We start from the raw sequence: 57,671 nt of genomic DNA on the forward strand, positions 1-57,671 counted from the left end.
TGGCGGAGGAGTATACATATTTTGTAAGCTTACCTTTATGACATTGCCCAATAGGGTAGTGCTCTAAACTATAATATTGTTTTAACTCATACTTTTCCGGTCTTTTACAACACGTAACATTTGCCTGAAGCCTTCACGGTAGAATACATACATCCCGGCAACGTAGAACACAACGCCAATCGGAACAAGAATTAATAATCTCCATAGAGCATATAAGGTTTCAATCGAAGTGAACTGCTGAATCAACACAATCGGAACCGCCATTATAATAGAAGGAACGAGAACGCGGAAGAACAGCTGCACCAGTTTTTTCAACTCAGAACGATCATAATCGCGATAAACTGCAAGCGTCGTCGCGGTTACATAATAGAGCGCTACAACCGAGCTGGATAATGCTAAGCCTGGATAGCCTAGTGGTTGAATGAACAGCCAGTTTAGAGCAGCGTTCAGCAAAATCGTCGTCGAACTGATTTTCAACAATCGCTTCGCTGCGCCTTGTGCGTACATGCCTTTCACACCAATAACGAGCAAGCCTTGCGTTAATATAATCGGAATGTATAGCTGCAGGACAAAGTACGTATTTGCCGTATCCTGTGCCGTGAATTCTCCGCCTTCATAAATAAAGGAAATAACAGCTTTCCCGACTAACAAGGTACCAATCGCAATCGGAAGCAACGTCATCATGCCGATTTGATAGCCCATGTATAACGTTTCGCGGAACTTTTCCTTATTATCGGCTTGTTCGGATAACAATGTAAAAATAATTGCCACTATCGTCGTCGTAAAAATCGTACTCGGAATACTCATAATCAAGGAAGCGTTATTTAAATACGTAACAGCGCCTGTCTCAATACGGTTCGCGAACATCTTGTTTACAAACACGTTAATGTGCCCAACAGAAGAGTGAAGCAGGGCAGGGGCAAGCAGTAGCATCAGCTTGCGGCCAAACTCATCATCCAACTTGAATTTCGGCATCCATTTAAAGCCACCATACACTAACGCGCCAAATTGAATACATACGCCGAGGAATGTACCGAACACAAATCCATACGCAACACTATAAATCCCCCACATATCTGCGAAGAAAATAATAAATAGCGTTGCCATGAGCGTCCCCATAATTTTCGATAACTGCGTCGGAACAAAAATGCGCCTCGCCTGTAAGTACGATTCAAGCACACCACTTAACGCGATGACGACCATGCAAATGAAGAACACTCTCGTTAAGTCAACGGTAATCCGGAGCGTTTCCTCAGAACGGGAACCGAATAAAAACTCCACGATCGTTGGTGTGAAAAAATACGCTATGACGGAAACACCGAGGAAAAAGAGCGTCGTATAGTTCAAGACGCCATTGGCATTACGCTCTGCTTCCTCCATATTTTCCTTGCGCTTCTCCACATATTTCGGTAAAAACGCCGAGTTAAAGCCATTGGCAATCAAGGCCAGAATCAACGTTACGAACGTGAACGCAATCATAAACGCGTCTGTCTCATTGCTTACACCGAATTCTCTGGCAATCATGCTTTCCCGGACGAAGCCCAGTAATTTGAGGAAAATCGATAGTAGTGTGATCCATATTGCGGTTTGTTTTAGTCTAGACATGGGTTATACCTTCTTTTCAACGTATGAAATCCGCTTTTCCACGACTCCACGGCTCATGAAAAAACGGATTTACATAGACTTTTAGATTGTTCTACATTATGTAGATACTTTTGATAATACAGATTCGTAGATAGCCGCGTATTTTGTGGCCGCGGAGATATGAGAATATTCTTCCTCAATTTTGACACGAGCTTGCACAGCCAAGCGCTGGCCGAAGTCATGATCGCGTAATAGCTCACACACAGCCTCTGCAATCTGGTCATCATCTTTTTCTTCTACTAATAGACCATTTTCCCCGTGTTGAACGATTTCCTTCAAGCCGCCAACCTTCGAGGCTATAACAGGCACGCCACTTCCCATCGCTTCTAGGGCCGAAATCGACGTCGCTTCTTCTACCCCCTCTGAATGCACAGACGGAACCATGGTAATATCGCTCATTGCATAATAATCCTTCATCAAGTCATGGGGGATATCGCCAAGAAAATGGACCGTAGAGAGCGTGCCGTTCTTCTCACAAATCGTACGAAGGCCAGCTTCTTCCTCGCCACTACCAGCATAGATTAATCTCGTCTTCGGAAACTGTTGTTGAATTTTAGGCAGCGCCTTAGCAGGGTAGATAACCCCATTCTTTTTCGTTAACCGTCTTGGAATAAACACAATATGATCATCTTCAGCAAAGCCGTATTTCTGACGAAGCTCCTGCTTGCGCTCTGTTTGCGGACGGAACTGATCGACATCAATGAAATTATGCACGCGGATGCCCTCAGCTGCTGCGAGGTCTTTTACATAATCACGAATACGGAAATCGACCGTAATGATTTGGCGCGTCTTCTCATACGCTTCTTTTTCCTTCGCCTGAAGCACTCGTGCCTCGACACTCTCTGTCTTAATCGACCCACGGCTGATCGCTTCATACGTCATGTAACCATGAACCGTTGTGACAGTAGGTACAGGTGTCTCAAGAGCAGCAAAGGTAGCATAGATATCCTGCGCATTCACAATATCGTATGGCTTGTCCTCGTGTTTCTTCTTGATCATGTCACGAAGCATGCCAGAGCGTAATTTATGCCCAAGCAAAATACCCTTCCCTGGAGCCATCCGATTCATAAAGAAACTCGGACCCTTGGCAAAGAACTGTTGCTTATAATAAGGCAGGTCACTAAAGGACAGGGTTTCCACCTCATGTCCTAATTGCTCAAGCCCAGCCTTTAAGGTTGTCATATGTGTTGATAACCCTCCGGTGTGAGGGTAATTAAATACCGTTGCCAATAAAATTCTCATAATGTTCCTCCGCGTTAACGAAATACCTGCTGCCTGTTGTATGTATCGTACTCGTCTATTTCTATATGTACTGAGGGGGCTTCCTTAACTCCCTAGTAATAATCTAGTTTAATTGTAATGGATGTAAGAAAAAAAGAAAAAGGGTGCGTCGTCCCTTCTCTTAAAAAATCAATTATATAAAGGCGTTCCTTAAAAAGTAATGATCACTGAAATTTTTCCTTCAATAAAGTAACATTCCTCAACGCCTCATCCTTTAACTCAGCACGTTCCTCATCTAACTGCGCTCCAAGTGTTTCCAGATGTTCATACACATCCACTACATTGGCATACATGGACGCTGCTGTAAAATGTTCAAGCGTTGTGGAGTGATGCCACATTCCTGTACGCATTGCCAGGCTCTCGACCTTTTTATCATAGCTAACTGCAACAAACGGTACAGAAGCGAGTGTCGCAAAAATCAATGCATGCAGTCGCATCCCAATCATCATCTCGCACTCTCCAATAAATTGAAGGTACTGATTTGGGGTAAAGTCGCTTCCAAGAACAAGCGTCTGATCACCATGCTGCATGTGCCCTTGAATCGTTCTCGATACGTTCGCATCATGCTCGCCTTCCATCGGAACAAACACGGGCGTAACCCCTTTTTCCTCAATAAACTGATCCAACAGCTTGGCCATCTCGGTCTGATAAGCTGTTTCCTCAAACCAAGGCCTGACACTCACACCAACTAGCTTCTCGTCACCTGTTAACGGCAGAGATTCGATGCAGATCGTGTCACGTTTTGATTGGTATGCGAATACGATATCAGCTGTGACGACTGTTTCAGGTTTGGTGACGTGCCGTTGCTCGAGGTATTTCTTGGAATATTCATCTCTAACCGTAATAAAATCGGCCATATTTCCGAACAATCTCATCAAGAGCTTCCCATATGGAGTGGTCACAGGACCAACTCCCTGTGAAAAAAACATTACCTTTGTCCCGCAAAGTTTCGCTAAAAAGACAATGAGTAAATAATATGGAAGCGGACCGAAGATAATACGAGTAGGGTACGTATCTTGAAGTAATCCACCGCCGCCTGATAACACAAGATCGGCTTCACGAAGGGCGCGGACTTTTTCCTTAAAGTCATGGCGCCAGCCGCGGTAGATGCTTTTGACGTTATGTTTAGAAGCGGTTTGCTCTGGGGAAAGGGAAAACACTGTAATATCAGGTTCGTCAAGAGAGGTGCGTAAGTTGTCGACCATTGCGTCGAGAATCGCTTCATCTCCCGTGTTTCCTAACCCATAAAAACCGGAAATGACTAGTTTCATGGTACATCTTCCAATCGTAAAACGGCTACAAACTCATTCTCATACTAGCACCTTTTGTCAAAAAATGAAATAAAGATTCGAAATTCAGACGTAAATAATCATTCGCAAGGGTTGGAATTCTTTGCTATACTCAAAACAAATGTAAAAATGTGTTCAACACAAAAACTGGTAACCTTTACAGTACGGAGAACATGCTTCCGACGTTTGAACAACTTTATAAAGGAGAAAGAAGAGACTGTTATGAAAAAAATATGCGTAATAGGATTAGGATATATAGGACTACCAACATCAGCCATATTCGCCCGTGCAGGCTTTGAAGTGGTTGGCGTTGATGTGAACGAGAAAGTGATCCATACATTAAATGAAGGCAATATTCATATAGAAGAACCAGGACTTGGCGAAGCGGTGAAAGAAGGGGTGGACGCTGGGAACCTTCGCGCCTCTACGAAACCAGAAGAAGCAGATGTTTTCATCATTGCTGTCCCAACACCAGTGTACGAAGATAAAACAGCCAACACCGAATACGTGGCTCAAGCAACAAGAGACATCCTTCCATACTTACTAAAAGGCAATACGATTATTGTAGAATCAACCATCCCACCACGTACCATCGATGATGTGGTAGCACCGATTCTACGTGATGCTAATTGGGATCTCGAAGCAAATGAACTACTCGTTTCCCACTGTCCAGAGCGTGTAATTCCAGGTAAAATCATGGATGAACTCATTCATAATACACGCGTAGTCGGCGGCCTTACACCAGAAGCAGCGAAAAAAGCTGCCGATGTGTATCGCGCCGTTGTAAAAGGAGATATTCACGAGACAGTAGCCGTGACAGCTGAAATGTCTAAGCTAATGGAAAATACATTCCGTGACGTTAATATCGCCCTTGCCAACGAACTAGCGAAAGTTTCCGACAAACTAGATGTGAACGCCCATGAGGTGATTAATTTCGCCAACATGCACCCTCGCGTGAACATCCTGCAACCAGGACCAGGCGTAGGCGGCCATTGTATTGCGGTCGATCCATACTTTATTATAGAAAAAGCAAAAGAAGAAACACCACTCATGCAACGAGCACGTGAGATCAATGATTCGATGCCATCTTTTGTAGTAGAGCAGATTGAAGAATTGACGCAACTGAAAATGAGTCCAAAAATCGCCATCTTCGGCCTTTCCTATAAAGCCAACGTCGATGATGTACGCGAAAGCCCAGCGGTAACGATTGCTCGTAAGCTACAAAACCATGAAAAAGGCTTTACCATCACATGCCACGATCCATTCGTGAAGCAAGACATGACAGACTTGCAGCTTGAGAGTGTCGAGGATGCCTTGAAGGAGGCCGATGTGGCCCTTGTTCTAGCAGACCACCGTCAGTTTAAAGAAATGGATCCATCACTTTTTGCAAAATATATGAAAACCCCAGTTGTGCTTGATACACGAAACTGCATCAAGGATCACGAAGGGATGACACTGTATCAGATTGGTCATTTAACAGGTTTGAAACCAATTGAGTAAGAGGGATAAGGAATGAATAAAGAGACCTATATGGGTGTGGACGTTTCCCCGTTATCATATGAAGAGATAACCAAAGAACTGAACCAGCGCATCCAAGACAACCAACAATCAACGATCATCGCAGTAAACCCAGAGAAAATCATCGCGAGCCAAAACGATGAGACGTTACGCGATCTCATTAACGGTTCAACGTACCAAATTCCAGATGGGGTCGGCGTTCTTCTCGCCTCTAGATTAAAGGGAGGCGAGATTCGTTCGCGCGTAACCGGTGTAGATATGATGGACCGTCTTCTACAAATGGCAGCCGAAGAGGGCTATCGTGTCTTCTTTTATGGTGCCAAGGAAGAAGTCGTATCCAAGGCAATCTCCAATATCCAGGAAACATATCCTTCCATCCAAGTGGCGGGATATGAAAATGGATATGTGCAAGACCAAGAAGCCTTGATCCAAAAAATCAACGACGCCAAAGCAGACATCATGTTCGTTGCCCTTGGAAGCCCGAAGCAAGAGCAATGGATTCGCGCCAACAAAGAGCGTCTTCCAGTGAAGGTATTCCAAGGTGTTGGCGGAAGCTTTGATGTGTACGCCGGACATGTGAAACGCGCGCCTGCTCCGTTTCGTAAAGTAGGAATGGAATGGTTTTATCGTCTCGCAACCGATCCAAAGCGAATCAAACGACAAATGGCACTGCCGAAATTTTTATTCCGAGTGATCACAAAGAAATAGATTTGAGGCTTGGCCCGAAGCGTCAAGCCTCTTTGCACTTCCTAGTAAAGGATGACAAACATGCCGATACGAACCTATCAACCAGGAGACGAAAACCAAATCCAATCCCTTTTCGAGAAGGTATTCGGAAAGCCACGTTCCATCGAGCTGTGGCAATGGAAATTCCTTCAGCATCCCAACGCCAGTAACCCGTGGATTCTTCTATATGAAGAAGACGGAGTCGTGCTTGGGCATATTTCCTTATGGGTATCGTATGCCTGGGTTCATGGCGAGAAACAACCAATTGGCTTACGTATCGATACCATGGTCGACCCGGATGCAAGAGGGAAGGGCATCTACCAAAAGCTAAACGAAACATTAATCAAAGAAGCGAAAAAACGCGGAATTGTCTATTTATACGGATTCCCAGCTCCAAAGGCGAAGGACTTGTTCCTACGTTATACAAACGCTTCGCATCTATTAGATGTGCCAAGATACATATTTGTACAAAAACCAATTGCGCTCCTATCAAGTAAACTGGCCCCAATGAAAGCCTTTAGGCCACTTGATCAAGTCGCGCTACAATTTCAACAAAAAAAATTCCGCCAAAAAAATCAAGAATCGTTTACAATAAAAGAGATTTCCACATTTGATCAAACGTTTGATCAATTAGCCGAACGGACGAAACATCACGCTACAGTGCATCTCGTTCGCGATGCCGCCTATTTAAATTGGCGGTACATTAAGCATCCTAATCACAATTATAAGATGCTCGCCCTCTACGAAAGAGGAGAGCTGAGAGGGTATATCGTTTTTCGTGTAGAACCAAAAGAGGATCGAGTGTTTCGAAACGGCTATATCGTAGACTGGCTAGCAGAAGACGACGATACCTACTGGCAAGTCCTTCTTCAACAAGCGATGGTGCGCATGAAGGAGGCAGATGTGGTGCAAACGTGGGCGATGCCAAAAGCTGGCTCCACTAAACTTTTAGCTGATAACAAATTTATGCATAAAGATAGTCCCATGCCTCTCGTTGGAAAAGAGCTCACCGTCCAACATATCGAGCTTAACAATCCGGATGCGTGGTATATAACACCAGGAGATATTGATTCGTTCTAGGTTCAAGGGTATGCTCACCGACATGCCTCTTAAAGGAGATTACGTTATGAAGCGACAACTATTAAAATCCATTACCCCCATCATACACCCGATTACAGACATCGTTCTCGAACGCTACTACAAAGGCGATCTGTACACGACGGAATTAACCGAGGAACGTGCCTTGCTACTAGCCCCTCACGTTGATGATGAAACCATCGGCGCAGGTGGGACGTTGAGGAAGTATGCCAATCAGGGTGCAGATACAACCGTAATCTTTTTGACGAACGGAGCGGGAAGTGTGTCCGATTTAGAAGAGTCAGAGCTTGTTAAACGTCGCCGCGAGGAAGCGTACAAGGCTCAAGAACTTATCGGCTTTCAAGACGTGCGCTTTTTTGACGCACCAGATGGGGAACTTGAAAGTACCGACGCATTCCAACAGCAATTGATCGACATAATCGACGAGAAACAACCTGAAGTGATCTACGCTCCAGTGTTTGTGGATTGCCACGGCGATCACATTGAAACGGCGCACCTGTTACGGGACACGCTAGCTAAGCTAGAAAACCCGAGGATGGTCGTTCGCCTATATGAAATCAACACAACGCTGCCAAAAGAAGAAATCAACTGTGTCATCGATATCACCTCCACCTTTGAACAAAAAGAACTAGCGGTGAGTGTGTTCACATCACAAGCTATCGATTTTGACGGCTTCCTCGCGCTGGCTCGCTATAAATCCCAGCTAGTCCAGCAACCAAAAGTAGAAGCGGTAGAAACATTTTGGCAAGGTAGTCCAGCTGTATTCATGGAACGATTTGACGCCGTGTATGGCAAATGGACGTATAGCGACTATTTCAAACAGGTGAACAAATCATCAACACTTCTGTATGCCATCTTCAAAAACGCCAACTTCAAACAAAAAGTCTATGAAGCAACGCGTAAAGGAGGGCACATCGAATGAAAGTCGTTCACCTAATATCCGGTGGAGAAACAGGCGGGTCGAAAAATCACCTACTCACCTTACTAGACCAGTTCCCGAGTGACCAAGTGTCGCTCGTTGTCATGCAGCAAGGCGTCCTCTATGATGAGGCAAAAAAACTCGGCATCGACGTACACTTACTAGACCAGCGTTCCCGCTATGACCTGTCCATTCTTAGCCGGTTAAAAGAACTCATTAAGAAAAATGGATTTCAGCTAATACATACGCACGGAGCACGAGCTAATTTATATGCCTCGATTCTTAAGAATTCGTTAAGAATCCCTTGGGTCACTACGATTCACAGCGATCCTACGTTAGACTTTCTTAAGGGAGGCATGAAAGGTAAGATCTTCACCAAAATCAATCTTTGGACCATTAAGCGAATTGACCACTTTTTCGCTGTGTCTGAACGATTTAAAGAAGATTTGATCAACCTTGGTGTCCCAAGTGAAAAAATCACAACTGTCTATAACGGTATTGATTTTTCGAAGTCATACGCTACAAAAACCCTTACCCGAGCTGACCTCGACCTCCAAGCAGACGATTTCGTCACAGCAATGGTCGCTAGGCTCCACCCCATTAAGGGACACGAAGAAGTATTCCAGGCCATTCGGCAACTGGACAACCCTCCATTCAAGCTCCTATTAATAGGAGATGGACCCGAAAAAGAACACCTAACAAATCGTGTGCGTGAGCTAGGCATCGCATCGCAAGTTCAATTCCTAGGCTTCAGGCACGACGTTCCAGATATTTATCAGATTAGTGATATCGGTTTACTCGCATCCTATAGTGAAAGCTTTCCGCTTGCGTTACTAGAAGCGGCAAGAGAACACACACCAGTTGTCGCAACAGACGTAGGCGGTGTAAGACACATGGTCCAAGGTACGGGCTGGGTTGTGTCGACAAAAAGCGCTAACGAATTAACGGATGCGTTTCAAAAAGCTATTGAAAAAAAGAAAATTGGCGAACTTTCTGATTTAGGTGAAACATTCTATGAACACTGTAGTGCCAACTTTTCACTGGATCAGTTAGCTGATTCTACCAAAAAAATGTATAAAAAATTTCTACAAACGTGAAACTTTTGAAAGAGGAGTTTCGTCTATTTCGGGTGGAACTCCTCATAATTTTTCCATAACCAACAAGATATTCATGTTCAGGAAGAAAGAGGAGTGTAACAACGTATGGCAGGTAAACATTCATTGACATTTTACTTGGTCTTATTGCATATCATCATTATGCCGCTTGTACCGGCTAAGATTTATCTAGGACCGCTACCGATCTCAGCAGAGGTCATCTTAATTCCAGCCTTAACGATCGTAGCAATTGCAGAATACATGACAGGAAAGATACGCCTCAACAGCTTAGGGCTGAAAACATTCATGACCCTATTCGGAATCTTTTTCCTCATCCAGGTGATTTCCTTATCCCAGGCAGACTCGCTCTTACCAGGATTAAAGGAAATGGTACGGTATGTATCGTATGCGATTCTCTTTTACATCGTTACGAAAATTAAGTTCACCGACCGCGAATACAAGACATTCGGCATTACATTCGTAAGTGTACTAGCTGTCGTTGGGCTCTGGGGCATTATCCAATATGCCTTTGACATCAATTTGAATAAAGCTGGTGTGTATGCCTTGGCAGAAGCATACGGCCGTGTTCAATCAACGATGGTCAACCCGAACTATTGGGCTGGATTTATTAACTTCATTTTGCCAATCCTACTATTATTTGCAGTAGTCTTCTTCAAGGACCGTAAATGGCAATTGATTATGTTTGCAGTATTTGGCGTGTATGTCATCAATCAAATCTTTACATACACAAGATCTGCCTGGTTGATTATGGCAATGGCGATTATCTTAACGTCGTTGCTCATTCCGAAACAATTTTATAAGAAGTTGTTCACCATCCACTTAATTGGGGCGACACTGTTACTCGGTGTCATTGTCTACAATTTACCCGATGTTCAAGAAAGAACGACATCGGCTATAAGTATCGCCCAATCCTTTATGCCATCCTTTGGAGGTAATGGTAATGGAGGTACTGCAGGTGATGGCGGCGATGGTGAAGTTGACGAAGATGAAAAGGAAGAGGACCCCATAACAACAAAATCTATCGCATCCAGGACAACACTTTGGAAAACAGGACTTTACATGTATCAGGAGAACCCTACTCTTGGGGTAGGTATTGGTAACTATGATGTCCGCTACAAGGAATATGTAACCAAGTATCCCGAGCTTTACGTCGGCCACGATCAATACTCTGTACACAACTCGTACTTGAAAGTGGCTGCGGAGACAGGAACAATTGGCGTATTAAGCTTTCTAGCCATCTACCTCTACTACTTCTTATTCTTAGGAAAACAATTCCTTTTCCGTAGAGAGGATCTAGCTAAGAAAATATTGCTCATAGGTTTATTCGTAGGTGCAGGAACGTTCATGGGGCAAAATCTAGCGAACAATCTCATTTTCATTCCGCAGATTAATGTGCTCTTCTGGCTCGTCTCTGGATTAATATTCAATTTTGTTCATTCCGCATATTCACCGGAGTAAAGGTAACTGAGATGTAATAATGTAAAAAACTTGAAAGTATTTCTTGTTCAACCATTTTATTCATGTTATGCTTGTAAGCGTTGATGTAAAAAAACTCTAAACATTCTATCAATCTAATATAATGACGAAATTTGTTATGGAATTGCAAAATTTTATCGAGTTTTGTAAAGATATAGACAAAATTTGTTTGAATTAGTTGAAAAAAGAACTAGATTTGATAGAATGAGATTGTGAGTTTTTCCAAGCCAACCAAATGGCTACTCTGTTGGAAATTGAAAGCAGAAAGCTCAAAAGTTGGTATGAATCATTGGAAGAAGGTTCAATGAATTGAGACTTTGTCTCTAGAACCTTAGATATATAAAATGTACTAAAGAAAGTACATATAAGGGAGGAAAAAGATTAATGGCATTTCAACCAAAGTCTTATCGCAAATTTATGGTTGCATCTGCATCTGCAGCACTAGTAGGTAGCGCAGTAGCACCAGCGGTTGCTGGCGCAGCTGAAATGGAAACGGCAGCAGAAGCATTTACAGATGTAGACCAAGACACTACTCATTACGAACACTTAAACGCTCTTTACCAAGATGGTGTAATTCAAGGTTTCGAAGATGGTACTTTCAAACCGAACGATTACGTACCGCGTAGTGAAGCAGCAGAGATGATCTTCAACGCACTAAATCTTGAAGAGGTAGAAGATCTATCAAGTTTCACTTTCACAGACGTTAACGATCGTCTAAAAGGTGAAGTTCAAGCACTAGTTAATGAAGAAGTTGTAGATGGTTACAGTGAAACTGATTTCGGTTATGCTGACCACCTAACTCGTGAGCAAATGGCGAAAATGCTAACTGAAGCTTTTGACGTCCCTCAACAAGACGTTCCAGATGCTGATTTCACTGACCTAATGGATACGAAGCTATACCCATTCATCAATGCAGTAGCAGAAGCAGACATTGCTGACGGTTACGAAGATGGATCATTCGGCGTAGGTGACAAAATCAAACGTGTTGACTTCGCTAAAATGCTTCACAATGCAATGAAGCAATGGGAAGGCGGAGACGAAGCTCCTATGCTTAGTGAAGTAGGACAAGTGAAAATGACTCTTCCGAATGTTTACGTTGCAGAAATTAAGCGTGATGCTCTTGAAGGCGCAACTGCTGAAACAGAGGTTACACTTGATGTGAACGGCGAAACAGTTGAACTTATGTATAATGAAGAGCGTGACTCTTTCCGTAATATTGATATCTCTGGATTCGAGCAAGAAGAATTAGAGAATGCTAAAGTTATGTACGAAATGGACGGCGACGGCAATGGTGACGACGTTACTAAGCTTGGTGCTGTTACTGAACTTGATGGTAAAGTAAAGATGACTCTACCAAATGTATATGTAGTAGAATTAAATCTTTCTGATCTTGAAGATGTTACTGCCGAAGATACAGTAGCACTATGGATCAACGAAGAAGAAGTTATGCTTGAGTACGATGAAGAGCGTGATGCATTCCGTAACATCGAAGTTTCTGGATATACTCAATCAGAACTTGAAAACGCATCTGTTGTAGTTAAGTAATAAAAGGGTGAATTCAATGAAGCATCTAACAAAATGGGTTGCAGCATCAGCAGCTTTCACATCGGCTCTAGTTTTCATTCCAACAGCAAACTCTACAGTTGATGCAGCAGAAGCAAGTGTATCAGATCTTACCTATTCTTATGATGGGCAAGACTTCACGGTATCTTATGAATCATTCACTAACGCATTACTAGATGCGGAAGGTGATATGTACGATTTCATCGTAGAAAAACAACCGGAAATTAAAGCGGTTGGTCTTAAAAATGGTAATTATGTAGATTACGAAGCATTTGCTAACTCTGTTTTTGACAGCAGTGAAAATCCATTGGAGATTTTAGCAAATCTTTCACAAGATCCATCAAAAACATTTGAGGATAGTGAAGTAACTACATGGGTGGAAGTAACAGATTTTAATAATGGGGAGCCGGTCTTTAGCGACGCGGTTGTACCTGAAGTTATTTCTATAGATTAAGCTAAGCTTAACTAAATTTCTTTTAATTATAGGGGAGGAACTTTAACAATGAAAAAAAGTCCAATCAAAGTGATGACATCTGCGGCATTAGCATCTGCACTTGCAGTACCAGCAGCAGTATCAACTGTACCAGCAGTAGCAGACGCAGCTGACACAGAAATCATGTCCGTAGCAATCGAAAGCAATGGCGAAGTTACAGTTGTACCATATACAGATTTCGTAAACGCACTTCTTGACGGAGAAGGCGACGTTTGGGACATGTACCAAGATGGTTCCATCGCATCTGTAAGTGTTGAAGAAGGTCAGTTTGTTGAGTACGAAGCACTAGCAAATGCTGTTCTTGAAGCTGAAGAAGGTACAACAACTACTGAAATTCTTGCAGAGCTAAATACTCAAGAAGACGCACTAGTTGACGAAGACACTGTAGCTGACTATAAAAACTTAGGCGAAACACTAACTGTTGACTCGGTAAGTGCGATTAACAATACTACTGTAGAAGTGAAATTCGAAGACGCAGTAAGCGATGTGGACTCTATTGACTTTGAAATTGAAGATCTTGATATTGAAAATGCAGCTGTAAAACAGACTGATGATCATACTGTTGTATTGACTACTTCAGCTCAAGAAGGTGGAGAAAAATACACCATTTCTGGTAATGGAGAAACTCTTGTATCATTTACTGGTGTTTCCGCTGTAGTACCAGAAGACATTAGCATCCAAACTAATTCAGTACAGGGTATTGTTGGTAAAGAAGTAACAGTACGCGCTGATATTGATGAAGAAGTTGCTGGCGTACCAGTTACATTTAACATCAATGCTTCTGGCGAATTTAACAAAGACCAAGTGGTAGAAGTTTACACTAACGAAAACGGTGTTGCTGAATACTCTTACACTCAATATTCTGGTGGCGAAGACAAAGTAGTAGCATACGCTACAGGTAACCCAGATGTACGTGCTACAAATGGTATGGTTTACTGGGGTGTTGAAGATCGTCTATCTCTTGAAGAAGTAGATAATGATGATACTCTAAGTAATGGCGAGAAGAAAGTATATAAAGTTACAGCTCGTGATGTAGATGGCGATCCACAAAGCGGATATGTAAACATTGCATATAAAGAAAACTTAGACGTTGCTCCTGAAGATGCTATTCGTGACGTAGAAGTTACAGACGCTTATGGTGATGACTATCCTTACCAACTTTCTACTGGTGGCGTAAGAACTGTACAAGTAAAACTTGGTTCTGATGGAGAAGCTACATTCACTTTAGAAGGTGAAAACAGCACTGTAACACCAATCGCATTCATTGATGATAACTTCATGGATGAAGATGACAATGATTATGAAGGAAACGGAAAATTAGATTCTACAGAGCTACAGGCTGAAGGTCCTTCTGTATCATATGACCTAATCCACGAAGCAGAAATTGATGTAGATTCTGAAGGTTCTAAGAACGCCGCTTATATGAGCAGCCGTGGCGATGGTGGCCGTGATTACACTGCAACAGTACGTGATGAAGATGGTGACCTTGTACCTGAAGGAACAGAAGTTAATGTAGTAGTTGACTTTGGTGTAGAAGAAAGCACTGACGATGTTTACTTTAATGGTCAAAAAGTAAGCAGTAGTTCAGAAGTCTTCACTCTAGAAGCAGATGAAGATGGAGAGGTTTCTTTCACACTTACTGGTGATAAAGATGCTTATGCTACTCCAACTGTATTCGTTGACAATGGTGACGATAATGGAGACCTAGACGATGCTGACCTTCAAGAAGATGGAGAAATCGTGTACTTCACTGAAGCAAGCGTTGAAGATGCTACATTAGCTGTTGAAGATAGTGATGGAGATAGCGTTGATACTCTTGCTGCTGGTGAAAAAGCTTACTTCAAATATCAAGCTGTAGACCAAAATGGTAAAGATTACGATGAAGATTACGAAGCTACATTTGAAGTAGACGCTGGTGCTAACAAAGTACGCGTTTATAACGCTGGAAACGGTGATTTCCTAGGAACTGTAGATGCATTTGATGATAAATCATTTGATGTAGAAAGTGATTCTGATGGTCTTGCTCAAATCTATGTAGAATCCGATGCACCTACTGATGTAGATGTAGAAGTTTCTGCTTCTGATAGCACATTGCCAAACCTTGACGGTTCTGTTGAATTTGCTGCAAGCGAAGGTCTTGTTTCTGGTGAAACTTACGAAGCAGAAGTAGTAGACTTTAATGAAGTTTCCGATGCAATTACATTGCGCATCAACGGCGAAAACTATGATTTAGATTACTCAGGCGATGATTTATTCATCGACAATAATCCTAAATCTGAAAATGAATTTGAGAATCAATTAGACAAGTACGATCGTGTCTATTATATCAAAGGTGATACTGAATCATTTGACCTTGACCTAGCTTCTGAAGACGGACCAGAAGGAAATACTGAAAATGATCAGTACTTTGAGCCAGAAGAAACTCCTGAACCTACTGAAGGTGACTTCGAATCTGTAACTGCTACAGATGAGTCTGGTGATGGTGTAGCTGATCAACTAGAAATTAAATTTAATGGTGATATCGAAGATAGCTCTGTATCTATTGCGGATTTTGAAGTAGAAAACGCTACTGTAGATTCTTACACAACTGGCGATTCTGATGATGATACAGTGACTTTATCAATTACACCAGACGAAGGATATGAGACTGCACCATTAGGTACATTAACTCTTGCTGATGGTGAAACAATCTCTTTCCAAGAAGATGAAGATACTACTCAAATCGATTCTTCAGATTCAGCTGAAATTATTGACCAAGTTGGACCAATGTTAACTGAGGCAACTCTTGGTGATCAAACTTATGCTTCTGCAAGTATCACTAAGTTAGGTCAAACTATTAACGTTGATGTTGTAGATGAAAACCTTGAAGGCGCTCTTGGAAACGAAACTACAATTAATGTTGTTAATGATTCAGATGATGATTCTAATGACTTAGATGTATCTTATGATGCTGCTAACCAAACTATTAATGTTACATTAGCTGAAAATGGTGATGGTTCACTTAATAATGACCAGAATACTTTAGTAGCAATCGCAAATGAAATTGATGCTCTTAATCAATTCAATGCTACCCTTGATGGTTCAGGTTCAGCATTCCTTAGTGAAGAAGAAACATATGAGTTCTCTGGGGGAAGTGACGATGTAATTCTTACTTTCTCAGAAGCTTTAGATGATGCAACTGTTGGATTTGATGATTTTGAAATTACTACAGTTACTAACGAAGATGGTACTGCTACAGTAGCTAACGACCAAGTAACTCTTAACGTAACAACAGCAGATTCTGCTGTAGAAGGTGAAGATGTTAGTGTAACTGATGGTAATGTAGAAGATCAAAGTTCCAACAGCAACACTGACACTACAGCATATACAATCAACTAATTTATTCATTCAGTCTGAATAATCATATTAGATGGTTCCGGTTATTCCGGAACCATTTTTATTTATTAGATTAACCGGAAGTGTACTATTTAATAATTAAGGGAGTGTATTTAAAATGGAGATAGCTTCCATAAAATCTAATTACATTAAAAATCAAGTGTCTATAAAGTCCACAAATGAATCAAATTGGAAGTCAACCTTAGATGACACTATGCGTGCTGTAAATCCACTTCACGACTTAAATATGAAACACAATAACTTAATCTCATCAGCTGTGGGTAGTAATGATTGGTCTAAATACAATGAGTTTAAGGCAAAACAAAATCCTGCCTGGTATGATTTGCAAAATGGAAGTTTCACTGAAAATAAAACCTATTGGGGTAACATGTTTGAAGAGAGAATGGAAGCCTTAAAAGAAGCTAGGCATGAGGATAATCAAAAAGAGATACATATATGGTCCAAGCGAGTTAATGAAGCTGTCGAGGGTTTTAAAAAGGCTCCTGGGGTTACTCCTTATGTGGTAGGTTTGAATAGCTTAGAAAGCTTCGCAAAAGAATATGAGGTCGACCAAGCTAGTGAGGGGTGGTTTGATAGTAAGTGGAACAATCCCAAGGTATTAAATGAAGGACAGTTCGAGGATAATGAATGGTACAAGAATGCCTATATGAAGGAAAACCCTGAACTGGCACGTAAGGCTATTGCTGCTGCTAAAGCATATAGAGAGCCAGAGATTGCCAAGGTGGCCTCTATAATGGAAGAGGATATGAATACATTTTTTGCTCAACAGTCCAATTCAGTAAGTAAAGTAGTATCTCAAGATAAAGAGGAAAATAATGTTTCCATAATAAATACAGAATCAAAGGAATATGTGAATCAATTGAGTAAGAACCACATTGATAATATTCAGTATCCAGCACAAATGTCTTTTCTAAAAGATTATACATCATACAGCCATGTAGGCAATGAGTTAGTAGAAAAACTCTATTGGAAAGCATAAATACCGTTTATCTTTAAATTTTTAACTAAACTTTTCCCAATATACAAAATAAAGAGTGGTACAGATCCTGTAACATTTTTATTGTTCTGATTCTGATAGTTTTATAGTCACCTTTTAAGTAGCCCCAGCTCAGAACATCACTAAGTAAGACTTCTCCTGAATTTAGGGTTTCAACTCAAGGATTGGATATAACAGCTTAAAAAAGACTCCAAGATATGAATATCTTGGAGCCCCTCATTACTTATTTTATCCAGTCTATTGAATTAGAATAAAGCTTAGTTTATTTATTAATTAGAAGTAACTGAAGTTAAAGTAATCGTACTGTTCACGGACTTACCATTTGAAGTTACAGCCGTTATGGTAAATTTATCACCTACACCAGCTTCACCATTAGTAATAGTTAAGTCATCTGAAGAAATATCAATGCTGTCACTGTCAAATGTAGCACTGTTATCAGAGTTATCTTCAATTCCTGTTACATAGTAATTTGAAGGTGTAATTTCGTTTGTAACACCATATTGATCTGTAACTGTGAAGTAGAGCTCTGTACTATTATCAAGTAGGCTTCCTTCTACATTTGTCTCAGAATCTGAGATGCTGTCGCTGTTTACTGCAATTGATTGTGCTTTAGGTGTTTCTTCAGAGACTGTAACTTCTTTCGTTAGTGTCTTAACGCCATCTGATGTCTGAATTACTACAGTAAGAGTTGCAGTACCTTCTGCAACGCCATAAATCTCTTGGTTACCAGTATCAACAGCAACTACGCTTGGGTCATCACTGATGATATCCTGAATAGCACTTGTAGGTACTGCCACAGAATTACCATCTGCATCAGTTGCTGTTACAGTTACAGGAACATCATAGCCTTGATCAGCAGAGCCTTCTGCATATAGTGTATCGAATTCTTCAACAGAGTAAGACAATCCTTCAGCATTATCTGCAATTACTTCAACATCCGTATCTACCGAATCAAGTTCTGCGTCACTATCAGTTGCATCTTGTAAAGTAGCAGTCAGAGAATATTCACCAGTTGTACTAGAAGTCACTGTATATTCACCATTAAGAATGTTCTCAACAGGTACAGTTTTAGTTAAGTTACTACTAGAGTCAAGCACTACATTACCATTTGAATCAACAACGTCAAGCCCTGCTTGGTCAACCGCTAGTTCAACGTTATAATCTGCATTTGCTTCATCAGCAACAGTATTACCGTATTGATCAATTAGAGTTAATTCAAGTGGTGTTTGAGCACCTGTGATTAACTTATCTGCTGGATTAGTTACGAATCCAATTTCAGCAGGAACACGAGCAGACTCGACTTCTACAGTTAGTTCAGCTGTTTCGCCACCAACAGTTGCAAAGATAGTAGTAGTACCAGCTGTGTTTCCAGTTAAATCAACTGTAACTGTACCATCTTCATTGATAGTAAAATCATCATTTGCAATTACAGATGTATTGGATGATGTTAGGCTAATATCACCTTTTTGGTTGAAGATTTCTTCATTAGTAAGTGCATCTTCATACTGATCCATTGCTGAAATATTTAGAGTAGCTGAGTCACCAACAGCGAAAGTTGATTCTTCAGGCTTGGTAAGGTCAGCAGACTCAATCGATGCATCAGCATAAACTGTGAAAGTTGTTTGAGAAGTTTCACCAGTAGCATTTACAAGTGCTGTAATTGTTACGTCTTTAGCTTCAGCTACATCTTGAGTATCGAATGAAAGAACCCATTCATCATCGTCATTCTGAACAACTTCGATGCTACTGCTAGCAACTACAGACTCATCACTAGATAGGAAAGTAAGGTCATCTGTGTTTTCTAAAGTAACATCATTACCGTACTGGTCTACAGCAGAATAATCAAGAGTAATGTCTTCAGAGTTTTCTGGTAGTCTCTCAACGTCTTCATCTAGAACTGGCTCACCTAGAGTTACTTCGCTAACAGCTTCCGCTGCAACAACTGGAAGTGTAACAGTTTCTTTAACACCAGAGTCATTGTGAAGTAGAGTTACGCGAACTTCATCTTCAAGCTCAACTCCAGCAGCATCTAAATCTAGTTGGACTTTATCGTCTGAAGTAGAGATATTAGCAGCTTTGATAGATTCACCTTTAGTTACATTATAAGCAGTAACAGTTAAATCAGAAGAATCAGCATCAACTTCTGTACCGTACTGATCTAGTAGTTGGTAGCTTACTACAACATCATCGCGGAGTGGGAACTGAGTATTTAGAACATTTAATTCAGTAGCTACTGCTTCTTCAAATTCAACTGTTACAGTGTACTCTTCTCCGTCATATGTAACAGTTCGTTCATTGTCAACATTCGGGGATAATTCGTCGACAGTAAACTCTTGTGTGGTACCGTCATCAAAGGTAACTTCGATTGTTGTTGCGTTAATCGCACTTATCCTCAGTAACACAACAACAACATTTGGGAAGATAAAATGTTTGTTGAGGTCTTGCGAGAGAAGGGATTTGGCGTTTGATGTTACTCGTTATCACGATGTCAGTTGGTCATGATTGGTAACGTATTGCTTTACTGCATTTTCCAAAAGAGTTTGTGTGCTCATTTGGGTTTCATCCGCCATTTTCTGGATTAGGTCATATACAGATGACCGAAGTGGTACCTCTTGCTCTGAAGCGTGAGGTTGTACAGGTTTTGTAGAAGTGGGTTCAGGTTGTACAGTTTGTACACCCTGTGGATTGGTCAATAATTGTTTCAGTCCATCCATGTTTTCATTTAAGAATTCGAATAGTGGATAAAATTTCTCCATTCCATTTGCAGCATGTTCGGCTGTTTGGTATCGAACATTAGAGAAAGATGGTATTTGTTCAATTAATGTTTCAATGAAAGATGATTCTTTCGTTCGCCTAATTTTATAATTATTTTTGTTTACATCCCAAACATAATTGTTTGATCGCATGTAAGCACCTAGGTCCCGATGATTTTTGAACTTAAATTGACGAGCCACAACGCGAATGTCTTTCGTTCGTTGTAGAGCCATAATAATATCTTCAGCTCGTTCGTCGAATTGGGATTGGAGCAATTGATCTTCTTGGTCTTCTTCTTCTTCCATGAGAGATTGAGTATGCTCTTCTTCCTTTGATATGTAGTTTTCCTCATCCGGGTTCCAACGATACCCTTGACGTCGCATAAACATATCAATGGATTTCCAGGTTTTCATTTTATATTTTTTGGCGATTTCTTCGCGTGTTTTCCCTTGGGATAGAAGGTCTTTAATATTTTGCACGCGTTCTTGTGTAGTTTCTTTCTTCCGTTTTGTCGCCATTTTCGTAAAGCTACCTCCTTGATTTCTTTATAGTAAATTCACTGCATCTTGTAGGTTTTTCATGTCAGAGTGCATGTACACGGATGTGGTTCGGACATCGGCGTGGCCTAATAACTTACTGATGTTTGCTGTATTCACATTCTTTGCAACTAAATGACTGGCAAATGTATGTCGTAAAATGTGTGCTGTAACGACTTTATCCCATTTTAGACGTTGAGACGTTTCTGCCAATATAGAATTTATATAAGAAGGGGATAATTTCCCTGTTTTTTTCGTAGCCAAGAAAAATTCAGATTTTGTTCGTGGTCTCCAGTTATCTATATAGTCCACGAGATAAGGTTTTAAAACTTTGCTAATTGGAACAGAACGATCTTTATTACCCTTACCTCCTACGACATGGATTAAGTTATTTTTCAAATCAACATCACTGACTTTTAAGTTTGTACATTCAGACACTCTTAAACCGGTATAACCCATTACACGACAAGCTAGTTCCACAAGTGGTTGTTCAATTGCACCAAGTAATTTGGTTAATTCCTTTTGATTCAAATATGTTCTTTCTTTAGTTTCTTTTCGTAACGCTTCGACAGCCATGGCAGGATCCTGTGCGATAAAGCCTTTTTTATATAAATAGCGGCAAAATGAACGGATGGAATGAAGATGACGGTTCACACTTGCAGGTTTGTATCCCTTTTCTTCCCTCAACATTCGTAGGTAAAATTCAATATCTGTTTCACATAGTTCTTCCACATAGAATGGACAATTATACAGTTGCGTTAAAAATTTATCGAACTGTGTCAAATCCATCAAATAACCACGTATGGTTTCTTGACTTCTGCCTTTATCCACAAGACTTTGTTGGAATAGTTGGATGGAATTATCCAATAACACAGGTTTCACCTCCTATTCTTTTGGAATTATTTCACATGGAAATAGAAAACATAGTAAATTTTACCTTCATAAGCTTTTTTATTCAATACTTTCGACGGATATCGACAACAATTTTTCCTGATAATGGTATTATCCACAATTTATCCCCAGGTTATCCCCAAATATTTTCTTTTATATAGGTTTTTTTGCGTGATTCGGGTAAAGTATTTTTAAAATATATGAGTAATAGTAACTGCATAAAAATTAGGTGAATAAGTATAGAGAAGAATTAGAAAAACAATTGATGATATATTTTTTCATTTTTACTCCTCCTACCGTATAATGAAGATAGATTTATACATTAAGGGGTGTGAAGATGATAAACAGGAAGAGCATGATTATAGTTTGCTTGTTAGGTGTGTTTTTAGTCGGAATAATCTCGAATCATGTAGATGCTTCAACACAGTGGCATCAACTTGATTCTAAGCATGATGTCCCGGTAGATAAGACATGGGATGTAACCTTAAACACACCAATTAATCCTCAATCCGTACATAAAGAAAACGTGTACGTATTAAATCAACATGGGGAAAAGGTTGATTCGTCGTTTGTAGTCAATGGATTAAGGATTATGATTCATCCTCCTGAAAATGGTTACGATTATAACGAAACGTACTCTTTATACATCAAAGATTTGTATTCTAGTAATGGCGTGAAAATGCAACAAAGAACACAGTTAGATTTCACCATAGAAAAGGAGACCAGATTTGCTGGATTTCCCTCTACGGAAAAAAAGCTTCTAGAGGAGTATGGTGAGCCTGAAGATAAGTATTCAACCATGTATTATGAGTATTGGGTATATGGAACAAAAGATTATCAAAACTATATTCATTTCGGATTAAAAGACGGAAATGTGAGTAGTGTGTTTACTACATCACCAGATCGTAAAGTTAAAGGTATTTCACCCACAGATCAAGTAAGTACTGTGAAAAGTAAAGTAACGGTAGATGAACAGGATGAAGGTAATATATATGTGAAGGAGCCTAATCAAGATGGGGGAGGTATTATCTTTTCGTATTATGGAATACAGGGTTTAGACTCGGTCTGGGGTATCAACATCACGGAAATTGGAACAAATGAAGTGGAAAACCCACCATCTATAGACATACATAATAAATCACAATCCACTATTCTTTTTCATATGATGAACGCTTACCGCGTCCAACAAGGTCAAAGCCCATTAATGTTAAATCAAAACACCGATGATGCTGCTCAATATATGGCTGAGTACTCTAGTAACCAATTCACTTGTAATCACCTATCAGGGGATGGCAATGAAACGTTGGAAGATCGACTATTAAAATTTAATGTTTCGGTGGAAGAATTAGAGAACAAGAAGGAACTTATTCATTGTGGTTCAGGTAGTTGGATTGAGCCGGTTAAATCAATGGATCATTGGGTCTCGAATAAAGAATTTAGAAAACACGTTTTAGGGGATTGGACTCATGCAGGCACAGGGAGTTATTTGTATTCTCATGTAATAGATTTCTTGGAGTTTAATAAACAATGATTGTGACTTAACTCTACCAGATTTTATATTCTCTAAAACTTAAGGCCGCTACTAATGAATATCCATTGCAGAATAAATAAAAAATGAATGGAACTATAACTAGCTCAAATCCCCATGGGAATTTGAGCTTACTTTTTTGTCTTTATTTAGAGTGGAAGTGAAATTTAGAGAAAAAGTGAAGTTAATCAGTTATAAAAAAATGCTAATTTTGTAATTATAATAATCAAGTGTGTGATAATTCATGAACCTCTGTGTTAAGGAACGCAATTAAATGGGCCATTGTATTTTTAAACCCTAGTTTAATAAATTCCTCGGTTATTGATAGAATCTCTTGCTCAGAGAGTATCGCAGTGTTGTTAGTTCGAAAGAATTTGTAATGAGAATAAACAACTTGTTGGGTAATAGGATAGGCTGGAACATCAACTGATTTGTAAATAGGATGGACAGTATCTAATGAAACTTTAGTAGTTAAATCAAGGTCATTTAGGTTGAATCCTTCTTTCACCTTTATACATAAGGCCATTCTGTGACCAAGTAAGGTACTTTTTTGAAGATAATCTCTTAAATGATTTTTCTCTTCATTGGTAAGAGAATTTAGTTTTAAGATGTTTTGGGACATGGATTCATATAAAGCATCTTCATATAAGTGAATGTTTTGTAAAAAGTACTTATTAGCAATATCTAAATGATTATTATTATTATCCAAAATTGATGTTAGGTGATCTCTTAATAATTTATCTTCTACTAACGTTTTTGCTTCTGCAGCTTTTTGATTTTCACTTTCTTCCCTTAATTCTTCAGCAATTACTCCATTTTTAAGGTTTTGTTGAACTGCTTTAAAAAATTTCTTATATTTTGGAGTTGAAATAAATAGTTCTTTTATCTCACCGTTGTCTACTCTTAATTCCATAAAAAAAACAGGAACCTTATCTTCGTATATTTTCCCTATATCGGAAGAAGTGCTAGCTACTGTGGTGTATGTACCTGTACCAACACCCTTATATCCAAAATCATATAATTCACTTATTAATACTTTAACTGGAATATTACCCTTCCGATCTATAAATACAATATACCTATCCGTTAAAATCAACCGACCTCTTTTACTTTGTTTAGATAGAAACCCTTCAACATTTAATCTTATTCTTTCTTCTTTTTTTATCTCTTTAAAGATTTTAGTTAATCGTTTTTTTGCAGTGGTTTTTCGCTGGAAATCGAGTCCAAAAGATATGTAACCAAATAATAATGCAAGTAAAAACCAACTAAAACTCCACTCTTCCCAAAACATTAGTACTGACAGTAATGTTAGGGTAGAGCCTATTAAATGTCTGATTATTTTCTTTGGCCATGGATTAATCAAAAAGATCCTCTCCCTTAAAAAATTATATAAATCATTTATACTATAATGATTTATATATATTCCAATTAAATCCATGTAATAACAAACAGTATTTTATTTAATTATCCAGAAGTCTATAGTGCCGATAATATGCATTATTATTAGCGTGAATCGGAAAGTAAGCACTTCGTCATATCGAACCTGTAGGTCCCGTGTAATGGTAAATATCATTTCTGTATAGAAGTGACTGGTCAACATTAACGACACGACCAGAAACTTGGTAGCCAAGTATCAAAAAGGGATGAGAATTGAATCATAGACACCAAACCCTCGACTCCGTGCGATTACTAAAGCGAAGGAAACTAATTCGTCATAGTACAGGAGTCGATAAAAATGAATTATGTAAGTTTAGCAATCAAACATCAACCATTTCAAACAAAGGAAGAAATGAATCAAGCGATTAAATCTCATATAGGAGAGCATGGCTATCAATTATCCGATACGGTAATTGAGATGATCCACCTTTTGTCTCGATATGCGTGTAAGTATCCTGGTGTTGCTTTTCTTAAAAATGACACGATTGCCAATTTAATCGGTAAAAGCAGAAGAACAGTAATTCGCGTATTGAATAAGCTAGTCGAGTATTCTATTATTACGCGCCTTGAAAATATGCGCCTTCAACGTGGGGGTAATGGGGCGAATTTATATATTATAAACCCTACTGTCACACAGAAAGTGACACGCAGTAAGGAAGCTGAAAACGCAGAGGTATCAACGGATTTAGCACCAGACGAGCAAGATGAACCATTATCTTTTAAAAGCATAAATAAAAAAGAATTTAAAGAATCGTTACAGGTGGAAGATTCCCATCTTAAGAACTCTTATAGAGAATTTAAAAAATTGGTGTATTGCTTTATTCCAGAAAAGACGTTTTTCTATCGTTTGTACCGTTCCTATAAATCGCAAATTAAGTCACTGGAAACCATCTATGCGGAAGAAACACTTCACGATATAGGTATTCATGCTTTAAAAGCGATGTTCTCTGCCATGAAAATGAAGGAAATACATAATCCTGTTGGTTATTTCAGTCGAATAGTGAAACAAAAGCTAGATGATCTCTACTTCGAGAGATTGAGGGAATTAGAAGAGTATGGAGGCAGTTGTTAGTACTAGCATGGTGAGCCTGAGCTGTAACGAATTTACTGATTTAAGTTGGATTAGGTTAGTAATAAATGCTTCTAAACGAACAGAACTTTCTTGGTCAGTAATGTACAGCTAGCTCTACATTATGTAAAGTGAACTGTACAATTGGGGTGTATTCATTAACACTCGCACGAAAGGAGAGGTTCTTTTTGACACTAAAGATTTTTAGAGTATTCCTATTTAGTGTAATATTACTTCCATTCGGAACGTCGGTTTATATGGGAGTTAGTGATACACCAATCTATTTTGCATTGAGTATGGGAATGGTTGGAGCTATTGTGATTCTAATCAGTTTTCGTAAATTAAAAGAAGTCAATAGTGATGAGCGCTCAAAGAAAATAGAAGATAAATCTGCCAAAGCCACCTTAATTACGTTATTGATTGTTGGGTGTATAGGTAGTACTGTTATAGCTTTTTATGAACGCGAATTATCCCTTTACCTCACTAGCTGCTATTCCTTTACCATTGTAACCTTTCTTTTGTTCAGGTTTATTTATGCGCAGAAGTTTTAAGATAGAACGAGGAGATTAATGTGAAAAACAATATCAAATTATATAGAGCTAAAAGGAATATAACGCAGGCAAAACTAGCAGAAGATGTAAGCGTAACAAGACAAACTGTTATTTCCTTGGAAAGAGAAAAATATGAACCCTCTTTAAAATTAGCGTATCGAATTTCGAGCTATTTTGGAGTACGAATAGAGGAGATGTTTGTACTAGAGGAACTTGATGAGGAAGAATAAATAAGAACCCCCCCCTTAGACTTGAGAAATGCTAGTGAGGGGAGAAATTCCTCAAGAAGGGGGGATAAACCTAGTTGTCACTCATCTTTCCTACCCTTTTTATTTCCAAAGAAGCCGTTGGAGTTTCCAAGGCCTAAAAGAATGAATGCTGCCACAATAAGGAATAAGAAATATAGAATCAAGATTAATAGCTCCTTTCTGTTACGTCTTAGGAATAGATTGCTATTCAAATCATTATAGAAATTGTTCCTGTGCGGGCCCTTCTAAATTGTTTCCTCCTTGATGCGAACTATGACGTTTGACGTAAAAGTGAAATTAGAGGTTTCAATAGCTACTATTGGCTACTCTCATATAAACTTAAGTGCTTGATACAATTCGAAAATCTTTTCTATTAAGAAAGCCTTCCAGAATTAAGCATCTCTTTATTAAAATGGGGAAGGCACCGTCTATAAAGCTTTGTATCCCTGGGTAAAATAAAGTTATAATGAAGATATGTGAACAGGAGTGAGAAGGGTATGAGTATAGTAGTGATTAAGAGGTCTCTCTCAACTATCTCACACAGGCTTCAGAAAAGATTAAAGGACCGCCCTTTATACCAACTCAACGAAAAAATGACCTACCTGATAAATGTTAAGAATGTAAAGAAGGTGTTGTAATGAGTACTATTCAAAGAATTGATCAGCTAAAACAGGAATTGGATCAATATTTACCATTACCACCGGAGGCTGTGAAAAATCTAAGGGAAGTGTACAAAATTGAATGGACGTACCATTCTAATGCCATTGAAGGTAATACATTATCGTTAGTAGAAACCAAAGTAGTGTTGGAAGAAGGATTGACGATTGGTGGAAAGCAGTTGCGAGAGCAGTTCGAAGCTCTTAATCATGCTGAAGCCATTGATTATATCGAAGAGCAAATAGGTAAAGAAGTACCGATAGATGAGTCATTGATTAAGAATATACATTCTCTGATTATGAAAAACATTGATGATGCGAATGCAGGTGCATATCGGTCTATTAATATGAGAATTTCAGGTAGCGAGCATCAGCCTCCGCACTTTTTGCAAGTTCAACAGGAAATGAAGGAGCTATTAAGATGGTATGAAAAGAACAGAAAAGAATTGCATCCTGTAGACTTAGCAGCTCTATTTCACTTTAAGTTTGTATATATTCATCCTTTTTCTGATGGGAACGGAAGAGCAGCCCGCTTGTTAATGAACCTCATTCCTATGGAGTTCGGTTATCCCCCTGCGATTGTTAAAGCAGATAAAGATCAACGCCTGAAATATTATCAGACTCTGGAAATGGCAGCGTCGAAAATAATAGTTTCCCTTTTGTAGAACTTATATATGGCTTTTGTGAGGATAGCTTAAACACTTACCTGAATATCGTTAGATAAAGTCTATACGCAAAAGAAAGCCCAGCAGAAACATTTCTGTTGGGCTTTTTGACGTTTCGTAAATACTATGTTTGTTTGATTTCTATATATAAGAAACTTCCATTAATATTAATTTCCTAGTAATTTCATCCAACCAAATACTGCAAGGACAAAGAAGACCAACCAGAACAGTACTCTACGCAACGTTCTGGGTATGGAAAACCAATAAGCTGTCATTTTTAATGAAGTTCTGTCTTCGTTATCTTTCATGTTACTCCCCCCCCTAAAAATGGTTATTTCAACAGGGCATAAAGCTGCTCTTTATTCGTAACCATATCCCCTAATGTATATTTATCTAATACCGAAATAAAAGCTTCTAGCGCTTCATTCAGTACTCCTTTTAGTCGGCATGCTTCAGATATCACGCACTCATTATTCTCTTTATCAAAGCACTCAACGATATGAAAGTTTTCTTCCATATCCCTAACTACATCACCAATATTAATAGCTGATGGATCTTTCCCGAGTCTCATGCCACCGCTACGTCCACGGATGGTTTCAATATATCCTGACGTACTAAGCTGACGAACAATTTTGATAAGGTGATTGTTAGAAATGCCATATATATATGCAATCTCTTTCGAGCGGACGAGTTGGTCTTCCTGTCTTGTGGCAAGAAACATCAATATTCTTAACGAGTAATCGGTGTAATGGGTTAAATGCATCTATTCTCACTCCTATATCATACTTTGTGAACATTTTATAAAAGTTGCATGTAAAATGTTGTTTTTATAAATGGAATGCCTTAGCCTTAAATATATAAGAGCGAAACAAAATGAGCAAATGCTGAATAAGAGAAAGGGAGTTTTACCATGTTAGATTCAAAGACGATTGAGATTGTAAAGAGTACCGCACCGGTATTGCAGGAGCACAGTCATGCTATTGGAGTTCGATTTTACGAATTACTGTTTACGAAAGCGCCTTCCTTGTATAACATCTTTAACCAAACCAACCAAAAAAGAGGGATACAGCAGGATGCCTTAGCGTATTCCGTGTACATGGCAGGAAAACATATCGACAACTTAGACGCCGTCAAAGGAATGGTGGAAAGGGTAACCGAAAAACATAGAGCGCTTGGAGTAAAAGCAGAACAATATCCAATCGTCGGAGAAACCTTGCTAGAGGCAGTGAAAGATGTATTGGGAGATGGTGTGAATGATGAGATTATCGAAGCATGGGGGAAAGCATATCAAGAGATAGCGGATATTTTCATTAGTATTGAAAACGAGCTTTATGAGCAAGTAGAACAAGAGGTAGGTGGATGGACAGGTCTTCGTTCATTCGTTATTGATCAGAAAGTGAAGGAAAGTGATGTTATTACTTCCTTCTATTTAAAAGCTCAAGATGGAGGGCCAATCCCAACGTATCAAGCTGGCCAATACTTAACGTTACAAGTGGATATCGAAGGAGATCAGTACTCTCATATGCGACACTATACCATCTCAGATGCTCCAGGGAAGGATTATTACCGCATTAGTGTGAAACGGGAGGAAGGTTCGACAGAAGTGCCTGATGGGAAAGTATCGAATTATTTACATCATCAGGTTGGAGAAGGAGATGTTCTACAGGTTACGGCACCTGCTGGAGAATTTACCGTTTCTACAGAAGAAATGCCACTTGTATTAATAAGTGGAGGTGTCGGAATCACACCAATGATGAGCATGCTAAAGGATACAATCAAAGAAAATCCCGAACGAGAAATCACGTTTATTCACGCAGCTCAGAACAGCAATGTACATGCGTTGCAGCAAGAAGTATTAGAGATATCCAAACAATATGATAACGTAACATCTTATCTTGTTTATTCGGAGCCAACAGCACAAGATAGGGCAGATGACCGTTTCGATAGAGAAGGATTTATTGAAAAAGAATGGTTACAAGGCATTCTAGAGGATAACCAAAAAGATTTCTATTTCTGCGGACCAGTTCCTTTTATGAAAGTGGTCAATAACGCGTTAAAAGAGTGGGGAGTTCCTGCCGAGCGTCGTCAGTTTGAAGCTTTTAGCCCAGTGAGTACGATTGAGGCATAAATGTTAATCATATAATCATTTCATTTAATAGAAAAGCCATGCAGTTGAAGACATCCCTGCATGGCTTTTCATATATCAAGCTTTGTTGTATTTGTGCATCTCATGCATTCACAAGACGATGCTTTAAATTCGCTAACTCCTCTTCCAACTCTTCTAATTGTTTTTCAATGTTGGCAGTGCTTCCACCAATAGACTCTTTCTTTTCTAAATCTCCCTGCATCCGAATGTAATCCGATTTTAAGAGATTGATTCGGTCTTCTATTTCTTTTTTCGTCATATCAGCCAAGCCTATCATCCTTTCCTAATTCATTTTCTTCCTAGAGTATAAACCATCCCATTTGCATGTTGCTACCCTATGCTGACTCCTGCTCATGCTCCTGCCCTTTTTCCTCCGACTGATTAACCACAGCAGATCCAACAATGTCACCAAACACGTTAGAAGCTGTACCAGCCATTCCAATCAGAACATCCACTCCTGCAATCAGGGCGACGATTTCGAGAGGGAGGTTGAACATCGTCAAGACGGCTGATAGCGTGACAAGTCCAGCTGCGGGTACGCCGGCCGTTCCGATGGAAAGTAAGGTTCCAACTAGAACGATCATAAAAAAGTCGGTGACGGATAAGGATAAATTCGTGATATTAGCAGCGAATACAATCGATGCACCCATCCGTAGTGCGCCTCCGTCCGAATTAAATACGGCCCCAAGCGGAAGCGTGAAGTTCGCTACTCGTTCGGATATACCTGATTTCTTCGCTGTATCAATCGCCACAGGTAACGTTGCAATACTACTAGAGGTGAAGAATGCGGTAACGTACGCATCTTTTGTCGATCGGAAGAAAGGTAGGACAGGTGCACCTGATAGTTTCAAAATAGGCGTGTACACAATGAGCCAAAGGAGGATAATGCCTCCATAGAATACACCTGTAAAACTAAGCAAGGATTGTAGCGTGCCCCATCCCTGACCTCCAAACGAAGATGCGCTAATCGCAAGAATTCCTATCGGAGCATAGAACAAAATACCGTTTAATAACTTATAGAACATTTCGTTAAGGGCGTTAAAGAAACGGTCTAACATTTCTCCAGACTGTTTAATTTTCTCCTCGTTCGAAAACTTCATGGTAGAGATGGCAACACCGATGATAATCGCTAGAAAGAGAATCGACATCAGATCCCCGTTTACAAAGGGAGCGACGATATTTTCTGGGATAATGTTAAATAAAACATCCTCAAAGGACGGCGTATCAGGCTTCTCCACATCTGCAGCTGGAAGACTCATATTCTCTCCTGGACTAATCCAAAAGGCGAGCCCAAGTCCAATGAATACAGCTGCTGCTGTAGTAATCGCATAGTATAATATGAGCTTCCCCCCCATGCGGCCAAGCTGTGTTACGTTCATCTGATTTACGGCTAATACGACTGTTAGGAAAATAACAGGAATAGCCACTAAACTAAGTAAGTTAATCAGAATATCGCCAAATGGCTTCAGTACCTCTGCCTGCTCTCCGATGAGAACAGCTAGAAGTGTACCACATAGAAAACCAACGAACATTTTAAGTACGAAGGATGTTTGCATGTATGTATTGAGTAAAGCTTTCAAGGAATGTACCTCCTTATCGTAATAGGTATGTGTATGATGAAGTCCTCTCGAATTCTATCATTTTTAGATAAGGAAATATAGTTACATAATCGAAGCGGTGCCTGCTCAAGCGGAGGTTGCGATTCCTATCTCTAGTAATATTTTAATGGTAAACATTTCAGTTACTTGTCATTTTTTCCTTCTAAAAGACTAGATAATTTATTTGAAAATTGTGATATCCTCAAAATAGGTAAAGTTGTTGATTCGACTATTTTTTTGTAAGAAAACGAAAGCGGTTTCGAGTTTCGCTGATCGTACATAACATATTTTTTTACAGCAAAACGAAAGCGCTTTCGTAAAATGAGGTGGCCCATAGGTAAAGGACCTATTCCACATACATCGAAACATCAAAAAGGAGGAAATGTGTTGGGAAAACGAGTATGGATCTTGGTCTTGATTGTTCTGTTGTGTGTAGTGAATTCGGTTTCGATTCAGGCTGGGGAGAAGAATAAAGAAAGTAACGAGGATGTCAGTCATGTGATGGATGTATTGCCGAATCAAAAGAAGAATGGCAATGCTGCATTATCCAATGTAGAAGTGTTGGCGATGATGAATCATCTTTTCGTTAAGCAAGATAATGGAGAAGGTAAGTGGGAAGATAGTGTGCTACATAACGCTATCGATGCCGGATATTTAGGTGAGACGCTTGGTGCTGACGTTTCACCAAACGCAGCAATCAAAACAGAGGAAGCGCTATCTGTTTTTAACTACTTATTACCATTCGATGAATCGATATTGGATGATCAAACTTGGAATGGAAATAAACCAATGAAACGAAAGGACGTTTCGCACTTATTAGAGGAAGCTTTTGATTCCCTAATAACTGAAGAAGGTACGTATGAAGATCAAACAATGGAAGGCAATGTGTTACTTACCACAGATGATGTTACGTTAAAAAACAGTGTAATCCAGGGAGATCTTATCATTACAGCTGGAGCGGCACCAGGGAATATTGAACTGCACAATGTGACGGTAGAAGGTGATGTTTATGTGCACAAGGCCGTGGAGAATGATGTGAAATTCGTGAATTCAGATGTGAAACAAGTGGTTGTGTATGAATACGGAGATAAGAAATCCGATTGGTCGCTTGTATGGTCAGATGAATTCATGACAGAAGACATTGATGAGTCCAAGTGGCAGTATGATATCGGAAATTGGATTGTGGATGAGAACGGAAATGGAGTTGCACCTGGTTGGGGTAATAATGAGTCCGAATACTATACGGATTCCGACGAGAATTCCTATATTGAAGACGGAAAATTAGTCATCAAAGCGCAGAAAGAAGAAGAGCCAATCACGGATAAGTTTGGTTCGTATGATTATAGCTCAGCTAAGTTAAAGACAAAGGATTTATTCAGCAAAAAATACGGTAAATTCGAAGCTCGTATGAAATTACCGGAAGGACAAGGATATTGGCCAGCATTTTGGATGATGCCAGAGGATAGCGTGTATGGTGATTGGCCAGCTTCTGGTGAAATCGACATTATGGAGGCTGCTGGTAACGATACGAAAACAATAGGTGGAACAATTCACTACGGGGAGGAGTCTCCGAATAATACGTATAACGGAGAAGAATACCACTTTCCTGAAGGCGAAGATTTTACTGGCTATCACACGTATTCCATTGAATGGGAGCCTGGCGAAATTCGCTGGTATGTAGATGGCGAGCTTTATCAGACCCTGAATAAATGGTTTAGTAAAAGCCCAGGACAAGCTGCCAAGAATGCCTTCCCAGCACCATTTGACCAAGAGTTCTATATCATCTTAAACCTAGCTGTTGGAGGCTGGTATGGTGGAGAGCCAGATGAAACCACTGAATTTCCAGGAAAAATGAAAGTCGATTATGTACGCGTCTATGAACTGACAGGAAGAGACTACATGACACCGGAAGAGCCTACTGTAGAAGACGTTGAATTACCTGAAGACGCGAAGCAGCCAAAAGAAGATGGAAACTATATATATGACCAAGACTATTCCAATGGATTCACTATTGTAGATGAAAATGGCGATCAACCAGATCCTACGTATTGGAACTTCCTTACGTTACCAGATTTCGCAGGAGAAGGTAGCATTTCAACAGAAGAAATCGATGGCGATACTTTTGCGAAAACATCGATAACAAACCCAGGGAACGCGCTTTGGTCCCTACAGCAAATTCAGCACCTATCGATCGCAGAAGGTGGAACCTATAAAGTGACGTTTGATGCGAAATCCAATACAAGCCGCAACATCATGTCGAAGGTTTCAGGTGGAGCGGAACGAGGTTACGCAAACTACTCTGGGGAAAAGACGATGAACTTGACGGATGAAGTTCAAACCTATGAGTACACCTTTACCATGAATCAGGAAAACGATTTGGCAGCACGCCTTGAGTTTAACATGGGGGCAAACGGAACAGCACCTGTTTGGATTGGCAATGTCCGTGTAGAAGACATTACCGGCGAGCAGGAACCGATGAATGAAAAAGAGCCACTTCCAACTGGAAACCATGTGTACAACGGAACATTTGACCAAGGCGATATGAGCCGAATGATTTTCTGGGATTTTCATGATAAGGAAGGGGCTTCAGCAGAAGCAAGTGTGGATGCCGATACAAGAGAACTGAAGGTGGATATTGCGAATACAGACAACAATCCGGAATCCATCCAATTGAAACAAACAGGTCTGCAGCTGTTAGAGGAAAATGAGTATGAGCTAACTTTTGACGCTCGGGCTGCTAGTGATCGAACGATTCAAGTGGATGTTCTGAGTAAAGATAGCTCGCAATCTTATTCAACAAAAACAGTAGAGCTTTCTGAAGATATGGCAACGCACAAGGTTACCTTCACCATGCCAACTGATATCACCGATCGAGAAGGGCAGCTCGTCTTCCAATTAGGTGGAGCGGAAGCGGATGTGTTCTTGGATAATGTAAAACTAGTTCAACCAGTAGATTTACATCCGTTAAAGAATGGTGATTTCACATCTGGTATGGATAGTTGGGTTCCTTATATCCATTTTGATGCAAACGCAGAAGTTGGTGTTCAGGATGGAGAGTTACAAGTAGATATTGCGAATGCAGGTAATGAAACCTGGAGTGTCCTACTCGAGCAACCAAATATGAAATTCTCCAAAGACGTAACCTACAAGGTAAGATTTGATGCACGCTCTACCATGTCACGAGATATCGAGGTAACACTGGAGAATGCCAACTATACTCGCTATCTTAGTGAGAAAGTTACATTAGAAGAAGACATGAAGACTTATAGCTTTGAACTGAAAATGTCTCAAGATGACACTGTAGCTTTGAAATTTTTAATGGGACAATTTGCAGAGGAACACGATATCTATATCGATAATGTCGATGTGGAAGTAGTGAAATAAGAGGAATTGTAACCATTCCCGAATGCCTCAGAGCTAAATTATATAGCTCTGGGGTTTTTCGTTTATCATGATAAGTGTGCGCTGCTTTTTCTTATATAATAACTAGAGCCATCTAGGTATCTCCTAAAGAATTACTATTTTCTGAGTTTCTATTGCTGATATAGGACTTTTCCAGTATAATACACGCCAAAATATGTAAGTAGAGGTGGCTCACATGGGATCCATTTTTATTCTATGCCTGATTATCGCATTATCCGTAGCACTTGCTTCCCCATCCATCAAAGGTAGAATAGGCGAGGCGAAATTATCCTTTCTATTAAATCGTCTTCCCTCAGAAGAGTACCACGTGTTAGACGACCTACTGATTCCATCCAAAAATGGGACAACGCAAATCGATCATGTGGTCGTATCTCCTTACGGTATCTTTGTAATTGAAACGAAGAACTATAAAGGCTGGATATTTGGTGATGAGAAAAGCAAGTACTGGACGCAAGTCATCTATAAGCGAAAAGAGAAATTCTATAATCCTATTCATCAGAACTTCGGCCATATTAAGGCATTAGAATCGGCGTTAGAAGGCTTATATGAAGGTACATATTATTCCATTGTTTCCTTCAGCTCGAAAGCTACATTAAAAGAAGTGACAGTTACCTACCCCGATGTGGAAGTCATCAACTCCTTTCAAGTATTGCAAACCATCAAAGCTTATAATCAGCCCGTCCTTTCTAACGCCAAAATCAAAGGTATCCTCTTCAAGCTACAACGATTGAATCAAGCAGACAAAGGAAGCAAGCAAGAACACATCAATCAAATAAAGACCGCAAGACAGAAAGAACAGGCCAATGTTTCAGGGAATACCTGTCCAAAATGTGGGAACCAACTCGTGCAGCGGACAGGGAAGTATGGTGCATTTTTGGGGTGTAGTAATTATCCTAACTGTCGGTTTGTTTCGAAAAAAGCTACATAGATAGAGGAAGAGGGTTGGACTAATAGAGTTCAATCCTCTTTTTGATGTAGTTCTGAGCATAGGGAGATACGTGCTGGTACGCAATATGTGGCCGGACGGGAAGGTTATCCACGATTTAAGAGCATGCATCAGCGCCATCCTCCCACTCTTAGCATCCTCAAAAAAGAGGACTACATCCAAATGTAGTCCTCGTTTGAAATTATATCGCTATTCATCCCTACTCCAATGATCAAAATGAGCAGAACAATGATACGTACGTTGTTTTTGTTCTTTAAGTATTTCATAAGATACTGGAACAATGAGTTCTACATCATTTCTAAATAGGATAAGGGTCTCTTTGTCACTGATAGCATACATATCTTTGATGTGTGCCGGGAAGATCCACATGCACTCAAAAAGTTCTGGTGACATGGTTGGGAATGTGTATATTCTGTTATAAGGTTTAATACCGATTGGTGCTTTGTTTTTATATCCGAATGTTAACAATGCGTATCGTTTCCTACCACTATAATCAGATCCACCTTCCAGACATGCCCCTTCTATTAACTCACGAGGTTTTTCTTTTCTATAAATCTCCCCTTTATGTAAATCAATAATAACAGATTGGTATATTTCATGTGCAATAGGTAAAACACCTGCTGTGTTGAGTCCAATTAAGCCTAATGTTCTCCGTTTATTTCTCTTATTCACTTCTTTTTTCATAAGTTTGTAAGCTCCTTCTCGTATCCATCTCGTATTATAAGACTTTAAATAATGTATCAACCTTTCTCATCTGTTCACTCTTGTTGAATGACTCTCCTTTCCCGGTTCAATTCATCTTACAACTCTGTCTCGACAACTAACAATTTATAAACTTTTATGTAGTAAGGACAGAAAACTGAAGCTATAGAAAAGTATATAAGTAAATAGTTGGATACTTTTCTATAAGTATTATATAAATATACCTATCAAAAATCCTATAATTTACCAAAAATTAATAATATATACAATAAATTTACAAAATAGGTGTTTAATGGATGGGTGAAATTGAATTTCTGTCCATACGTGTCGTTTGGTGGTAGGTATTGGGGTTTTTGAGGTATGTATGTGATAGAAGGCAACCAATTAAACGATAGGTTCACCGATATGAAGTTCCACCCTCTTTTATCTATTCTAAAACTACCGCGGAATAACTAGAAGGCGCGCTTTTAGTAAAGAGGAAATCGTGGAGACACCAACAGTAGATTGTGAGCAATTGATTGAAGACTTTAAACCAATGGTTCATCACATCATTCATAGACTAGGTATCATGGATCCTGAAGGAGAATTCTATCAAGAAGGCCTTCTGGCATTATGGGAAGTGAGCCGTACCTACCAGGAAGGCAAAGGCAAACTATCTTCATATGTATATTTTATTGTGAGGAACCGGTTGATTAGTCTGTTACGAAACAAGAAACGTAAGCAAGAGCATATCGATGAGATTATTGCCATGAGTCATGATGAGGTGGAAGTCGAATTGGATGCAGATCCATGGGATTGTTACTTGGTAGAAGAACTAAAAACGGTACTTACAGAGAATCAATGCAAGTGGCTGGAAGGTTATGTGATACAGGACTTATCGGTTAAGGAGATTGCTAGAAAAGAGAACGTTACGGTGGATGCTGTGAAGAATTGGGGTCGGAAGGCGAGGGAGAAGTTAAAGCAGCATGAAGGTCTGTTGGAGTATGTGGAGTTAAACGCATAGGGAAAGTCAAGTCAAGCAAAAGGGATGTGGTTAATTCACCACATCCCTTTTGTGTATAGAATAAAGGAAAATAAGGGTAGCTATAGAAACTTCAACTATTGGTGCTATGACAGGCTTTTGAATCCAACATTCAAATCTTATATAGGAATATTCATGTACCTGAACTAGACTTTTCAACCTTTTCACATGGAATGAAACGTCTGTATAACACATGTTTAGCGATTTAATCTGTTAAAATTATACTTAAATATAAGATACATATATGACTATTTTTATAGTGTATTCCATTTTACATAGTAAGAGGTGAACAAATGGCAACCTATAACGTACTAATCGCAGAAGACCATGAAGAAATTAGAGAAATTTTAAGCGCATTTGTTGATTTACATACAGATTTTGAAGTAACCAAAGAAATCGATGATGGAGCAAAATTACTAGAAACCGTTAATAAACATAAGCCAGACTTGTTACTTGTGGATATAAGCATGCCGTGTCTTAATGGAGTGCAAGCCATTCGTGAATGCTTAGAGGTGTATCCTCGGCTAGCCTTCATATTTGTTACAGCCTATGATGGCTATGCTGCAGAAGCATTTGAATTAAATGCAATCGATTATATTGTAAAGCCTGTCCAGAAGAAACGGGTATTTGCTGCTCTAGAAAAAGCAAAGATGTTTCTCCCACAAGGATCAGGGGCACAGACAGCGAATGTGAATAAAAAAGTGGAAGTGCGTTTCGGTAGAGAAATCTATTTTATTGATTTACAAGACATTTTGTTTGTCGAGAAGGTTGCTAGAAAGCTATATATTCATACGAGCTATAAAATATACGAAACGATCAGTACGCTCGAACAATTTGCCAAGCAGTTAACCAATCAATTTATTATGTCGCATCGTTCTTCTATTATTAATGTGAAAAACATAACGCATATACAGCTATCAGGGAATGCCTATCTCGCCTATTTTGCTAACTATCAAACGCCTGCCCCCATTTCCAAACAGAAAGTAGATAAAGTGAAAGAAAGTATTAAACAAATAATGTAAGGAAGAGGAATGAGGAGTTTGAATGGAAATTATTAGTGTTAGTGTAGGTGTAATTGGGCTTAGTTTATTTGGGCTATATGTATATAAATATTATTCTCTTCAGAACACGATTGAAAAGGTAAATCACACGGAGTCTTTGTATTACAATAGTCCAAATATGATATGTACCATTACCATTGATGGGGTGATTGAAGATGCTAATCATCTCTTTTTACATGAGACAGGATTATCTCTAGATGATGCTCCGTCATTTTATTCGTTGTTTGTACAAGCTGAAGAAATAGAGCGAAAAATACAAGCCTCTTTTAATGAAGAAGAAGTCACCTACTATCAGTCGATATATAATCGTAATGACGAAATTGTGACGGTTTCCGTGACACATATACCTAGTCTCGAGACCAAGAAAAGCAAGCGGATAATGGTAGTCCTACAAGATGTGACGGAATTACAGCGATCTAAAGAAACAGCATATCAAAAGATGTATATGAAAAGTACCATTCTTTCTACGATCTCAGAAGGGTTACTGGTTCATGATGTGGACGGAAATGTGACACTAATCAATCAACGTGCTGGTGAGCTATTAGGAGTATCGAATGAAAAATTATATTCCTTAAACCCTTTCATCGAACAAAAACAACTCCAGTTTATAGATGAACAGGGGAGAGAAGTGACTAAGAGTCAACTCCCTGGCATCAGAGCATTCCAAGAAGATGTAACGTATGAGAATCAGGTGCTCGGTCTAGTCAACCAATCTGGTTCCCCATCACCAAAATGGCTGATGTTTAATGCATCCCCATACTATCTCTATGGTGAAAAAAAGGGAGTGCTTCTCACGTTTTCGGATATTACAGAGGAGAGGGAGCGTTCCATCAAGCTAAAAGAGGCAAATGAACACCTTCAAATAGCCATTGAAGAGGAGAACAAGGCAAGCCAGGCGAAATCGGAATTTATAACAAGGATGAGTCATGAACTACGCACCCCTTTGAACAGTATCATTGGCTATAGTGAACTTATTTTGGAGTTACAAGATGAATCCCAACCTTCTATAGACATCAAAAGAGTTGAGAAGATTCATAGAGCAGGAGGACATCTGCTTCATTTAATTAATGATTTATTGAATTTATCCAAAACGGAAATGGAGCAATTGGATTATAATAAAGAATCAATCAATTTGTACCGTGTTACAAAAAGAGCTATTGAAATTGTACAACCGTTAAGTGAGAAACACATGATTACCATCCAATTTATACATAACCATTATGAAGGAAGTGAAGTGGTCGGGGACGCCCTTCTGGTAAGGCAGGTATTGGTCAATCTTTTAACCAATGCCATTAAATACAATAAGGAAGAAGGTAAGGTTACCATTTCCATTGATCAAGAAGATGAATATGCGACTATCTATATAAAAGATGAAGGGATAGGCATTCAAGAAGAGTATGTATCCCAAATCTTTGATTCCTTTTATCGAGTTCCTTCAACAGAGGCATCTGGAAGCGGAATTGGATTAAGCATTGTAAAACAATTGATTGAGAAAATGGGCGGCACGTGTGGAGTGAAAACCAAGGTCAATGAAGGTAGTACATTTTGGGTATCACTACCAACGAAACATGAAAGTATAAGGGAATAATTAGGTTGGGAAGTGTCTGAAAGGTCGGGTTAGGTACACAAAAAGAAAGAATAACTGTCTGTAATTCCCTTTTCCACTCACTCAATACCTACTTTTTAACTAGACTAAAAGAACTATATACCATAAAATGACACCAATAGACATAGTTCCTGGAAATGATAAAAAGGAGGGATAAGGATGGCGACTCAATCAATTCTATCTAAAGGAAAAGACGTGCAAGATGCATTACAATCAGCCCTGAAGTTGCTTGGCGTAAAGAAAGAAGAAGTGGATATTGAAATTGTTGAGCAAGGGAGGAAGCGATTCTTTCGTAAATCTTCCAAACCAGCCATCATCAGAGTGAATCGGAAGCAGCAAGATCCAAACAAAGAGGACCACTCTTATGAAGGTATAGCCCAAGCTATTAGGGATGTAGAAATAACAGAAGAAATGATAACCGCCCTTACTTCCTCAAAGGGACATGTGGATGGAAAAGCATGGATTGAAGATGGAGAAGTTCAAGTAGGTACCGCAAATAATGCCTATCCAACCTTAATCCCAGGGAACAACATGCACGTATATGTAGACGAAGTACATGTGGAGCAGCCGACTATCATAACATCAACAAGTCACTTACGTGTGGAAATGTCATCTGACGTAACGCCGACTCAATGGTCCATCGACGTAAGTGAGGACCAGTCCAAAGTAAACCTGCATGTTACTCCAGGATCTCGAACGGCTTATGTATTAAAGGAGCATCGCCCTTCCTCAAAGGTTGCTCTAGAAAGCAACGCTCATCAAACCGTCGAAAACGATGTGAAGCAAGAAGACATCTTGAAAGCTCTTGAAAAAAAGGGAGTAATAGATGGGATTAACATAGAAGTTATACTTGAAGCTATCCAAGCCACGGAAGAAAGAACGTTTGTGATTGCTGAATGCGAACCAGTTACACATGGTCAGGATGGTTATATTGAGTTCTCCAAGAACTTCTCGGAACAGGTTACTCCTAAAGTGTTGGAAGATGGAAGCTTGGATTACCGTGAAATTCGTAAAATTCCTTCTGTTTCATCAGGGGAAGTAATCGGCACCATTAGAGAGCCTGTACCTGGTAAAGCAGGTAGAACCGTCTTTGGCGAAACTGCAAATCCGAGACAGGGTAAACCAGTATCCGTTAAACTCGGACAAGGCTTGCATTTAGTGAACGATAAGAAAATTATTTCCCTACAAGATGGCCGTCCAAAAATTCGTCATCATAAACATTATGTGGATATCACACTACTTGAAAAACTCATTTTAACCAATGATATCAATATTTCTACAGGAAATGTCCGATTTGGTGGGGACATTGATATCCATGGTTCAGTGGAAGAAGCAATGGAAGTAGAAGCAAAAGGAAATATAAACGTAAACGGATTTATAAGTGGTGCTACTATTGTTTCTGGCGATGCCGTCACCGTAACCAAGAACGTGTTGAAAAGTAAAATCATGTCTGGCGAAGCTAGTTTTATGCTGGAAGAAGTAGGCGAAAACCTCGACAGCGTAACGCAAAAGTTCACCGGTATCATGTCAGCAGTAAAGCAACTCCAGAGTAAACCAAAAATAAGAGAACAAATCACCAATGAAAATGCCCGAAGTCTAATCAATGCTATTATCAATCAAAAGTACCCTTCCTTCCCGACGCTTATGAAGGAATTATACCGAAACATCGTAAAACATGAACATACTATCGATAAGGAATGGGTAGAGCTCGTGAAGAAAATGAACAAACTTTTTGTCCTGCAGCTTCCACGGCATGCTCCTATCGAAGACTATCAATCTTTATATGACGAACTTCTGACCCTTACCGAGTTCAAGGAAACAGATACAGAGCCTAAAGGTTCTGTTACCTTCCCATATGCGATTAATAGTACAATTCAATGTGACGGCCTCATCGAGGTCTTGGGCGATGGGTGCTATAACACCAATATGTTCGGTCAATACGTGTACGTTAATGGCTTCGTACGCGCAGGTGAAATATATGCCAAGGAAGAAATCAAAGTATATGAAGTCGGTTCCCAGAGCGGTATCAAGACCTATTTGCGTGTCCCTAGTCATGGCACCATCGAGATAAGCTATGCCCATGAGGATACAGTCATTCAAATTGGAAAACGTATCCATACCTTCACCATTGCACGTTCGAATGTGAAAGCGAAGCTAAACGAGGATGGGGAACTTGTATTTCATTAAGATTCTCTGAAGACATATGTAGAAGGGGATGAACGGCTATGTCCAAGCAAGATGCGAACAGGTTGTTTTTAGAAATTGAGAGCTTACGAAAACAATTATACAATTATTATCAAAGAAAAGAGCTCGCTGACCCTTCTATTGTGGAGAAAAGTGCAGAACTGGATGAGAAGATTACGGAATATATGAAACTGGTGCACACGAAGAACCATGGAAGAAATAGCATATTGGGGTGAAGGGTTCTGGAGTATGGAAAGTACGATCGTCATTAGCCTTCAAGAAAATCACTATTGTATGAAACTTATGATTTGTGACATATACAACTCTCATCTAAAAAATGCTCAGTCCTCTGAACTGAGCGTTTTTTCGTTATATAGGAAATTATAAAATTCAAATCTTGTGTTATAACTCAAAAAGTGATTCGGCCACGTCCAGCTCCAGCTCCAGCGCCCAGCGACTAGTATGCTTCCCTCGCCTACGTACGATAAGTTAACATCGAATCACTTAGTTCATCGTGTTGCCTTTATCTCCTACGGCTCAAGGGGGAGTTCGATTAAGATCGCTACATCGTGCAGCAACATCGAACCAACCCACGTCGTGTGGGAAGCAGCATATACGTCGCTACCCGGGCACCCCGAGCTTTTGTTCTTATGTATCTTCATTACTTCTTCAATGCAACATGAACATTAGGCTTCGTTGTCTTCTTTTAAAAAAGAAAAAATTGCTTTCACCTCTTTGTGGAATAATAGCAGAAGACCTATAATCACAAAGAATATACTTAAGATATAAGGGGTGTTAGCCCCAATTTCATTCCGTACTTGTTGGAATTTTCCGGGAGGACCACTCCATCCACTCATACTAGGGATATAGTTGGCCGTCGCAAGATGTATCATTCCAAATAAGAATATCCCACCCATGAATACAATCGCTCCTATGAACGTTAATCGTTTCATTTCTCCCCCTCCTTACTTCTTAATCTGTCCCTTATGTCATCGGTTTTACACAAAGATGTATTTAGTAGAACAATAACTCAAACAAAAAAATCCGAAAACCCTAAAAATACACAATACATCCATAAATATTGTGGGATAGTAGAAAAAAAGCTTCACTAACATAGAAAAATTTTAATATATTACCAAATTAGATACAACCATACAAGAAAAGATGCTACAGTTGCCAACTTATACACTTTTTCTGAAAAGGATGTTGAATGACGCGATGGAAGAGCAGCATGAATGGAAAGAAATTATGAAAGATATTATCAATCGGAACAATCCCATTCCATTACTATTAAGGAGGCATTGAATGACCTCATTGATTGTCTATAACCCTTAGAATAGCAATTTAATAAGAGTCCAAAAGGTATGAGAACATATCTTTTGGATTTTTTATATATTCGGACACCTCTTTTAATAGTTGTTGCGATTATACCTATGAAAGGAGGTGATCACGATGGCAGTTTCCAACCTAATTAACTCCCAACTTCAACTCATTTTCGAAGATGGCATGGATGATGACGGAAAACCAGTACTAAAGAACAAAAACTTCAACAACATTAAAACCGATTCAACGCCAGATCAGCTTTACGCTGTAGCCACTGCATTAACTAGCCTTCAGCAACGTACGTTATACGGTGTAGAACGTAACGATGCGAGTGAATTATTCGAGTCTTAATTGGCTCTAACTAAAATAGAAAGGAGGTAATACCATGGCCAAGAAACTTGAACTGAAATTTCTAAATGAAGAGAATAGAACGGTGACGATTTCCATGGACCAACCAATCGAACCAGTTGACCCAGTTGCTGTGAATGCAGCAATGGATGAAATCATCACGCAAGGTTGTTTCTTTTCTAGCGGTGGAAATCTTATTTCTAAGAAAGAAGCTAGAATTGTCGAGCGTAATGTGTTTGATGTTCAATTATAATAAAGTAGCATGCCTCTTATAAAAGGGGCATGCTTTTTTATTCTAGGAAATTATAAAATTCAACGCTTGTGTATAACTAAAAAGTGAAGTGGCCACGTCCAGCTCCAGCGCCCAGCGACTAGTATGCTTCCCTCGCCTCCGTACCGATAAGTTAACATCGAATCACTTCGTTCATCGTGTTGCCTTTATCTCCTACGGCTCAGTCCAGCATATACGTCACTACCCGGGCGCTTGCGCTTTTGTTCTTGTCTAGGAAACTATAAACGGTCTGTAGTTGTGGATAAGTTTAATGATATCATAAAGGTAATTTGATTAAGGAGTTTGTACAATGGGGTATCACGGCTCAGGTGTAATCAAGAAAATACTAAAAGATCATTTTGCTGGTTTTTGGGACTTCCATTCAACCAAATTCCCCGAGTCCCTACGCGATGATATTAAAGAAACGGTAGAGAAGACCATTAAATGTCGAACGAGAGACATGGGATATGCTCGTTATGAATGTCTGGGATGCGAAGGTGAAACAAAATCTGTTTTTGTACATTTCTTATGTAAAAGTAGATTTTGCCATGCTTGTGGGAAGAAATATTCCGATGAATGGGCTGAGAAGCAAGAAGAGATGATTTTTAATGTTCCTCATCGACACATGGTTTTTACGATCCCCCAAGAGTTACGAAGGTTGTTCTATAAAGATCGAAAAAAATTAAATGAACTAAGTAAACAAGTAGCTAATGTGTTTCAATATCACAATTACTATAGAAGTAAGAAACGAGGTCTTCAATCGGGTGTCATTACAGTTATTCATACATTTGGCCGAGATTTAAATTTCAATCCCCATATTCATGCCATCGTGACGGAAGGTGCATTGGATAAAGATGAAAAATGGGTATCTAGTGGTGGATATATTCCTTATGATTACTTAAGAAAATCATGGCAGAAAGTAGTGTTAGACTGCTTGAAAAAGTGGTTTCCAAATCATAAGGCTGTCCAAAGCTTGATTGATAACCTTTATAAAGGCTATCCGAAAGGGTTTTATGTGAACGCTGAGCAAAAGATTAAGAATGCCAAAGGTGTAGCGAGGTATATTGGTCGTTACTTAGCTCGCCCTGCCATAGCGGAATATAGGATTGAAAAGTATGATGGGGAATTTGTTCACTACTGGTATGAAGACCATCGAACAGGCAAAAGAGTAGATAAGAAAATCGGTGTATATAAATTTTTGTTTGAAATTCTTCAACACATCCCACCTAAGCACTTTCGAATGGTAGGACGATATGGTCTTTATAGTAGAAGGTCCTATAGGAGAGCGAAACAAGTTCTGAGCTTATACGCATATATGAGAACGAAACAAATCGAATTCGTCCTTCAAAAGAAAAAATCGAAAAAAACGTATCGCCAAAGACTGATGGAATCCTTTCATAAAGACCCTTTGAAATGTCCATTTTGCGAGAGGAAGATGGACTTAGTAGAGGTGTGGCACCAGGATTACGGGCTCGTTTATCATTATATGGAGGAAACAAAATTTGCCAAGAAGTGGAGGGAGCACGGTCTTGTCCAAAGAAAAAAAGCAGGATAAAGCCAAAGCACAAGAAGAATCAGAAGAATGGTTAGAAGAACTGTTGGGTTTAGACAAGGAAGAAGTCTTCATTGATTTTAAGTGCAAAGAATGTGGTGAAATCGATAAGGTACCGGAGTACGTTATCGATGAATTTAGTGTGGACTTAAAACCTGGGGAAGAAGTGGAATTACATTGTCCGGTGTGCAACGGCACTATCACAAGAGCGAAAGACGCCCCAAGTGAATGATCAACACTTGGGGACGTGATTTAGTCGCGTCAGCGATTTTGTTCGTTAATCAAACGTTTGATCAATTTTCGCAAGTGTTGGAAATAGACTTCAATACAAATAAACTATATAATATAAAAGTTCAGATAAAAAAATATCTATAAACTAGTAACTTCCTTTCGCTTAAAACGACAGATATAAATGAAATGTTTAACAAATAGATAGAAAGGTTACGATTTTTGGTAGGTATTCCATATTTTGCTTAACCAAAAAATCCATCTTCAGCCCCATGGGATATTTGTTGCATAATGGTATACTATTTTCTAGAATATGGATATAAGGAATATATTTAGGAGGAGTTGTCATGCTAAAGAAGTACATCATGCCATTGTTTTTTACAACCTTTCTCGTAGTAGCAGGGTGCAGCTCTGATGGATCAACAGATCTCGAGAATGCAGATGATATGAAAGATAATGAACAATCGACAGATCAAGAAGGTTCCTCAGATAAAAAGTCTAATGAAAGTTCCAATGATGCTGGAGAAGGTAACAGCGGTAATAAAGACTCGAAAGATGGAGAAGATTCCAGTTCAGGTGGAGGAGAATCTGACTCAGATTCCGACCAAGGGGACTCTAGTTCTAACTCTAATGATGGAAGCTCTGAAGAGGGAAGTGCAAATAATAGCAACAGCGAGGAAGGTTCTAACTCAGATGGAGGTGGCTCTGCGACAGGGGATAACTCCTCTGATGATGGTAGTGCTAACAATAGTAGTAACGAACCTTCCGGTGAAACAAGAACGTTCACCTTTAGTGAAGTGAACGGAAATGCCGTAAATATTCTTACGGGTGTAAATGGTGTAGAAATAAAGCTAAAAGATATTAAAGGTGCTACAGCTAAGAGTTCTGTATATCTTAAAGCGAACGACAAAAAGATTGACCTAACGTTCAATAGAGAAAGAGGAAGTTTCCGCAACATTGAGATTACTCAAGCAGACGTAGATCAATTGAAAAATTCCAAAGTCGTTGTGAAAGGTTAAATATGGTATTGTCGAATAGGCATGAATCCTGCATAATAAAAGTAGCGTAAGCACTAAGGAGGAGAAAATCATGGCTATGATTGTAAAAGAAAAAGAACCTGTTATTCGTAACGTAGCTGGAGTAGCGAATGCACTAAAAGTACCAGCATCTTCTCTAGAAGTAGAGTCAGGGTTGGAAAACCTTTATCTATCTATTACAAAAGATGGAGAAGATAATTTATTCCCATTCACTTATAATGAAGAAAAGGATGACTATCGTATTCTTCAAATACCATTTAAATACTCAGAAGAGGATATTTTAAATGGAGAAATCATCCAAGTGGAAGTAAAAGATTCGTAGATTTTACTTATTAATGAAAAAATAAAAATCGAAGCAAGAAAGATATTTTTCTTGCTTCGATTTTTTTATGTTATAAAATGTTATTCTTCTCCTGTATCTACCTCTAAATTAGATGAAGAAGATGGATAGACTGGATTTTTTGAATCACGATTAGCTTTATAAAACTCCACTAAGTCTTCAATGATATTATCACTAATTTCATGACCGACTCCTTTATATAACCCAAAAGCCCCCTTGGCTCCTGACTCGAAATAAAGGTTTTTGTTGTTATTCCATCTTGTTGGATACATCTCTTCCCCTAAAACTTCTTGTATAAGTCTTTCTTCTTCAGGACCAAATGTATCGCTATACCCATACGTATCATTCTCGTCTGTTTCTCCTTGGTAGATGAAATTTGCTACTTGATTATAAGCTTCCATATTGAAAGAGTGCCCAGTGATGTCTTTATAATCACTAATGCCAATTGGGTAAATGAGGTCCTCTCCTTTAGCTTGCTTAGAAGGGATTATTGCCGTACTGTTCACACCACCTGACGCGACAGCTTTTACACGTTCAGGATATAATGCAGCCCATCTATTGGTGAAGTTTCCACCAGCTGAATAACCTGTTAAGAATACTTTCTCTTCTACAATATTTTGATCATATTCGTTTAAATACTGAGTTGCATGATCAATCATTGCCTCAAGCTGTCCCTCAACATCTACCATGTCATGAATATCATCACGTGTATATCCTTCTTGCTTCATCTGGGATAGGAATCGATCATCTTTCATGACTTCTTGATATTTTTGTTCTGACAGCGTAACAGTGTATCGGTCCAGCGCATGAGTATAAAAATATCCATCTTCATAGTTTAACCGCGGTCTTGGAAAAGCCGGCATCAGTACTGGTGACCATAAAGTGTTTCCAAGATCTTGAGATAAGGGATGACGTTGAACCTGTCTTCTTGTATCTTCTAATGTTTTTTCATAGTCGTTTGATGAGCCAGTGTTGTTTGGTAAAACCATTAAATAACGCGATGAATCTATATGCTTGTCTTTATTGTAATCTGGAGGCATTCTCAAAAAGTATGGATAATTAAATCCTTGATCTGGCATGGCGGGAATCATTACAACTTCACTATCATCGCTTTCCGTTGGCAAAGTCGGTAACCCTGATGTATTAAAATGTACGTAGTGACGATGGCCGTCTTCCATATAAATTTTCAACATATAACTAGTGTTTAATTGGAGAGGGTTTAATTCTTCGTTTGTATCAACCAGAAGGTTTTCATCATCGGTATAGATTCGCTTATTCAAGTTGGAATCATTTTTGCTAATCCCCATCAAATCAATATTTCCAGTATCTATTCCAAGTTTAGATATATCAACTATTGGATTATATGGATTGATAAGATTTTGTATGTTGTGTGATGTAGTTTGTGAAGATATGACTTCTTTACTTGGGATAGTACTTGTTTGAACAGTGAAGTCCATTACAACTGCATTTTTTAACTTATATCCATCAGTAGATTTGATATCACTTGAGATATGTAATAGATAAGATTCACCTGGTGTATAGCCTGAAGGTGGCGCTTCAACTACTACAGAATTACCATCTACAATCGTTGTGTTAACATTCATTTCTTCTCCATCCAAATTCGTAACACGAATGGATTCCTCATTTATTGTCTCTTCATCCAGTGTGGTGTTGAATTGAATCGTCCACTTCTTCTGCTTACCAACCTCTGCTTCACTTATGTTTGGTAACAGAAGACTAATAAAAAATAAAATAGTTAATAAAAATAACGTTCTTTTCATCCAAACCCTCCTTATAGGTGAATTATTACTCTATGGTAATATCGGTATATAAAACTTGAATTTAATACCAAATTCAAATGAATTCATAGGAGGGTTTTTTTGCTATGTTAGTTGTGGGGATTTACGTTTTAAAATATCTCCTGTGGATGTAATACTTTTGAATGTCATGTCTGAAATTTTCTATTACACTCTTTTTTTCTTCCTTATAATACTTATGTAGTTGAGTGGGAGTCGTTCCCAAGCATAATCCAATATTAAAATAATCATTTACAATGTTTTTATATATGTTTTGTCGATATTCATAAGTTGACGTTACAATATTGTTTACATCTTCATATAGTTTTTGAATTTGTTGACTAAGATCAACATCAAAGATTGTTCCATTTAATGATGTTTTTACATTCCACAATTCAATTTCAATATTCAATTTTTTACCCAAAAAAACGAGATAGGGAAGTGTACCGATATGTATTCTTCTTAATTCCTCAATATAAGAAAATTGATTCCATACATAGTGTTCATTCAATTGAGTTAATCGCTTTTGAATAAGTTCTACCAATTCTTTATATGTGATCTTTTTGGTTGAAGGTATTTCATTACCATTTAATAGTTGATTAAGGTTCATAGAGCACTCCTAAATTCATTGACATAATTCAGAATATTCAATCTAATGGACATGTACTTAAAGTGAGTCGCTGAGTAGGATCTTCATATCAAATAGTCCATATCAACTCAGAGATTCATTTAATGCCTATTGTATTTGACGACTGTAACACAATATTCGTTACGTATAAACGAGATAATAAGTGAAAGTCAGCTTAATTGATAATGTAAAAACATACTCCTACCAGGACAGATATTCCCTGATATATTAATGAAACACTTTCACGATTGAATCGTAATTAATAATACTACGTAAAAACTCTCGGAGGTGAGCACATGGGGATAGGATCGTGGATTGCCTTGTTTGTTGTTATTTTCTTGGCTATAGGTGGATTTAGGAGAAAGAAGAAGTAACCGCATGTCTATATATTATAGTAGAAAGTTGCTAGTTATCCTTCAAATAGATAGCTAGCTACTTTTTTGTATTCTATCATAAAATCTCCCAAACATATCAACGAGTAAACACCCAGGTGACTTCATTTCCTCACAAACTTCCACATCCTACATGTTTTGTTATTTTTAAGAAAGTGAATAGTGTAGTAGCATAAAATTTGTTAGAAAATTAAAACAGTAAAACAGGAGAGGTATTGGATCAATGGGTACATACATATGCGATTTATTTCTTTATTTATTTCGGGTTCCTGTTCGGGATGGGGATCTATTATTTTTTCAATGTCCAGCTCCAGCGCCCAGCGACTAGTGTGCTTCTCTAACCCGTCTCGTGTGAGTGTGGTCATTATTTCAGTACTAGGATTGATTTTATCTTATGATTACGGACATCATTACTATCTACCAATGGGCGCTCCGATTGTCGGCTGTAACATTGGTATTACCTTTCTTGGCCGTCATGTTCTGGAGAAAGGTAACCAAGCGCGCTGTGTTCATTAGTATGCTATCATCTGGAATTATCACGACGATTTGGCCGTTGCTTGGGACAGGCTGGAACCAAACGATTGTCGGGTTCTTGATTTCTCTTGTTACCTTAGTAGGCATTAGCCTGATGACAGAGCATTCGGAAACGGAAAAAGTGAAGGCGGTGTACTTTGAGGATTTTGACCGTAGTAAAACGACGTATCAGGAGTCACCAACCTATCATGCATAAATCAGGAGGAACGTTATGATACAAGCAGATCAACTTTATGTAAATGGAACCGTGTTAACGCTGGATGAGGAATCCACCCGCGCAGGTTCTGTAGCTGTTCGTTATGGAAAGATTGTTGGGATTTGGGAAGCGAGTGTCCCAGCGCAGGACGAGGTATCACATGATGTGGAAGTTATTGATTTAAAAGGGAATACAATGATACCTGGGTTTATCGATACGCATAATCACCTGTTCATGTACTCGCAAACACGTGAGCACGTGAACTGCGCGACACCACCGAACCATACGATTCAAGACATTCTCATGCGCGTCCGTGCCCAGGCTGAAGAGGTAGGGGAAGCAGAATGGATTATGGGATGGGGGTATGATGATACGCTTTTACAAGAAAGCCGTCATATTACTCGGGAAGAGCTCGACCGAGTAGCTCCTCAACATCCCGTGTTCATCCGTCATATTTCCGGTCACTTAGCGGTCGTGAACTCCAGGGCGCTTGAGGTTGCAGAAGTGCCGGAGGATATAGAAGACCCATCTGGAGGACACTTTGGTCGTGATGAAAACGGCAATCTAGATGGTGTCTTATATGAATTTCCTGTGCTCGATTACCTATTTTCCAGTATGCCGGAGCTTTCTGTTGAGACATTAACCGAGAAGATTAATCGGGCTGCGATGGACTACTTGAAGCAAGGCATTACCACCAATACAGATGCCGGTGTTGGCCTGGACCTTGGCATGAAGGAATACGAAACGCATACGAAAGCATTGGCAGAAGGGAAGAATCCACTTCGCATGCGCTTTATGATGCTGCATCATCTGGTGCGTGATGGCGGTCCTTTTGATGGCATGACGGCTGAAGAAATGAATGAAAAAATCATGGCTGATTCTAATGGACGAGCTGTATTGGATAGTGCGAAGCTGTTTCAGGACGGGTCCATTCAAGGATTAACGGGCGCCTTGCTAGAACCTTATGAGCAACATCCTGATGTGACTGGAGAGCTTGTTTTTGATCAACAGCTTTTCAATGATATGGTGCAAGAACTACATGACCGAGGCTTTCGCGTAGCCACCCATGGGAATGGCGACCGGGCGATTGGCTCGATTATCGAGGCGTATACGAACGCCATCGACCAAAACAAGCGAGAAGACCATCGCCATCGTATCGAGCACGTACAAACAGGTTCGCAGGCTGATTTAGATAAAATGAACGACTACAATATTGCAGCTTCCTTCTTTATTAATCACGTCTATTACTGGGGTGACCGCCACCGAGATATTTTCCTCGGAGAAGCACGAGCATGCAGAATGAACCCTGTAGCGGAAGCAGTCGAGCGGGATATGCTCTATACGTTACATTCCGATAACCCAATCACAGCCATATCCCCACTGTTCTCCATCTGGGCTGCAGTGAATCGCGTTACCCGTAGTGAAAGAGTACTAGGAGAAGAGCAGAAGATAAGCGTCAATGAAGCGCTCAAATCTATGACAATCTATGGAGCAGAGCTTAACTTTGAGGAAGATATCGTTGGTTCCATCGAGAAAGGAAAACGCGCTGATTTTGCAATACTAGATAGCGATCCAACCAAGGTGGATCCGATGAGGATTAAAGATATTGGCATAGTAGCAACGATTATTGGCGGCGAGAAAATGTTTGATGAACTAACCACTTAGTGGGATGGAGGGACAGGTCCCTCATCCCACTATGCCTATTTGGAGGGGAGATGTAAGCATGGGGGGTAAATCAAAAGTTCAGAAGTACATGTCTTACCTGTGTTTGAGTATGCTCATCATCATAATCGGAGGTTTTCTACAATTAGCAGTCGAAACCATTGGAATGGTCCTATTCTGGACCTTCGAAATAGGTGGAGGGTTGCTGTTATTATACAGTTATATCATGGTGAGAAAATACAGTAACGAATAATGGGACGAAGGGACAGGTCCCTCGTCCCAATTTGGAAGAGAGATGGGGGGACTTCATGGAAAAAATAGAGGATATGAAAAACGTGAATATGATTGGTGCTATAATAGCTATCCTAGCAATGTTTCTATTCCAACAAACGTTTGTCCCTTTTATTTTGTTTGTATTATACATGTTACTCGCTCATCTATTCTTCTATAAGTATAGGGATTATCGGGTGATAGTTCTTTATGCATTTCTTATTGGGTTATTAATCTATCGAAATGCTTTATAATGTATGGGGCTAGAACTAAGTGGTTTCGAAACAGTGTAGGAAAACAAGGCAGGTTTAGGAGAGAAGTTATTTGAATAAGAAGAGTAATAAAAAGGTTTTGGCGCACAACTTACTAATGTTTAGTGTATTAGTTGGCTTATTTTTCTTAGTCGGATGTCAACAAAATACCGACGATAAGGCCAATAGTGATGCTGTTGTACATTATGAGTATCTGTCGTTAGATGAAGACTATACTGAAGAGATAAATAATTGGTTAAGCGAAGCAAGAAGAAATAAGGATGAAGAGTTGTATCACCTTAGTTTAGATAATGGAGAAGAATATGTATATGGCAAGGGGTACAATAAAGGAAAAGTACGTTATACATATGAGGAATTTGATGGGAAGAACCATAGTTCGATAAAAGCAACGTTGCTTAAAGGGGAGAGCACTGATGAAGTGTTCATTAGAATAACGTCTAACAAAGAGGTTGATAGCATTACGTTAGATATGACCGATGATGCAACCCAATTTTATAATTAACAACATAACATTATCGAAATAGGAATAACCTAAGTATAAAAAACGCTCTGAGATGATTTGAATCGGAGCGTTTTTTTATTACATAATTTTATTAAACTAGTACCCCATTAGTGAAGAAATACCTCCTAACGATTGCTACGAAAACATGTCACTGAATGTTTCACTATATGAGATGAGGGACCTGTCCCCTCATCCCACCCACATCTTAGATGCTGAGGGTCAAATCCTCTTGCATGCTTTTTTACTATGTATCTCGACTAAAATCCATTAACGAAGAAGAAAGGCGCACCACAACAAAAAAGACGAACTCAAGGAATAGGAGAGTCCGTCTTTTTAGTAGAAAGAGGTGTATTACTTCATAATAGCTAGCACATCTTGTCTTTTTTGATTGGCTTTAGCAAGTAAGCTTTGAGATACATTTGTAAGTAATTTCTCTTTTACTAACTTCATAGATTGATTAGCCATATCGGTATCAGCAATTCTAGACTTGCTTTCTGTTAAATTGATTTTATAGTTACTCACATTGTTACTGATATGATCCAGAGCATTTGTGTAAGATCCATATCTTGATTGCTCAGATAAAACTTGATCCATTGCCCCTTCTATCTTACTTAAGGAGTTTAATGCTTCTTGTTTCGTGTCCATTTGAATGCCATCAATGCCTAGGTTCGTTGTTCTAGCATCGAACAACGAAACATCAAATTGATCGCCTGAAGAGGGACCAACTTGAAGGGAGAGGGGAGGCATATCGTTTTCCTCCGTAGTAGAGGCTTCCTCTCCAATGGATTTTCCAATGATAGAGGAGAGTTGGTTCCCCCAATTGCTATCATTAATATCAACGGACTTGCCACCTGTTTGATTGATAAATTGATCAAATTCCTCTGTGCTTTCCGGTCCTGTTGAAACTGGCCTAAATGCCCCATGTACACGAACCCCGTTAGATGATAATTCTGATAAAACTTGATCAATATCGGATTGATTACTGATATCATCTGCATCTTCATCAGACACTAGAATCATATGTTTCACCTGTTGGTTCGTGCCATTATCTCTGTACGAGTACTCATTCATGGCTTTAGTCATTGCTGTAGCTAAGTTCTCACTTACCCCACTTGTGCTAGACGAAAGACTATTCAGCGTATCGGCTACTTCTTTTGGATCATCAGTCCATGAACTTCCTGAAGCAAATGAGTGGATGGTGCTCCCGCTTGTATAGTCCATTGCACCAAAACGGATATCTGATACACCTTCACTACTTACTTGATTTACTAAATTCGTAAGATTGTCTGCAACCTTACCTTGAATTGACCCCATACTTATAGAATTATCAATAACAAATAGAACATCTGCTTTCCCCTGAGGAGGTGGGTTTCCCTTGTCTACTGGTGGGCGGAGGACTTTCGTTGTATTAAATTCTGTATGATTGGCAATATCATCTATGCTACCTTTGATTTGTTCGACTTCTTTTTGTATTGCTTTTCGATCCTGGGATGTAAATGTATCGTTCGCTGCTTGGATAGCTAATTCTTTCAACCGCATTAAATTAGGATCGTTAATCTTATTTAGTCCGCTTTCAGCAGTTTGAACAAGATTTATCCCATCTTGAATATTACGTTCTGCCTGGGCTAGGCCTCTTATTTGCGCCGTCATCTTTTGAGAAATACCTAATCCAGCAGCATTGTCTGAAGCAGTGTTAATACTCTTTCCACTACTTAACTTCTGCATTGTTTTCGATGTATTTGTAGTTGATTTTGATAGATTATTCGTAATTTGTAATGCCGATATAGAATGGTTAATAATCATGTAAACACCTCGATGTAAATCGTTTCCTAATAATACCATATATGAATATTGAAATCTATTTATTGTAGAAAATTCCATGCTACGAAATTTTATTGCAATTAAATTCCATTCGTTAGGAATTTAGAACTAATACATATAATTTATAAAATGTTAATAAATAACTCTGTCAGATTATGCTATAATGTGTCTAGTCTGCTAGAAAATACATACAATGGAGGTACATTCATGGAAGAAACAATCTCTCTCAAAGAGATTTTTGAAGTATTGAAAAAACGCATCATTCTTATTTTATCCTTTATTATTGTTGCTACGGTGACAAGTGGAATCATCAGCTTTTTCTTTTTAACCCCAACCTATGAAGCTAGTACGCAGTTTTTAGTTAATCAGAATGAGAGAGAAGCAAATGCGAATTATAATGTGAATGACATCCGGACAAATGTGGAGTTAATCAATACATATAATGTTATTATCAATAGTCCGGCCATTTTAGATGAAGTGGTAGATCAGATGGGCTTAGATATCACGTCAGGTCAACTCAAGCAAAAGCTTAATGTGAATAGTGAACAAAACTCTCAGGTTGTTACCGTGACAGTTACTGATTCAAATGCTGACAAAGCAGCTACAATAGCAAATACTACTGTTGAAACCTTCCAAGAAAAAATTCCCAACCTCATGAATGTAGACAATGTTAGTGTTTTGTCAAAAGCAAACGTCGGGTCTAATCCATCACAAGTTAGTCCTAAGCCAGTACTGAATATAGCCATTGCGTTTGTTGTGGGTGCTATGATTGGTGTAGGGATCGCCTTTTTATTAGAGTACCTTGATAATAGTCTTAAAAATGAAACAGATGTAGAGCAGACGTTAGGACTACCGGTACTAGGTGTGATATCTGAAATCAAAGAGGATGATTTAGGTAGTTCAAGGACCAATCGTTCCTCCCAAGTAAGAGGTGAATCTGTTGGCACGTAAGAAGAACTTATTAATGAAAGCTCGTACACTCATTACGAACTTTAACCCAAAATCCCCCATTTCAGAACAATATCGAACAATCAGAACCAATCTACAGTTCGCCTCTGTTGATCGCGATTTACGGACCATGATTGTGACTTCACCGGGACCAGGCGAAGGAAAATCGATGACAGCGGCCAATATTGCCACCGTGTTTGCCCAACAAGGGAAGAAGGTCTTATTGATTGATGCTGACTTAAGGAAGCCAACAATGCATTACACGTTTCGAGTAGACAATTCCAAAGGATTGAGTAATTATTTGGTTGGAAGTGATGCATTATTTGAAACAGCTGCAGCTAGTGGAATTGAGAATCTTCATGTAATGCCATGTGGTCCAATCCCACCAAATCCTGCTGAACTGTTAGGTTCCAAAGCAATGAATGGGTTAATAGAAGAGGCGCAGCAAGAATATGATCTTGTTATCTTTGACACACCACCCGTACTAGCTGTTACGGACTCTCAGATTCTAGCAAACATGTGCGATGGTGCCCTCCTCGTCGTCCGAAGCAAACAAACGGAAAATGACTCCGCCCAAAAAGCCAAGGAACTGCTAGAAAACGCTCATGCAAAAATCTTAGGTGTTGTACTGAACGGAAAACAAATCAAGAAGAGTAATTATTATTACTATTATGGAACAAATGCATAACTTGTAAAAAAGGAACCCTACTTCATACAGTAGGGTTCCTTTTTTATGGTGATTGTAAATGATTTTTAAGGATAGAGGATACACGATTTCGTTCTTCCTCACTCACTATGTAGTACCATAAGCCATCAATGGTTTGGCCTGTTCCATTCAGGGAAAGTTTTTCAGTATTCTTACGTGTGCTGGCGAAATGACGTTGAATCGATAGCATTCTATCTAATTTCATGTTCGTTGCTACGTTATTGGATACAATATCGAGTAACCCTTTTACCTTTGTAATGGACGTGAAACTTGCAAGTTCATCCATCATACTGGTAATGACTCTTCTT

General features: G+C 39.2%; 52 protein-coding genes and 1 pseudogene (1 of these 53 running past the window's edge). 36 read left to right on the forward strand and 17 right to left on the reverse strand.

The features are described from left to right. Window positions 1-81: 81 nt before the first annotated feature. The 3 genes from murJ to csaB all read right to left on the reverse strand — a co-directional run bounded on the left by murJ (window position 82) and on the right by csaB (window position 4,196). Window positions 82-1,605, reverse strand: a complete 1,524-nt coding sequence (murJ, locus tag N782_RS00005; protein WP_036814924.1) for a murein biosynthesis integral membrane protein MurJ — start codon at window positions 1,603-1,605, stop codon at window positions 82-84. A 96-nt stretch (window positions 1,606-1,701) separates the two neighbouring features. Next, window positions 1,702-2,886, reverse strand: a complete 1,185-nt coding sequence (locus N782_RS00010; RefSeq protein ID WP_036814927.1) for a glycosyltransferase family 4 protein — start codon at window positions 2,884-2,886, stop codon at window positions 1,702-1,704. Between the two features lie 203 nt (window positions 2,887-3,089). Then, window positions 3,090-4,196 (reverse strand): polysaccharide pyruvyl transferase CsaB, encoded by a 1,107-nt coding sequence (gene csaB / locus N782_RS00015; protein ID WP_036814930.1) that lies wholly within the window; start codon window positions 4,194-4,196, stop codon window positions 3,090-3,092. A 240-nt stretch (window positions 4,197-4,436) separates the two neighbouring features. Here csaB and N782_RS00020 point away from each other — a divergent pair, with 240 nt between their 5' ends. The 10 genes from N782_RS00020 (at window position 4,437) to N782_RS00065 (ending at window position 17,497) form a co-directional block, all read left to right on the forward strand. Beyond that, window positions 4,437-5,714, forward strand: coding sequence for a nucleotide sugar dehydrogenase (locus tag N782_RS00020; RefSeq protein WP_036814933.1), 1,278 nt, complete (start codon window positions 4,437-4,439; stop codon window positions 5,712-5,714). Window positions 5,715-5,726: 12 nt separating this feature from the next. Beyond that, window positions 5,727-6,440, forward strand: coding sequence for a WecB/TagA/CpsF family glycosyltransferase (locus N782_RS00025; RefSeq protein WP_036814936.1), 714 nt, complete (start codon window positions 5,727-5,729; stop codon window positions 6,438-6,440). Between the two features lie 60 nt (window positions 6,441-6,500). Continuing rightward, window positions 6,501-7,538: a GNAT family N-acetyltransferase gene (locus N782_RS00030; protein WP_052111062.1), complete on the forward strand. Its 1,038-nt coding sequence runs from the start codon at window positions 6,501-6,503 to the stop codon at window positions 7,536-7,538. A gap of 46 nt (window positions 7,539-7,584) precedes the next feature. Beyond that, the gene (locus N782_RS00035; RefSeq protein WP_036814942.1) at window positions 7,585-8,478 is read left to right on the forward strand and encodes a PIG-L deacetylase family protein; all 894 of its coding nucleotides are present in this window, start codon (window positions 7,585-7,587) and stop codon (window positions 8,476-8,478) included. Then, window positions 8,475-9,572 carry a glycosyltransferase gene (locus N782_RS00040; RefSeq protein WP_036814945.1) on the forward strand — a complete coding sequence of 366 codons (1,098 nt, stop codon included), beginning with the start codon at window positions 8,475-8,477 and terminating at the stop codon, window positions 9,570-9,572. Before N782_RS00035 ends, N782_RS00040 begins: the two co-directional genes overlap by 4 nt. A gap of 105 nt (window positions 9,573-9,677) precedes the next feature. Next, a complete protein-coding gene (locus N782_RS00045; protein ID WP_036814947.1) occupies window positions 9,678-11,048 on the forward strand; it encodes an O-antigen ligase family protein in 1,371 nt (456 codons plus the stop codon). Window positions 11,049-11,450: 402 nt separating this feature from the next. Then, a complete protein-coding gene (locus tag N782_RS00050) occupies window positions 11,451-12,611 on the forward strand; it encodes an S-layer homology domain-containing protein (protein ID WP_036814950.1) in 1,161 nt (386 codons plus the stop codon). A gap of 16 nt (window positions 12,612-12,627) precedes the next feature. Then, complete coding sequence (locus N782_RS00055) at window positions 12,628-13,083, forward strand: hypothetical protein (RefSeq protein WP_036814952.1); 456 nt, start codon at window positions 12,628-12,630, stop codon at window positions 13,081-13,083. Between the two features lie 48 nt (window positions 13,084-13,131). Beyond that, on the forward strand, window positions 13,132-16,500 hold the full coding sequence (locus tag N782_RS20520; protein WP_052111063.1) for a hypothetical protein: 3,369 nt from the start codon (window positions 13,132-13,134) through the stop codon (window positions 16,498-16,500). Window positions 16,501-16,615: 115 nt separating this feature from the next. Beyond that, on the forward strand, window positions 16,616-17,497 hold the full coding sequence (locus N782_RS00065) for a hypothetical protein (protein WP_036814955.1): 882 nt from the start codon (window positions 16,616-16,618) through the stop codon (window positions 17,495-17,497). Between the two features lie 287 nt (window positions 17,498-17,784). Here N782_RS00065 and N782_RS00070 read toward each other — a convergent pair whose 3' ends face one another. From N782_RS00070 to N782_RS00080, 3 genes are all read right to left on the reverse strand, one after another. Beyond that, a complete protein-coding gene (locus tag N782_RS00070) occupies window positions 17,785-19,917 on the reverse strand; it encodes a hypothetical protein (RefSeq protein WP_036814958.1) in 2,133 nt (710 codons plus the stop codon). A gap of 78 nt (window positions 19,918-19,995) precedes the next feature. Further along, a complete protein-coding gene (locus tag N782_RS00075; protein ID WP_036814961.1) occupies window positions 19,996-20,787 on the reverse strand; it encodes a hypothetical protein in 792 nt (263 codons plus the stop codon). A 27-nt stretch (window positions 20,788-20,814) separates the two neighbouring features. Further along, window positions 20,815-21,678, reverse strand: a complete 864-nt coding sequence (locus N782_RS00080; RefSeq protein ID WP_036814964.1) for a tyrosine-type recombinase/integrase — start codon at window positions 21,676-21,678, stop codon at window positions 20,815-20,817. A 373-nt stretch (window positions 21,679-22,051) separates the two neighbouring features. Between N782_RS00080 and N782_RS00085 the strand changes: the two genes are divergently transcribed. After that, window positions 22,052-23,227: a CAP-associated domain-containing protein gene (locus tag N782_RS00085; RefSeq protein ID WP_161783045.1), complete on the forward strand. Its 1,176-nt coding sequence runs from the start codon at window positions 22,052-22,054 to the stop codon at window positions 23,225-23,227. 223 nt (window positions 23,228-23,450) lie between these two features. Here N782_RS00085 and N782_RS00090 read toward each other — a convergent pair whose 3' ends face one another. Further along, window positions 23,451-24,587: a hypothetical protein gene (locus tag N782_RS00090; RefSeq protein ID WP_036814970.1), complete on the reverse strand. Its 1,137-nt coding sequence runs from the start codon at window positions 24,585-24,587 to the stop codon at window positions 23,451-23,453. Between the two features lie 372 nt (window positions 24,588-24,959). Between N782_RS00090 and N782_RS00095 the strand changes: the two genes are divergently transcribed. From N782_RS00095 to N782_RS00110, 4 genes and pseudogenes are all read left to right on the forward strand, one after another. Beyond that, the gene (locus N782_RS00095) at window positions 24,960-25,733 is read left to right on the forward strand and encodes a helix-turn-helix domain-containing protein (RefSeq protein WP_036814973.1); all 774 of its coding nucleotides are present in this window, start codon (window positions 24,960-24,962) and stop codon (window positions 25,731-25,733) included. A gap of 185 nt (window positions 25,734-25,918) precedes the next feature. Further along, the gene (locus N782_RS00100; RefSeq protein ID WP_036814976.1) at window positions 25,919-26,281 is read left to right on the forward strand and encodes a DUF2178 domain-containing protein; all 363 of its coding nucleotides are present in this window, start codon (window positions 25,919-25,921) and stop codon (window positions 26,279-26,281) included. A gap of 20 nt (window positions 26,282-26,301) precedes the next feature. Continuing rightward, window positions 26,302-26,511, forward strand: a complete 210-nt coding sequence (locus N782_RS00105) for a helix-turn-helix transcriptional regulator (RefSeq protein ID WP_036814979.1) — start codon at window positions 26,302-26,304, stop codon at window positions 26,509-26,511. Window positions 26,512-27,166: 655 nt separating this feature from the next. Then, window positions 27,167-27,909: pseudogene (locus N782_RS00110) on the forward strand (Fic family protein). Window positions 27,910-28,017: 108 nt separating this feature from the next. Here the strand turns inward: N782_RS00110 and N782_RS21710 are convergent. Continuing rightward, window positions 28,018-28,158 (reverse strand): hypothetical protein, encoded by a 141-nt coding sequence (locus tag N782_RS21710; RefSeq protein ID WP_202595656.1) that lies wholly within the window; start codon window positions 28,156-28,158, stop codon window positions 28,018-28,020. 23 nt (window positions 28,159-28,181) lie between these two features. Beyond that, window positions 28,182-28,613, reverse strand: coding sequence for an Rrf2 family transcriptional regulator (locus N782_RS00115; protein ID WP_036814982.1), 432 nt, complete (start codon window positions 28,611-28,613; stop codon window positions 28,182-28,184). A gap of 147 nt (window positions 28,614-28,760) precedes the next feature. Here N782_RS00115 and hmpA point away from each other — a divergent pair, with 147 nt between their 5' ends. Beyond that, the gene (hmpA, locus tag N782_RS00120) at window positions 28,761-29,978 is read left to right on the forward strand and encodes an NO-inducible flavohemoprotein (protein ID WP_036814985.1); all 1,218 of its coding nucleotides are present in this window, start codon (window positions 28,761-28,763) and stop codon (window positions 29,976-29,978) included. Window positions 29,979-30,078: 100 nt separating this feature from the next. On the opposite strand, the gene N782_RS21715 is transcribed toward hmpA, so the two are convergent. Beyond that, entirely contained in the window at window positions 30,079-30,255 is a 177-nt protein-coding gene (locus tag N782_RS21715) for an SE1832 family protein (RefSeq protein WP_272913632.1), read from the reverse strand. A 76-nt stretch (window positions 30,256-30,331) separates the two neighbouring features. After that, window positions 30,332-31,576: a dicarboxylate/amino acid:cation symporter gene (locus N782_RS00130; protein WP_237582186.1), complete on the reverse strand. Its 1,245-nt coding sequence runs from the start codon at window positions 31,574-31,576 to the stop codon at window positions 30,332-30,334. 402 nt (window positions 31,577-31,978) lie between these two features. On the opposite strand from N782_RS00130, the gene N782_RS00135 reads away from it, so the two are divergent. Both N782_RS00135 and N782_RS00140 read left to right on the forward strand, forming a co-directional pair. Then, complete coding sequence (locus tag N782_RS00135) at window positions 31,979-34,978, forward strand: carbohydrate binding domain-containing protein (protein ID WP_036814991.1); 3,000 nt, start codon at window positions 31,979-31,981, stop codon at window positions 34,976-34,978. Window positions 34,979-35,192: 214 nt separating this feature from the next. Beyond that, entirely contained in the window at window positions 35,193-35,945 is a 753-nt protein-coding gene (locus N782_RS00140; RefSeq protein WP_036814994.1) for an NERD domain-containing protein, read from the forward strand. 207 nt (window positions 35,946-36,152) lie between these two features. On the opposite strand, the gene N782_RS00145 is transcribed toward N782_RS00140, so the two are convergent. After that, on the reverse strand, window positions 36,153-36,647 hold the full coding sequence (locus N782_RS00145; protein ID WP_052111064.1) for a competence protein ComK: 495 nt from the start codon (window positions 36,645-36,647) through the stop codon (window positions 36,153-36,155). 502 nt (window positions 36,648-37,149) lie between these two features. Between N782_RS00145 and N782_RS00150 the strand changes: the two genes are divergently transcribed. From N782_RS00150 to N782_RS00170, 5 genes are all read left to right on the forward strand, one after another. Continuing rightward, window positions 37,150-37,668: an RNA polymerase sigma factor gene (locus tag N782_RS00150; protein ID WP_036814997.1), complete on the forward strand. Its 519-nt coding sequence runs from the start codon at window positions 37,150-37,152 to the stop codon at window positions 37,666-37,668. A 311-nt stretch (window positions 37,669-37,979) separates the two neighbouring features. Then, entirely contained in the window at window positions 37,980-38,708 is a 729-nt protein-coding gene (locus N782_RS00155; protein ID WP_036814998.1) for a LytR/AlgR family response regulator transcription factor, read from the forward strand. Window positions 38,709-38,730: 22 nt separating this feature from the next. Next, complete coding sequence (locus N782_RS20525) at window positions 38,731-40,335, forward strand: sensor histidine kinase (RefSeq protein ID WP_052111065.1); 1,605 nt, start codon at window positions 38,731-38,733, stop codon at window positions 40,333-40,335. 177 nt (window positions 40,336-40,512) lie between these two features. Next, window positions 40,513-42,540, forward strand: a complete 2,028-nt coding sequence (locus tag N782_RS00165; RefSeq protein WP_036814999.1) for a flagellar assembly protein A — start codon at window positions 40,513-40,515, stop codon at window positions 42,538-42,540. A gap of 38 nt (window positions 42,541-42,578) precedes the next feature. Next, on the forward strand, window positions 42,579-42,773 hold the full coding sequence (locus N782_RS00170; RefSeq protein WP_036815000.1) for an aspartyl-phosphate phosphatase Spo0E family protein: 195 nt from the start codon (window positions 42,579-42,581) through the stop codon (window positions 42,771-42,773). Between the two features lie 450 nt (window positions 42,774-43,223). On the opposite strand, the gene N782_RS00175 is transcribed toward N782_RS00170, so the two are convergent. Then, window positions 43,224-43,490 (reverse strand): hypothetical protein, encoded by a 267-nt coding sequence (locus N782_RS00175; protein WP_036815002.1) that lies wholly within the window; start codon window positions 43,488-43,490, stop codon window positions 43,224-43,226. Between the two features lie 499 nt (window positions 43,491-43,989). Between N782_RS00175 and N782_RS00180 the strand changes: the two genes are divergently transcribed. The 6 genes from N782_RS00180 (at window position 43,990) to N782_RS00205 (ending at window position 47,618) form a co-directional block, all read left to right on the forward strand. Continuing rightward, window positions 43,990-44,211, forward strand: coding sequence for a DUF1659 domain-containing protein (locus tag N782_RS00180; RefSeq protein WP_036815004.1), 222 nt, complete (start codon window positions 43,990-43,992; stop codon window positions 44,209-44,211). 34 nt (window positions 44,212-44,245) lie between these two features. Beyond that, window positions 44,246-44,461, forward strand: a complete 216-nt coding sequence (locus tag N782_RS00185) for a DUF2922 domain-containing protein (RefSeq protein WP_036815006.1) — start codon at window positions 44,246-44,248, stop codon at window positions 44,459-44,461. A gap of 328 nt (window positions 44,462-44,789) precedes the next feature. Further along, complete coding sequence (locus tag N782_RS00190) at window positions 44,790-46,034, forward strand: IS91 family transposase (RefSeq protein WP_052111066.1); 1,245 nt, start codon at window positions 44,790-44,792, stop codon at window positions 46,032-46,034. Further along, the gene (locus N782_RS00195) at window positions 46,009-46,263 is read left to right on the forward strand and encodes a hypothetical protein (RefSeq protein WP_052111067.1); all 255 of its coding nucleotides are present in this window, start codon (window positions 46,009-46,011) and stop codon (window positions 46,261-46,263) included. Before N782_RS00190 ends, N782_RS00195 begins: the two co-directional genes overlap by 26 nt. A gap of 343 nt (window positions 46,264-46,606) precedes the next feature. After that, window positions 46,607-47,278 carry a hypothetical protein gene (locus tag N782_RS00200; RefSeq protein WP_036815008.1) on the forward strand — a complete coding sequence of 224 codons (672 nt, stop codon included), beginning with the start codon at window positions 46,607-46,609 and terminating at the stop codon, window positions 47,276-47,278. A 70-nt stretch (window positions 47,279-47,348) separates the two neighbouring features. Next, window positions 47,349-47,618 carry a hypothetical protein gene (locus N782_RS00205; protein ID WP_036815010.1) on the forward strand — a complete coding sequence of 90 codons (270 nt, stop codon included), beginning with the start codon at window positions 47,349-47,351 and terminating at the stop codon, window positions 47,616-47,618. A gap of 80 nt (window positions 47,619-47,698) precedes the next feature. Here the strand turns inward: N782_RS00205 and N782_RS00210 are convergent, their stop codons facing one another. Continuing rightward, window positions 47,699-49,417 (reverse strand): Ig-like domain-containing domain, encoded by a 1,719-nt coding sequence (locus tag N782_RS00210; RefSeq protein ID WP_036815013.1) that lies wholly within the window; start codon window positions 49,415-49,417, stop codon window positions 47,699-47,701. Between the two features lie 121 nt (window positions 49,418-49,538). After that, complete coding sequence (locus N782_RS00215; protein ID WP_036815016.1) at window positions 49,539-50,042, reverse strand: hypothetical protein; 504 nt, start codon at window positions 50,040-50,042, stop codon at window positions 49,539-49,541. An 804-nt stretch (window positions 50,043-50,846) separates the two neighbouring features. On the opposite strand from N782_RS00215, the gene N782_RS00220 reads away from it, so the two are divergent. The 5 genes from N782_RS00220 to N782_RS00240 all read left to right on the forward strand — a co-directional run bounded on the left by N782_RS00220 (window position 50,847) and on the right by N782_RS00240 (window position 53,888). Further along, window positions 50,847-51,182 carry a hypothetical protein gene (locus N782_RS00220; RefSeq protein ID WP_036815019.1) on the forward strand — a complete coding sequence of 112 codons (336 nt, stop codon included), beginning with the start codon at window positions 50,847-50,849 and terminating at the stop codon, window positions 51,180-51,182. A gap of 15 nt (window positions 51,183-51,197) precedes the next feature. Beyond that, window positions 51,198-52,847: an amidohydrolase gene (locus tag N782_RS00225; RefSeq protein WP_036815022.1), complete on the forward strand. Its 1,650-nt coding sequence runs from the start codon at window positions 51,198-51,200 to the stop codon at window positions 52,845-52,847. A 58-nt stretch (window positions 52,848-52,905) separates the two neighbouring features. Beyond that, on the forward strand, window positions 52,906-53,097 hold the full coding sequence (locus N782_RS00230) for a hypothetical protein (RefSeq protein ID WP_036815024.1): 192 nt from the start codon (window positions 52,906-52,908) through the stop codon (window positions 53,095-53,097). Window positions 53,098-53,152: 55 nt separating this feature from the next. Further along, window positions 53,153-53,368: a hypothetical protein gene (locus N782_RS00235; RefSeq protein WP_036815026.1), complete on the forward strand. Its 216-nt coding sequence runs from the start codon at window positions 53,153-53,155 to the stop codon at window positions 53,366-53,368. Between the two features lie 70 nt (window positions 53,369-53,438). Continuing rightward, entirely contained in the window at window positions 53,439-53,888 is a 450-nt protein-coding gene (locus N782_RS00240) for a hypothetical protein (protein WP_036815029.1), read from the forward strand. A 351-nt stretch (window positions 53,889-54,239) separates the two neighbouring features. Here the strand turns inward: N782_RS00240 and N782_RS00245 are convergent, their stop codons facing one another. After that, window positions 54,240-55,730, reverse strand: coding sequence for a flagellin N-terminal helical domain-containing protein (locus tag N782_RS00245; RefSeq protein WP_237582211.1), 1,491 nt, complete (start codon window positions 55,728-55,730; stop codon window positions 54,240-54,242). Window positions 55,731-55,916: 186 nt separating this feature from the next. Here N782_RS00245 and N782_RS00250 point away from each other — a divergent pair, with 186 nt between their 5' ends. Then, on the forward strand, window positions 55,917-56,660 hold the full coding sequence (locus N782_RS00250) for a YveK family protein (RefSeq protein ID WP_036815034.1): 744 nt from the start codon (window positions 55,917-55,919) through the stop codon (window positions 56,658-56,660). Then, window positions 56,650-57,345, forward strand: coding sequence for a CpsD/CapB family tyrosine-protein kinase (locus N782_RS00255; protein ID WP_036815036.1), 696 nt, complete (start codon window positions 56,650-56,652; stop codon window positions 57,343-57,345). The genes N782_RS00250 and N782_RS00255 overlap by 11 nt, the downstream gene beginning before the upstream one ends. A gap of 43 nt (window positions 57,346-57,388) precedes the next feature. Here the strand turns inward: N782_RS00255 and N782_RS00260 are convergent, their stop codons facing one another. Beyond that, window positions 57,389-57,671: the 3' portion of an LCP family glycopolymer transferase gene (locus N782_RS00260; RefSeq protein ID WP_036815038.1), read on the reverse strand. Its footprint extends 692 nt past the window's final position; 283 of the gene's 975 nt are visible here — the last part of the coding sequence; its start codon lies beyond the right edge, outside the window — the gene reads right to left on this strand; it ends in the stop codon at window positions 57,389-57,391.

Source organism: Pontibacillus yanchengensis Y32 (genome assembly GCF_000770635.1).
GTDB lineage: Bacteria > Bacillota > Bacilli > Bacillales > BH030062 > Pontibacillus > Pontibacillus yanchengensis.

Excerpts from the sequence above, each read along its gene's own strand:
- murJ (WP_036814924.1), bottom strand. The coding sequence starts at position 1,605 with ATGTCTAGACTAAAACAAACCGCAATATGGATCACACTACTATCGATT.
- N782_RS00010 (WP_036814927.1), bottom strand. The coding sequence starts at position 2,886 with ATGAGAATTTTATTGGCAACGGTATTTAATTACCCTCACACCGGAGGG.
- csaB (WP_036814930.1), bottom strand. The coding sequence starts at position 4,196 with ATGAAACTAGTCATTTCCGGTTTTTATGGGTTAGGAAACACGGGAGAT.
- N782_RS00020 (WP_036814933.1), top strand. The coding sequence starts at position 4,437 with ATGAAAAAAATATGCGTAATAGGATTAGGATATATAGGACTACCAACA.
- N782_RS00025 (WP_036814936.1), top strand. The coding sequence starts at position 5,727 with ATGAATAAAGAGACCTATATGGGTGTGGACGTTTCCCCGTTATCATAT.
- N782_RS00030 (WP_052111062.1), top strand. The coding sequence starts at position 6,501 with ATGCCGATACGAACCTATCAACCAGGAGACGAAAACCAAATCCAATCC.
- N782_RS00035 (WP_036814942.1), top strand. The coding sequence starts at position 7,585 with ATGAAGCGACAACTATTAAAATCCATTACCCCCATCATACACCCGATT.
- N782_RS00040 (WP_036814945.1), top strand. The coding sequence starts at position 8,475 with ATGAAAGTCGTTCACCTAATATCCGGTGGAGAAACAGGCGGGTCGAAA.
- N782_RS00045 (WP_036814947.1), top strand. The coding sequence starts at position 9,678 with ATGGCAGGTAAACATTCATTGACATTTTACTTGGTCTTATTGCATATC.
- N782_RS00050 (WP_036814950.1), top strand. The coding sequence starts at position 11,451 with ATGGCATTTCAACCAAAGTCTTATCGCAAATTTATGGTTGCATCTGCA.
- N782_RS00055 (WP_036814952.1), top strand. The coding sequence starts at position 12,628 with ATGAAGCATCTAACAAAATGGGTTGCAGCATCAGCAGCTTTCACATCG.
- N782_RS20520 (WP_052111063.1), top strand. The coding sequence starts at position 13,132 with ATGAAAAAAAGTCCAATCAAAGTGATGACATCTGCGGCATTAGCATCT.
- N782_RS00065 (WP_036814955.1), top strand. The coding sequence starts at position 16,616 with ATGGAGATAGCTTCCATAAAATCTAATTACATTAAAAATCAAGTGTCT.
- N782_RS00075 (WP_036814961.1), bottom strand. The coding sequence starts at position 20,787 with ATGGCGACAAAACGGAAGAAAGAAACTACACAAGAACGCGTGCAAAAT.
- N782_RS00085 (WP_161783045.1), top strand. The coding sequence starts at position 22,052 with ATGATTATAGTTTGCTTGTTAGGTGTGTTTTTAGTCGGAATAATCTCG.
- N782_RS00095 (WP_036814973.1), top strand. The coding sequence starts at position 24,960 with ATGAATTATGTAAGTTTAGCAATCAAACATCAACCATTTCAAACAAAG.
- N782_RS21710 (WP_202595656.1), bottom strand. The coding sequence starts at position 28,158 with ATGAAAGATAACGAAGACAGAACTTCATTAAAAATGACAGCTTATTGG.
- N782_RS00115 (WP_036814982.1), bottom strand. The coding sequence starts at position 28,613 with ATGCATTTAACCCATTACACCGATTACTCGTTAAGAATATTGATGTTT.
- hmpA (WP_036814985.1), top strand. The coding sequence starts at position 28,761 with ATGTTAGATTCAAAGACGATTGAGATTGTAAAGAGTACCGCACCGGTA.
- N782_RS21715 (WP_272913632.1), bottom strand. The coding sequence starts at position 30,255 with ATGACGAAAAAAGAAATAGAAGACCGAATCAATCTCTTAAAATCGGAT.
- N782_RS00140 (WP_036814994.1), top strand. The coding sequence starts at position 35,193 with ATGGGATCCATTTTTATTCTATGCCTGATTATCGCATTATCCGTAGCA.
- N782_RS00145 (WP_052111064.1), bottom strand. The coding sequence starts at position 36,647 with ATGAAAAAAGAAGTGAATAAGAGAAATAAACGGAGAACATTAGGCTTA.
- N782_RS00155 (WP_036814998.1), top strand. The coding sequence starts at position 37,980 with ATGGCAACCTATAACGTACTAATCGCAGAAGACCATGAAGAAATTAGA.
- N782_RS20525 (WP_052111065.1), top strand. The coding sequence starts at position 38,731 with ATGGAAATTATTAGTGTTAGTGTAGGTGTAATTGGGCTTAGTTTATTT.
- N782_RS00165 (WP_036814999.1), top strand. The coding sequence starts at position 40,513 with ATGGCGACTCAATCAATTCTATCTAAAGGAAAAGACGTGCAAGATGCA.
- N782_RS00170 (WP_036815000.1), top strand. The coding sequence starts at position 42,579 with ATGTCCAAGCAAGATGCGAACAGGTTGTTTTTAGAAATTGAGAGCTTA.
- N782_RS00175 (WP_036815002.1), bottom strand. The coding sequence starts at position 43,490 with ATGAAACGATTAACGTTCATAGGAGCGATTGTATTCATGGGTGGGATA.
- N782_RS00180 (WP_036815004.1), top strand. The coding sequence starts at position 43,990 with ATGGCAGTTTCCAACCTAATTAACTCCCAACTTCAACTCATTTTCGAA.
- N782_RS00185 (WP_036815006.1), top strand. The coding sequence starts at position 44,246 with ATGGCCAAGAAACTTGAACTGAAATTTCTAAATGAAGAGAATAGAACG.
- N782_RS00190 (WP_052111066.1), top strand. The coding sequence starts at position 44,790 with ATGGGGTATCACGGCTCAGGTGTAATCAAGAAAATACTAAAAGATCAT.
- N782_RS00200 (WP_036815008.1), top strand. The coding sequence starts at position 46,607 with ATGCTAAAGAAGTACATCATGCCATTGTTTTTTACAACCTTTCTCGTA.
- N782_RS00205 (WP_036815010.1), top strand. The coding sequence starts at position 47,349 with ATGGCTATGATTGTAAAAGAAAAAGAACCTGTTATTCGTAACGTAGCT.
- N782_RS00210 (WP_036815013.1), bottom strand. The coding sequence starts at position 49,417 with ATGAAAAGAACGTTATTTTTATTAACTATTTTATTTTTTATTAGTCTT.
- N782_RS00215 (WP_036815016.1), bottom strand. The coding sequence starts at position 50,042 with ATGAACCTTAATCAACTATTAAATGGTAATGAAATACCTTCAACCAAA.
- N782_RS00220 (WP_036815019.1), top strand. The coding sequence starts at position 50,847 with ATGATTACGGACATCATTACTATCTACCAATGGGCGCTCCGATTGTCG.
- N782_RS00225 (WP_036815022.1), top strand. The coding sequence starts at position 51,198 with ATGATACAAGCAGATCAACTTTATGTAAATGGAACCGTGTTAACGCTG.
- N782_RS00230 (WP_036815024.1), top strand. The coding sequence starts at position 52,906 with ATGGGGGGTAAATCAAAAGTTCAGAAGTACATGTCTTACCTGTGTTTG.
- N782_RS00235 (WP_036815026.1), top strand. The coding sequence starts at position 53,153 with ATGGAAAAAATAGAGGATATGAAAAACGTGAATATGATTGGTGCTATA.
- N782_RS00245 (WP_237582211.1), bottom strand. The coding sequence starts at position 55,730 with ATGGTATTATTAGGAAACGATTTACATCGAGGTGTTTACATGATTATT.
- N782_RS00250 (WP_036815034.1), top strand. The coding sequence starts at position 55,917 with ATGGAAGAAACAATCTCTCTCAAAGAGATTTTTGAAGTATTGAAAAAA.